The organism is Microcoleus sp. N9_A2 (genome assembly GCF_036701775.1).
Taxonomy (GTDB): domain Bacteria; phylum Cyanobacteriota; class Cyanobacteriia; order Cyanobacteriales; family Microcoleaceae; genus Microcoleus.
Genome location: NZ_JAUBRH010000033.1, coordinates 1 through 57,671, shown reverse-complemented (window position 1 = coordinate 57,671; position 57,671 = coordinate 1). Strand labels below are relative to the sequence as shown.

Below are 57,671 nucleotides of genomic sequence, written 5' to 3'. Positions count from 1 at the left end.
TGAATTTGCCAACATCGTCGCAGCACATTGTGGCACTGATCACCACGTTTTGGAAGTTTCGCCGCAGCAAATTTGGGAGTTGCTGCCGGAAACGCTGGCGGCGATGGATGATCCGGTGGGGGAAGGCTTGACGGTTCCCAATTTGCTGTTGGGGCGATCGGCAAAGCAATTCGCAGACGTGGTAATGAATGGCGAAGGCGGCGATCCGTGCTTTGGCGGGCCGAAAAATAAGCCGATGTTACTCAACAGTTTGTATGGTTCGATTCAGGGTAAACCAGATCCGATCGCAGCTTACTTGACTTCGTTTCAAAAATGCTATGTGGATTTGCCACGTTTGCTGAAGCCGGAGGTTTGGGAAAAGGTGAAGAATGCGCCTTCCGTCTTTGCTGAGGAATTGCAACAGACAGAAACGACTTTTTTGAATCGGCTGATGCGGCTCAACATTGAGTTTAAAGGAGCCGATTACATTTTGACCAAGGTGAATAATCTCACGGCTGCGGCGGGACTAAAAGCTCGATCGCCCCTATTCGATCAGCGGATGGTGGCGCTGAGTTTGCAAATTCCGCCAGAGTACAAGCTTTCGGGCGCGCAGGAAAAAGCGGTTCTCAAGGCTGCTGTGGCGGATTTGCTACCCGATGTCATTGTCAATCGTCCGAAAAGCGGGATGGTAATGTCAATGCAGCAGTGGTTTTTGAGGGATTGGCAGCGGCAAGCGCGATCGTTGCTGCTGAATCGTCATGCGGCGATCGCGCCTTACCTCGATCAAACACTAATCCGCGAGTGGCTAAACTATCGTGGGGAAGTTTTTCCCCGCTATGGGCTGAAGCTTTGGCTGCTGGTGACGCTGGAAATTTGGTTACAAGTGAATCGCCGTTAGTTATCCAAAATTAGGACACGGCGCCGTGGCTTTCGTCGTGTCAACTTCAGCAGTAGACGCCCAAATTTCTCGATCGACAGTGGCATTTTTCCTATGCGGTTTTCGCTCTTGTTTATAGAACCGATTTGACATCTTTTAGGCTGCCAGCTTTTTAATCATCAGCCTAATAATATGAATTATGGTTGTATGGGAATGATTAAACCGCAGAGGGCGCAGAGGATACAGAGAAACGGAAGAGACAGATGAATCATTCCGATGCCAACGGATTTGATATACAGTGTATTTCATAAACCTGGAATACGCTGTATATAGCAATCCTAAATCATTTGTCAATTTCTTACTCCCTCCCCTTGGTAAGGGGAGGGTTGGGGTGGGGTAAAAATTTTACGACTCCTGCAAGGATTGCTATAACTCTCCTGCGATGATTATGGGATGTTTGGTTTCACCCTTTTTAAATTCGCCCATAGTCTCTTGAAATTGCCAGCAATTATCCAATCGCCAGCGATTCTTCAACCCGCAATTTTAACCATCCGCATTTTTAACCCCCAATTTCAATCACTATTTTACCGGTTACTGATCCTGTTTCTAACAGTTCGTGAGCGGCTTGCGCTTCTTCGAGAGGGAAAGTTTTGCTGACGTGAATTTTTAGTAAGTTGCGATCGCACAAACGAGCACACTTCTGCAAAATATGAGCCTGCTGTTCCTGTTCATCCACCAAACCTTCCAGCATCGGTGTTAACATTAATTCCAGACTAATTCTCAGATTCCGCATTCTCGCTGTTTTCAAATTGCCCAAAGCTGGATCGGGTTCCAAAATTGTTACCAAATCTCCATAAATCTTCACAGCCGGAATAGTTTGGTAAAAAGTTTCTCCCCCGACTGTATCGAAAGCCAAATCAACTCCTTGTCCTTGAGTCCAAGTCAAAACCTCATCGACAACATTGGTATTTTTGTATAAAATAACTGAATCTGCACCTAGGTGCTTGACAAAATTGGCTTTTTCCTCACAACTAACAGTCGTGCAAACCTCTGCCCCCTGTAATTTCGCCAACTGTACCGCGACGTGGCCGACACCGCCGGCACCAGCTTGAATCAGCACCTTCTTTGATAACACCTGGCCGGCTTGCAAGCGCCCTCGATCGTACAGCGATTCCCAAGCTGTAATTAAAACTAACGGTGCCGCCGCCGCCTCAGTAAAACTTAAAGCAGCAGGCTTGATGGCGAGAAAGCGTTGGTCTACAACCGCAAACTCAGCATAAGTACCGATCGACCCACCCAAACCGCCATTGCAGAAAAAAACCTCGTCTCCCACTTTGAAACTTTGCACACCATCACCGACAGCCTCTACGACTCCAGCACCGTCGCACCCCAAAACATGAGGAGTTTTTTCGGGGTAAAAAGTGCCGCGCGATCGCAACTTAGTATCTATCGGATTGATACCCGCCGCTCGCAACCGCACCAAAACTTCAGTTTCTGTTTGTATAGTAGGGGCTGGGATATCTTGCAGTTTCAATACGGACGGGCTTCCGGGCGTTTCAAAAACGATCGCTTTCATCAGGGTTATTAACTCTCTTGTCGCCTTCACTGTGATCCTACCTTGTATTCGTTACCCATCCGTGACGATACTTAGTTATTTTTAAATAGATTGGCTTCAGATAACTACAATAATTGTCGAGCGGTGCTAATCGATGTTCGAGCTAGATTTATTTTTTTACTTTGAGATTCTTGTATATCTTCTGGGATTATCGGCGACTTTAGCCTTGGTGTCCGCGATTTATCTCAAGTGGCACCGAAGGCCTTCCAGTCTACCGCTAGCCCAAGAGCAACGGCCGTTGGCAGAATTAAAGCCCGACGATTTATCTGCGGGATTGAAAAAACGGAAAAACTTTTTGATTTTTCCCAACTCAAATCAGTGGCTGGCAACTGACAGCTTCTTGGGTAAAGTTTTAGGTATGGGCCGGGCTGTATTCTTGGCCAAGCAAGAGCGCCTAAGTGTGAATTCTTCCCCTCTTTTGGGGCCTGGAACTAGCAAAACCCTAAATCTGAGCATTTCGGGTTCGATGGGAGACAATCCCGATCGCCCGAATGCCGATAATTCTCCCAAAGTTAATGGTTTCGCGCAATTAGAGGAAGATTTGCTGGGCGAAATCCTAGCAGGTACTGATTCGCCGGGGGGGGCAGAATTCTTTGATGCCTTAGTTTGCCACTTAGCCTCAGCACTCGGAGTTCGCACCGCCGTCGCGGCCAAATCGATTAAGTCGAAGGCACGCACTGATGCTGCTGCCGATAGATTGCAAGTTATCAGTTTTTGGAGCGACGGACAGCAGCAGCCAAACTTTGAGTGCGACATCGCCAATACTCCCGAAGCGCGGGTGCTGGAGGAGGGAATGTATTCCTGTCCCGACAACCTCTGGGAAACCTTTCCAGAAGACCGCAGATCCGTAGTTACAGGTGCGCGCAGTTTCCTGGGAGTCTTGCTGAAAAACTCTTACGGCGAACCTTTAGGCATTATTTGTATTTTTCACGATCGACCCCTGGTCGAAGCACATCTTGCCAAATTCCGATTAATTCTCAGCATCTTTGCGGGACGGGCCGCCGCCGAATTAGAGCGGCAGCGCCTAGAAGCAGCACTGTCCACTGTAGAAGCGAAATACTGCGCGCTGGTAGAACAAATGCCCGCTGTCACCTACATTTCTCCCCTCAACCGCAAGGCGGCCAAACTTTACATCAGCCCGCAAATTGAGACTTTTCTAGGTTATTCTGTAGCTGAATGGAGAGCAGATCCCGACCTGTGGCTGAAACTCGTTCACCCAGAAGACCGTGACCGCGTGTTAGTTGAAAACGCTACACAGAAATTCAGCGATGGAGAAGATATCTTCTGCGAGGGCTCGCTGGTTTCAGAATACCGCGCGATCGCCCGCAACGGTCGAGTCGTCTGGTTCCGCGATCAAGCGACTGCAGTTCGCGATGAAGCAAGCAAGTCTGTCATCCTTCAAGGAGCAATGTTTGACATCACAGAGACGAAAGTAGCTGCCAGCGCGCTGCTAGAAAGCGAATACCGCTATTACACCTTGGCAAAAATACTGCCGGTCGGGATTTTCCGCGCCGACGCTACTGGAGATTGCTTGTACGTCAACCAGCGATTTTTGGAGATGGCGGGACTGACGGCGCCAAAGGCACTAGGCGAAGGTTGGGCGCAAAGTTTGCATCCGGAAGACCGCGATCGTGTTTTGAGCCAGTGGTATCGCGCTGTCACAGACAAGTTGCCCTGTAAGTTAGAGTATCGCTTTTGCAACGGTGACTTTACAACCTGGGTATTTTGGCAAGCAGTGCCAGAAATGACCAAAAGCGGGGAAGTTCTAGGCTATCTCGGCACGTTGACCGATATCACCGATCGCAAGCAGGCAGAATTCGCGCTGCAACAGGCGGAAGAGAAATACCGCAGTATCTTTGAAAATGCGATCGAAGGCATTTTCCAGGCAACGCCCGACGGACGCTACCTCAGCGCTAACCCTGCTTTGGCGAGAATTTACGGCTACGACTCTGCCGCCGAATTGATCGCAAATATCCAAGACATAGACCGCCAACTTTACCTCGATCCCAAGCGCCGCGTCGAGTTTTTGCGCGCGATCGAAAAACACGGTTTTGTGTCTGAGTTCGAGTCCCAAGTTTACCGCGCTGACGGCACTACTATCTGGGTTTCCGAGAACGGCCGGGCAGTTCGCAACCCTGACGGAAATTTACTTTACTACGAAGGCACTGTCGAAGATATTACCCTCCGCAAAATAGCAGAAGATAAGTTAGTACACGATGCTTTGCACGATATGCTAACCGGTTTGCCCAACCGATCTTTATTTATGGATCGCTTGGGGCACGCGATCGATCTTTCAAAACGCCGCCCCGAGATTTTGTTTGCGGTGCTGTTTATCGATCTGGATCGCTTTAAGGTTGTTAACGACAGTTTGGGGCATTTAGTTGGCGATCGGTTGCTGATCGCGATCGCGCAGCGTCTGGGAATCTGTTTGCGCGCTGGAGATACCGTTGCCCGTCTCGGCGGCGACGAATTCGCTATTTTGCTGGAAAATATCAAAAGCACCGAGGATGCGATCCAGATTGCCGAACGAGTGCAAGCGGAACTGGCAGAGCCTTTTTACCTTAACGAATATCAAGTTTTTACCAGTGCTAGCATTGGGATTGTTTGTTCTGGTTTACCTCAGTATCCAAGGGAAACCAGCAAACTGTCGAGCGCGGGAAATCTGGGAAATATCGATCGGGAAACTTCTTTGTCTTGTTTATGTTCCGACTCTCCTGTTCCCAATGTCCCGTTCCCCATGTTGTACGATCGACCGGAAGAACTGCTCCGAGATGCAGATGCTGCCATGTATCATGCTAAGGGATTGGGCAAAGCTCGCCACGAAGTTTTTGACTTAAGTATGCACACTCGCGCCGTCGCCCTTTTGCAACTGGAAAACGACCTGCGACGCGCTTTAGACTGCCAGGAATTTCAGCTTTACTATCAGCCCATTGTCTCTCTAATTACCGGTAAAATCAGCGGTTTTGAAGCGCTGCTGCGGTGGTATCACCCGCAGCGGGGTGTCGTATCTCCTGGCGAGTTTATTTTAGTAGCTGAAGAAACTAGATTGATTATACCTATGGGCTGGTGGATGATGCGATCGGCTTGTCATCAGATCCACGAGTGGCACCAAAAATTCCCAGCAAATCCGCCGTTGACTGTCAGCGTCAACCTTTCTAACCAGCAATTTAAACAACCCGATTTAATCGATCGCATTCGCGAAATTTTACAAGAAACTCAGCTTGACCCCCGCACTTTAAAGGTAGAAATTACTGAAGGCGTCATCATGGAAAATGCCGAATCAGCAGTCGCTATCCTCGCGGAATTGAAAAATTTAGAAATTCAATTATATATTGACGATTTCGGCACTGGCTATTCTTCTTTAAGCCGCCTGCACACTTTTCCAACTGATGCTTTAAAAATCGATCGAGCTTTTGTTAGCCGCATGACTGAAGATGAAGGCAACGAAGCGATTGTACAGACTATTTTAATTTTAGCCAGTCATTTAGGCATGGATGTAATTGCTGAAGGAATCGAAACCATCGAACAGCTTAATTTACTCAGGGCGCTGCAATGCGAATACGGACAAGGATACTTTTTCTCAAAGCCGATAGACAGCATCGCAGCCACACTTTTAATAGAAAGTCAACCTGAATGGTAATTTGACGGTTGACGGTTGACGGTTGACGGTTGACGGTTGACTGTTGACGGTTGACTGTTGACTGTTGACTGTTGACTATTGACTGTTAACCTTTGGCTTTTTGTTTGAGTGGATTAAGATAGGCATTCAGTTTTGGTGAAAGTTCATTTAATAAGGGATGCAGGCGATCGATCTGTTCTTGAGTTAAAAGATTTCGAGCGTAGGCAAGTCTTAACCAGTGTCTTGTTTCGTTTAATGAACCTCGGGCAATTTTAACAAAACGCTGATTATCTTGGCAGCTCTAGCGTCCATGTCCTTCGGCAATATTAGCACCAACACTATCAGCAGATCGCACTATTTGTTTGCCCATCGTATCCTTCGTAAACTCGTCCCATTTTTTAACAATAAACCATATTTCGTTTGATATTTTTTCAGCTAATTGATAAACTTGTAGCTGTTGAAAGCTTTCCATATTAGCTTGTTTAAATAATTAATAGCCAACAATTAATTCATGACCAATACCAGTCAACAGTCAACAGTCAACAGTCAACAGTCAACCGTCAACCGTCAACCGTCAACTAACTCAAACTTTCGCTTCCAAAGACTTGAGAAACTCAGTATTTACCCCCGACTCCCGCGTCAGGGCAATTTTCCCAGTACGAGCAATTTCCTTAATCCCAAATCTATTCAGAACCTGGACGATCGCCACCATTTTACCCGGATCACCCACAACTTCCAATGTCAGCGTATCATCACCAATATCCACAACTCGGGCTCTAAAAATTTGAGCTAACTCAATGATCTCCGATCGCGTCCCGGTAGCAGCATTAACTTTCAGCAACATCAACTCCCGTTCCACACAGGGAATTTCCGTTATATCCTGAACTTTAAGCACGTTAATCAACTTGTACAGTTGCTTGGTCAACTGCTCGATAATCTGGTCATCTCCGGGTACAACCATCGTAATCCGAGACACTCCCACTTGCTCCGCCGGGCCAACGGCGAGACTTTCAATATTAAAACCCCGACGGGCAAACAAACCAGCAATTCGAGTGAGGACACCCGCTTCATCTTCAACTAAAACCGAAAGAGTGTGTTTCATTTCTCCAAAAAGACGCATTTCGTGCAATTCTACTTTCGCCAATTCGCCTTTTAGCAGAAGTGCACGCCCATTGAACCTGCATTAGACATTTTATCGCGAGTTATTGGCCGTTCATCTCCCGCGAAAAAAACCTCTGGATAAATTTCGCTTTTACCGCAGTCTCGATCCCCTTAAATCCCCCTTCTTAAGGGGGACTTTGATAGCACCCCTGTCTCCACCTTGTTAAGGGGGGTTAGGGGGGATCGGCTTGATCTCAACCCTAAACCCGCCCCAACCAGGTTCTGGGCGCACCCGATCCAAGTTTTTTTGTGTACGAGCGTACACAATTACGCGGCCGAATAAAAACTCTCCAGGTCTTGTCGCTGAGGGGGACTGAAATTTTGAGACCCATTGGGTCTCAAACTTCCTTCACAGAAAAACCCGGTGTTGCAGCGACGGCATCTGGCGGCGGACTTGTTCTAGTCGATCGGGATTAATTTCTGCGATCGCCACACCCGGTTCCTCTCCAGCATCCGCCAAAACCGCGCCCCAAGGATCTATAATCATCGCGTGACCGTGTGTTTGACGGCGGCCGTAGTGGCGGCCAGTTTGTGCAGGGGCAATCATATAACAAGTATTCTCGATCGCCCTAGCTTGCAACAAAACCTTCCAGTGATCCTTGCCAGTGTAAGCAGTAAACGCCGCCGGCACGAACAAAATATCAGCCCCCTTGTACGACAAATGCCTGTACACTTCCGGGAACCGCACGTCATAGCACACCGAAAGTCCCAGCGTCCCCAACTCCGGTGACACATAAACCGACGGCAAATCTTCACCAGCTTTCACAGTGTTCGATTCCCTGTAAGTAATGCCGTCGGGAACATCCACATCGAACAAATGTACTTTTCTGTACCTTGCCACTTCAGTGCCGTTTGGGTCTACCAGCAAACAAGTATTGTATACCTTCCCCCCTGGAGTCGGCACTGGAAATCCGCCGCCCAGAATCGTTACCTGGAACCGTTGGGCCATCGTTTTGAGGAATTTTTCGCTTTGGAGTCCGATCGCCTCTGCAAGAGCCATCTTTTCCTCCTCTTCTCCCATAAACGAGAAATTTTCTGGTAAGGAAACTAACTCCGCACCCCGACGCACTGCCAGGTCGATTAATTCCTCTGCCTGAACCAAATTTTTTTGCAGGTCAGGCAAGCTAGTCATTTGAATTGCTGCGGCGAGATAAGACTTCATCGATTCACAATATTAGTCATTAGTCATTAGTCATTAGTCATTAGTCATTAGTCATTGGTAACTAATTTGATAACTAAATAGTTGATATCCTTGGATTTTACCCATTTATGCGCTGTCTGGCACGAACTGGTAGGGTTTGAGAGTTTTGATATTTGAGCTTTAAATTAACCTGTAACTCATAATTCAAAAATCAAAACTCTCAACTTTTACCTCCACCGTCAACAGTCAACCGTCAACCGTCAACCGTCAACCGTCATAGATTTTGCAACCTAATTTCCCTCAAATCTTAAGGCATCGGATGGAAAAGCAGGTCGGGGAAAAAGCGGTTAAATTCAATTAAAGCCGCAGCTTGAATAGATATCCAAAGGATAGCCAATACTGGTGCTGTCGAAAGAAACTTGACAAAGTATTGCATGAATTCTGCTCCTGAAAATTCGAGACAGTTGGTAATTGCCGATCGGTCTAGCGCGCTAATTGCTAATTGTCAGTTAATTACTTAACTGTTAGCTATTAGCTCTTCTCCATTTCCCAATTTTAGCGGGGGGAAACAGTAATTTCGTCGTCCTTCGCAAACATTTCACCACTGGTGATTTCTTTGAGAGCTGCCAGAGGCCACAAAAAGCCGGTCAGCATACACGAGATTGCCACAGGAACGTTGATAATAATCTCTTGTTCCTCTGGACTTGCTGATTTTTTGGCAATTTGCAGATAAGCGCGGCCGACCCAGCCAATCCAACCTGCGATATACAAGAACAGTATGCTAGGAATCAAAAAGTCCCCTGCTTTGCTCAAGTTGCCATCTACGATTAAGTGCGGGTATCCTTCCGGGCCACACATAGCTTGAGAATAGCGCTCGAATCTTGCTTTCGCAGATGCGGGATCGCCATTCGTAGAACGTGCATTTTTAGCCAGTTCCTTAAATTCGGGAGAGTCTTTGCACGGCACTAAATTGTAAGCCGAAGCAACTGGAGTAAAACTGATCCAGACACTCAACACTAAAATTGCAGCAAACAATCGTCGCATGGAATTGTTTCCTTTTGTTACAAAACAATAAGTTTTTGTACAAGCATTTCAACTTGCCGATCGGTCATCCAGATGATCGTGTTTGTTGACAGTGTAAAGTATCCATCATTGATGCGGCAAAGCCCAATAGAATGAGGGATTCCCGTTTTCATAGGTCAATGCTGAGCTAGCAATACCGCGAGGATATTCCTTCCTTGCATCAGATGATGACCTTACCTGTCGATCGGGCAATAAATCCCTTAACAATAACCTGAGTACAGGTAGAGCGCGGGACTTGCGCCGAATTAGTTAAGCTAGCAATAACTAACCTATCAAATAAAATTACCAGTTAATGGCAACCATTTTCGCAATCGAAACAAGTTGTGACGAAACAGCAGCAGCAATTGTTAAGAATCGTCAAGTTTGCAGCAATGTTGTAGCATCACAAATTAAAATCCACGAGCAGTATGGCGGGGTAGTACCGGAAGTGGCTTCGCGGAGTCACCTAGAAATGCTCAATCAGGTAATTGCCCAGTGTCTCGGTGAAGCAAACCTGAGTTGGTCAGAAATTGACGGCATTGCAGCGACTTGTGCCCCCGGTTTAGTAGGTGCATTGTTAGTCGGGCTGACAGCGGCGAAAAGCTTGGCAATAGTCCATCAAAAACCTTTTTTAGGCGTCCACCACCTCGAAGGGCACATCTACGCTTCTTACCTTACCGAACCCGACTTGCAGCCACCGTTTTTGTGTTTGTTAGTTTCCGGGGGACACACTAGCTTTATTTATGTCAAAGATTGCGGCGTTTACGAAACTGTAGGACACACACGCGACGATGCCGCCGGCGAAGCTTTTGATAAAGTCGCGAGACTGTTGCAGCTAGGATATCCCGGCGGGCCGATGATTGACAAATTGGCCGCCCTTGGCAATCCCCAAGCATACCCCCTACCAGAAGGCAGAATTTCCTTGCCTGGTGGCGGCTACCATCCTTACGACAGTAGTTTTAGCGGCTTGAAAACCGCAGTTTTGCAATTAGTACAGAAACTCAAGAAACAAAATAACAATGTGGATGCCGAAGGCATCTTACCTGCCTCTACAATTAATGATATTGCGGCTAGCTTTCAGGAAACAGTAGCCAAGGGTTTAACAAAAAGAGCGATCGACTGCGCCGTAAATTTCGGGCTTACCACTATTGTAGTCGGTGGCGGAGTGGCAGCAAACAGTGGACTCCGAAAACATTTACAAGCAGCAGCAGCAAAACACAACTTGCGAGTATTGTTTCCGCCATTAAAATATTGTACAGACAACGCAGCAATGATCGGCTGTGCGGCGGCAGAACACTTGCAGCGAGGACACACATCGCCACTGACTTTGGGAGCAAATTCAAGAATGGCTGTCAGCGATATTATGGAACTGTACAAGAGTCATTAGTTATTAGTCATTAGTTAACAGTCAACCGTCAACCGTCAACTGTCAACTGTCAACCGTCAACTGTCAACTGTCAACTGTCAACTGTCAACTGTCAACCGTCAACCAAACGATGAAAATTCGCGACGCAGAAGAAAGCGATTTGCCAGCAATTGTCCAAATATATAACGCAGCAATACCGGGCAGAATGGCCACAGCAGATTTAAAACCAGTCTCAGTCGAAAGTCGCCTCCCGTGGTACAGAGAACACTCGCCCAATTCCTGGCCGATTTTGGTAATTGAATCAGAACAAAATATTGTTGGCTGGCTGAGTTTTCAGCTTTTCTACGGACGCGCTGCCTATCAGCATACAGCAGAAGTTAGCATCTATATCGCACCCGATCGCCAACGCTGCGGAATCGGACAAAATTTATTGCAATCGGCAATTGTGCGGAGTCCAGAATTGAAGCTTAAAACTCTCATAGGAATAATTTTTGCTCACAATCAGCCGAGTGTAAGATTGTTTGAGAAATTTGGCTTTCAGCGGTGGGGATATCTGCCGCAAGTTGCCGAACTTGACGGCGTTGAAAGAGATGTCGTAATTCTCGGTTTGCGTTGTTAGCTGTAGGGAAACGGCAATGCTTTTTATCGTGTTAACTTAAGATTAAAAACCTTTGTATCTCTCGCTTATAGCCGAGGCCAGATCCCCCTAAATCCCCCTTAAGAAGGGGGACTTTGAATGCTCTTTCTTGTCCCCCCTTCTTAACGGGGGGACGAAACAGAAGACTCTTCCCCGTTAAAAAGGGAGACTTTGAACACTCTTGTCCCCCCCTTCTTAAGGGGGGTTAGGGGGGATCTGGACTCAGGTACAAGCGAGATTTTCCCAAGCAAAACCTGCCCCGGCGATGTGATGTTTGCTCAATCTGGTAAAATTGTAATTTCATCCAAAGATGCGATCGCCACATCAGCATTTTCCAAATGACTAACCTGGGCCTTCCCCCAACAAATCCCGATACAGCCAGCCGCGCCCGCATTTTTACCCATCTGAATATCGCCCGCTGAATCTCCCACCATCAAAGTTGCTGCGGGATTTACTCCGAGTTTCTCACAAGCTTGCAAAAACAATTTCGGATCGGGTTTATGAACCGTTGAATCAACTCCCATTTCTAACTGAATCCACTCGGCTAATGCGTGGTGTTTCACAAATTTTTGCACCGATTCTGTCGTAGCAGCCGAAAGAATACCCAGTTTTAAACCCGCTTCCGAAAGATATTTCAGCACTTCCAAACTGCCGACAAATAAAGGAGACACAGCACTATTTTTAAACATTTCGTCAGCTTCATCAAAAGCGCGGCGCGCAATAGTTAAAGATTCCAACCATCCCCTGCCGGTTTCGGCGATGTATCCCGCCGCCACAATCTCATTTTCCCTGCGACTACCGACTGCCAGCAAGCCCGTGGGGTCAATGCTGCCGCCTTCGATACCGAAAGCCATTTGTAAAGGCTCTCCCACCCCCGGAATTTGAGCGTCTGCGAGGCGCGCTCGCTTAATCCCCAACAGTCTCAAAAATTCTTGAGAATCCTCTAGAGTGCCGTCTTTGTCAAAGATTACGGCTTCGATATTTGAGAAGGTAATGCCCCGACATTTAATAGTTACCAAGAATCATAACTCCGTAATTTTTATATGGTTTTGTATGATCTCATATTGTGCTATTTTTAGCAATTGTTTTTAGCGCAACATAACTCTCTTGTCCCCGCCTTATTAAGGGGCTAGGGGGATCTGGCCTTAACTATTACGAGATGCCCGATCCTACTCTTGTCCCACCCCCTACTCCCCTTCTTAAGGGGGGCTAGGGGGGATCTGGCCTTAACTACTACGAGATGCCCGATCGTACTCTTGTCCCTTATTAAGGGGAGTGCCAGGGATATCTGGCCCTAAGAATGACGATCGCACGCACCCAACAACTCCTCACAAACTCCCTCAAAACACTGCAACACATCAACATTCGTAAACCTGACAACTTGCAGTCCATACCCCTCGAAAATCCCTGTTCTTTCCGCATCAAATTGTTTCCCCTGTTCGGTAAAATGACTCTCGCCATCAACCTCAATTACCAATCTTAAAGCAGCACAATAAAAATCTACAATAAAATTGTCTATCGGGATCTGTCTCACAACTCGAAAAGGGAAATTTCTCAGAAAATCTTCCCAAAGTTTCTTTTCGGCTGGAGTTGGATTTTTCCGAAGTTTCTTGGCGATAGGGATGAGTTTTGGGTTGTAAGGTAGGTGGAAATTGGAGTCGTTTAATTTGGTCATCATCCTCCTAATCTCCATCCGGAGATCCCCCCTAACCCCCCTTAAGAAGGGGGGGACATGAAGCACTCAAAGTCAACCCCTACTCCCCTTCTTAAGGGGGATTTAGGGGGATCTCCGGGGGACAAGAATTTAACTGCCTAATCTAATCTCAAACATCATAAATCAAAACTCCAAATTAATTAAAATCTTCCTGCTAAATTGGCAACCGTTAATGCTAGTTGAACTGGCTGGACAGGCTTGGCAATATGCGCTTGAAAACCAGCTTCGATCGCCCTTTTCCGTTCTTTATCGCTCGCATAAGCAGTCAGCGCGACGGCTGGGATTTCTCCTCCGGCTTCTGCAGCAAGGGTTCGCACTTCTCGAATCAAGAAATACCCATCTTTTTCTGGCATTCCGATATCCGAGATTAGCACGTCGTATTTGCCGGGGTTTTCCTTCATAGCATCGATCGCACTTTTGGCAGATGCAACCGTCAAAACCTCAGCCCCATAGCTTGTGAGTACAAATTCTACGAGCTCCCGGGTATCGAGCTGATCGTCCACAACTAAGATGTGTAAGCCTTCGAGAGAGGGCACGATATCCTTTGAGGCGTTTAAAGGCCCTACCAAAACATTTGACTTTAAATTGAGCGGCGATGTCAACTCGACAGGCAACGATCGCAACGGCAATCTCACAGTCATTGTAGTTCCTTGTTCCTCACCCGGACTCTCCGCTTGCACGGTTCCCCCGTGCAATTCTACCAGATGACGCACGATCGACAAACCCAATCCTAGCCCTTGATTAGCCTTGCCGCTGCTGGAATCCCCTTGATGGAAACGATCGAAAATATACGGCAACAAGTCGGCCCGAATGCCTTTTCCCGTGTCGCTAACTCGAAGTAGAGCGTAATTCTCGATCGCCGACAGCGTTACTTCCACTCCTCCCCCCGCCGGAGTAAACTTAATTGCATTAGATAGAAGATTCCACACAACTTGTTGCAATCTATCAGCATCACCTAAAACAGTTGCAGAACTCAACTGAGCAACCATTTGAATGTTTTTGGCATTCGCTGATAATTGAACCCCGTCGAGCGCAGCTTGTACTACCAAAACCAGATCGATCAAACTCGTATCAAGAACCAGTTTGCCACTCGTAATCCGGGAAATATCCAGGAGATCTTCGATTAACTGAGATTGCACCCTCGCGCTGCGCTCGATCACCTCTAGAGCGTGAATAGCGGCTGCTTCCTTAAGCTGGCCGGAGCGCAGGATTTGTGCCCATCCCAGGATCGGAGTCAGGGGATTGCGGAGCTCGTGGGAGAGATTCGCGAGAAATTCATCTTTAGCACGGTTGGCGGTTTCTGCTTGTTGGCGGGCCAATTGTTCCTGCTCCAATAACTGCGATCGTACTGTCTCAAACTGCTTGCGCTGCGTGATATCCTCGATCGACAACAAAATCATTAAAGCTTGATCTTCTCGTTCAAGTTTACAAGCATTCAGCAGCATGGTTTTCTGCCCGATCTGCTCAAACAGGTGATCCAACTCAAAGTTTTCAAGCTGAACATCACTCACCAGAATATCTTCCAATATCCATCGCAATTGCGGGATATTCCACTGCCCATTTCCCAATTCAAACAGCGAAGATTGCGCTGTTTCTGGGGATGAAACTTTAAACGTTTCATAGAACGATCGATTTGCTTTATTCACTCGGAAATTAGCATCTAGCGCGACTAAAGGCGTTTGCACAGTTTCCACAATGGTTTCAGCATAATTTCGGGCCTCCTCCAAGGTTCTGGCACTGCGTTTAAGAGCATCAATATCGAGCAAAACCATCACCACACCGTCAATCTGGTTTTCCGTTGTCCGGTAAGGACGAATGCGGAGGTTGTACCAATATCCCGATAAAGTTTGAACTTCTTGTTCTTTCGTCTGGAGAGTATCAATCACCTCCAAAATCATCTGTTCCAAGTCAGGAACGTTCAGAGTTGAGCGGATGTCGCTAAAGGGTCGTCCAACATCTGTGGGAATCACACTAAAAATTTGCTGTGCCGTTGGCGTAAAGCGTCGAATCTGTAAATTGTTTGTCAGCATTAAGATAGGAATATTGATACTGGAAAGCAAATTTATCAGATCGTTATTCACGAGGCTTTGTTCAATATTTCGGCTGCGAAGTTCCTCGTTAGTGGTAGTGAGTTCCTCGTTAGTGGCTTGAATCTCTTCTTTGGCCGTTTCTAACTCCTCGTTGGTGCTTTGCAACTCCTCGTTGCTCGATAAGACTTCTTCGTTGGCAACTTTGAGGTCTTGGTTGAGATTTTCGTGTTCCTGGATCACCGCTTGCAGTTGCGCTTGAACCGCAGTTTTGTCTTGGTAAGCGGTTGCAAGTGCCTGCCTCACCAGCTCAATTTCGCGCACTAAATCAGCTTGCTCGAAGCTTTCACAAGGGAGAGTGCTGAAGTTAAGCACCGGGGGTGAAGCCTCTTCAAATAACACCAAAAAGTAGCGTCCTTCGACCGCCTGTGGATGGAACGGAATCACCTCAAAATTGACGATACTCGATCCTCGGCCCGATTCAACAAGCGATACCCCTTCTTTCCTAACGGTCACGTTCTCCGTTTGTGCCTGATAAATGGCGGTGCGAAGCTCAACTAGCAAGCCTTCCCTTGCCATTGTCAGCAAGTTTAAGTCGGGCGTTCCGAAGGCCAGTCTCAAGTAAGGATTGATGTCTCCCCGCACTTGCAGGATGTTCATGATCTCGTTGACAACCACACCTGCTAGGGCATAGCGATTCAAAATCAGTTGGTCTGTTTCTCGCTGTAAATCAAAGCTATTTGTCAAATTTTCCTTCACCCCCTGCCCTTCACGTGCTTTAGCGACGGGATAGGAACTCGGCGTAAACGAAAAAGTGGGACGACTCGCCGTCAACTTTTTGGCATAAATTTTAGACTTTTTATCAACTGAAGTAAACAAGTATGAGAATTTTCCGGTACTCTCAGAACTGCCTAACAAGAGAAAGCCATTTGGGTTAAGACTGTAATGAAAAACGGGCATCACTTTTTTTTGCAATGACTCTCCCAAGTAGATCAGCACATTGCGACAGCTAAGTAAATCGACATTGGAAAAAGGCGGGTCGCTGCCTAAGTCTTGTCGGGCAAATACACATAGTTCGCGGACTGCCTTGCTGATTCTATAACTACCTCCTTCTTCGTTGCGAATAAAGAAGCGAGTACGTCGTTCTGGTGAAACATCTACCATCTGGTTTTCTGAGTAGACGCCAGACCTCGCTTTGCCGATCGCCCCTTCGCTAATGTCTGTGGCAAAAATCTGGATCGGTGGCTGGATGACTCGATCGCCCAAAAACTCTAACAAGCAAATGGCGATCGAATAAACTTCTTCACCTGTGGAACATCCCGCCACCCAAATCCGAATGGGAGCATTTGCCGATTTATTTTGGGTAATCGTGGGGAAAACCAGCTTTTTTAACTTTTCAAAGGCTTCGGGATCGCGGAAGAAACTGGTAACGTGGATCAGGATTTCTTCATACAAAGCTTTGACTTCATCCGAATTCTGTCGAAGGTTTTCGGCGTAATCATCCAAGCTTTCCAGCTTGTACAACACCATCCGTCGCTGGATGCGTCGAGCGATCGTGGTGGGTTTGTAGTTGCTAAAATCAACGCCTGTGGTCGATTTCAGTAGTGCAAAAATAGTTGTCAGGGCATCTCCCGGTTCGGGCGATTTTTCAACTTTTGTCACGGGAAGCGGGCCAGTGAGAAGGGGACTGTGACTATAGTTTGCCAGTTCCTCGGCAATTTTTGCCGGTGGCAGAACAAAATCGACATTTCCTGTAGCAACAGCGGTATTCGGCATACTATCGAATTTTGCTGTGTCTTGACATTGAGCAAAAGTCATGCCTCCGGCTGCTTTGATTGCCTTGAGCCCCAGTGAACCGTCTCCGTCTCCCCCGGATAATACTACGGCGATTGCTTTGTGCCCGCGATCGATCGCCAATGAGGTAAAAAAGGCATCTCCCGGCATATATTTGCCATAAATCTTCTCGCGCGGGGATAGTTGCAGCACGCCTTTACACAGCACCATCTTGGTGTTGGGCGGAATGATGTAGACTTGATTCGGCTCTACAGCCATGCCGTCTTTTACCTCACTAACAGGCATTTTCGTCTGTCTGGCGAGAATCTCGGTTAGCAGACTTTTGTGATCCGGGGCTAAATGCTGAATCAGCACAAACGCCATACCCGTATCGGTGGGTAAATGGCTCAGCAACCCGGTGAATGCTTCCAAACCTCCTGCTGAGGCGGCAATCCCAACAATGGGAAAGGGGGCATCGGTTTCGGCTAATTGTTGGCTGTCGAGGGCGGCTGGTGCGATCGATTCGGGTGTATTTTCTGGAGATAATTGAGGAGAATTCATGATGGGAAGTCCTCGACTTCAGTTATTTAGTAGCAAACATATTTGGTAAGCGTGCTGCTAAGTAATTCGGACTATGTTTATTAGAGCTTATTTTGCCTTCGGGTCGCAAGTAGCTTAATGATGAGTTGTAGCTTTTAAGTAGGGAAACTCCAAGAGCCCATTAGTGTCAACAATCGCCTGAAAGCCTTGATAAATCCCGTTTTTACCTGAGTCCTGATCCCCCTAAATCCCCCTTAAGAAGGGGGACTTTGAGAAATACTTCTTGTCCCCCCCTTATTAAGGGGGGCTAGGGGGGATCGAGACTCGGCTATAAACGAGAGAGACGGTCGGTTTTACGTTAAGTTGACACGCCTTGGACAATGCCATGTCCCTCCCCGTTATCTGTTGCGGATATCGCAGCGAAAGGCTAGCAATAACCAGGTATATTTATTTACCTTACCTAATTAAGTTTTTTTAGCGACCCCGCCCGCAGAAAGTGCGATTACTGATTCCGTATTAATTCTAGCAGTATAAGCGACTTGTGCGCCTTGTATTCCCTTTAAATCTTCAACTCGTTTGTGAATTTCGGACACTCCAGCAGCTTTTAATGCTGTCAAAAATGTTTGGTCGCTGTAAACATCTTGGGAAAACGAAACTTCGTCACTTTTAGAAAGATTTTGAATCCTGGCGGCTTTGTTGACTGTCGAGCCAAAATAGTCGATCGAATTATTGAGATTTACGAGCAAAGCCGTACCTCGGTGAATGCCAATTCTGACTTGAATCCACTCTGCTTGTGGGCGAGTTAAATTGTACTCTCTGAAACAGGCCACAGCATCGGCGGCCGCCATAATTGCTTGTTCGTTGCTGATAAAGGAAGCCATGACGGCATCGCCGATGGTTTTAATGACTTTACCGCCAAATTTCTCGATCGACTCAAAGAAAATTTCAAAATGATCGCGCACAATATTGTAAGCTTTAGTATCTCCCAGCGTTTCGTACATTCTGGTAGAACCGGTAATATCGGTAAACATAATAGTAATCGCCCGAATCTTGACTCGCTCTCTTTCCGATATTACTTGATCGCCGAACAAACGCTTATAATCCGGGTGATGAAGCAGTTGAATTCCTGACAGCCGCAAAGGTAGTTGTTCTAATGTCAATTCCTGGGGCAATTCATCGGAATGCAAAATCAGCCCCGACAAATTGTGATCGGTATTAGTTAGTTCGATCTTAACTTTTCCCGGACGCACGGCGAGATCTGTTTTGTCAAAATCTTTGCCGGCTAACTGCTTGAGTTTAATTTCTTGTATCTCTTCTGTTTCTGAGCCTTCAACCTTTAAAATCCCTTTAGCTAAAGTGAGGGGACAGCAGTACCGATATCGACCTGTTTCTAAGGTAACAATCTCGGATTCGGTGCAGTATAAAGGTGTTACCAGTTGCAGTTTGTTCTGGAGTACGGGAGGGGGAGCGCAGACGGGCCGCAGTTGCGGGTTTTCGATTTCTTTGTTCAGGGAAAAAGTAACTTCGACGCGATCGAGCAAATCAATTTTAAACTCGCGCTCGCACATCGGGCACAAAGACATTTCTGATGTGTCTGCCAAATCCTTAAATTCTTCTGTAATCATGTCGCAGTGGGGACAGTGAATATCCCAGTGCAAGTCGAAGGCGCCAGCTTTTACTCCGTGCAGAAATTCCGAAGTAATTCTTTTAACATTCTTGACAGTACCGCCTGCTAGGTAGTAAGGGTTAATCCGCAATCTCTGCAAAATGTGGGAACCGATTAACCAGTTTTCGATTTGGTCGATCGTTCCTTTGCTACAATTGGGACGTTTTTTTAGCTGTTCTAATTTTTCTTTTAATAGTTCGATGTTCATGATCTACTTGCCTTTGAGCGTCAGGGCAAGAAATTTATAAGCATTATGTTGTGTAATTTGCTCGTCTGGCTTGTTCTTGCCTGAGAATTCTGATGACTTTGCACTTGTGCGGATGTCCCTGATATTTATAAATCTTAACAAATTAGCACCATGAAGGTCATGCCTATTTAGGCAGATTGATCGCGCTGTCACTTGTTTTAATCCAAAGTGCGATCGCTGCATCGGTCTACAGAAATATCTTAAATCTCGGTAATCGGGAATTGGGAATTGGGAATTGGGAATGGGGAATTGGGAATTATCAACCAATAAGGTTCACTTAAGACAGATCCCCCTAACCCCCCTTAAAAGGCTACGGTGTACACACAAGTCATGAGATCCCTTAAAAAGGGGGGAACCGGAGTCAAAGTCCCCCTTTTTAAGGGGGATTTAGGGGGATCTCCGAGGATTTTGGTTCTACACAGAGATGTGTGTACACGGTAGCTTAATAAGGGGGGGACAAGATTCCGATCAAAGTCCCCCTTCTTAAGGGGGATTTAGGGGGATCGAGATATGTGCAACTTCACATTAAATTGGTATAAAGTCCTCACTACGAACCTAAAGATTGTCCAATCCAACTCAGATAAGCATCGCTACCAGCGATAATAGGAATAGCAATAATTTCGGGAACTTCATAGGAATGGAGTTCCTGAACTTTTGTTTTTAAAGCCTCAAATTTAGCCATATCAGTTTTAATCACCAACTGCCACTCTGACTCGGAATGAATCTCGCCTTGCCAACTATAAATCGAGCGAATTGGCGACAAACTCACACAAGCAGCCAGCTTATGTTCAACTAGAGATTTAGCGAGATTCTCCGCCTCCGCCTCCGATGCCGCAGTTACCAGCACCACCCCAAAATTAACAGTCATAACGATTTTAGATTTGAGATTAAAGAATTGATTTCAACAGAAAACCTTGAGCGTAATTCTTTGTAGCTACAGGGCAATGCCTTGTCAGGCGCGGATATCTGCTTTGAGCAAAGCCCCAAATGTACAATAGACTTCAATTACATTCATTCGATCGCCATAACAGGAAATTATCTGCGTTTATCTGCGTATATCTCCTGGCATCTGCGGTTGAGATCTCAATCAAAGATTTATGCAATTCAAGTCTAATTTAAATGCACAACAGCTTATTAATTTTTACTTGTCATTGATTGACAAGCAACAATTACCAATTCCCAATTACCCATTTTTAATTTCCGAAACTTCCCAAGAATTGACTTGGCACGCCCCAGCTAAAGAAAAATAGCGCCTAGTAGATTCCGGCAAAATAGCTCCCGCCAACAAAGCATTATCTAAATTTGCTCCTATTAAAGTCGCCCCGCTCAAATCTGCTGCCATCAAATCAGCTTGACACAGCTTTGCCCAATTCAGATTTGCCCCTCTCAAACAACTTCCCCTCAACTTAGCCCCAGTTAAGTTGGCACCAGCCAATTTAACGCCCCGTAACTGAGCCGCACTGAAATTTGCTCCCGCCAAATTCGAGCCTTCCAAATTAGCTCCAATTAGTTTAGCTTCGCTCACATTAACGCCGCTCAAATCTACACCGCAGAGATTCACCCCTGTCAACTGCGCTCGCCGCAGACTGACTCCGGTTAATTGAGCTCCAAAAAGTTTTGCACTGTTGAGGCTTGCACCGTAAAGGTTGGCCCACTTAAAATTAGCTGCCGTCAGATTCGCGCCCAGCAAGTTAACTAATTGCAAGTCGGCGCTGCACAAATTGGCATTCCACAACACAGCACCCCGCAGGTTTGCGCCGGTTAAAGTTGCGCCGCTTAACTTTACCCTCGGCAATTTTGCTTTTACCAAAAAAGCTCCGCTGAGATTGGCTTTTGTCAAATCTGCACCCGAAAGTTGGGTTTCGCCCATTTTGGCAAAAGTCAGATTTGTTCTTTGCATCTGTGCATCTTTGAGCGTTGCTTTGGTGAGAAATGCCCTGCTGAGGTTAGCCCCGGAAAGATTAGCTCGGGAAAGGTTGACTCCGATTAAGATGGCTCCGCTGAGGTTTGCACCGCGCAAATCGGCTCCAGCAAAGTCTCTTTGTCCTTTTTCGTAATTGTTGAGCAGTTCACTAACTTCCATAGGGCATGATACCTTCTGTGATTGTGGGGTTTCGATCCAGAAATCTTTACTGTTAAGGTTGTTTCAGAAAGGAAACTGTTTCAGAAAGGAAACTGTTTTAGCGTTTGCCTCAAACGGTATAAATTTCATTAACATCACTTTTTGTTTAAAGGCGATCTCTTAATAAAGATTTTATATCTTGTTCACGGTAGAGATCGCCCTTTCGGTACTTTTGACTTAAAAGTTAATGTTTCTTGACATAGATAGTCATTGCTTAACGATCGACCGTAATTCGCAAATTCAGGCGCACCGTACCCTGGAACCCTGCCGGCGGTTGCCAGGACATCAAGGCTTTCTTGAGAGTCTCTAGGGCATCTGTTGCTTGCAGCGTCGAGCTTTGAGAGTCGTTAGCGAAGCCCGCCCCTACGGGGGCTGCGCCAACGAAGAGGATCGCCACTTTCTGTACGATGCCGTTTTGTACCGACAACTCCCACACCGTCTCGCCGCTAACCCCCGCCGAGAGATTAACAGATTGCAAGTATTGAGTCAGAGCAGCGCGACTCGCGGCATCCAAGCCTTCGGCACTAATTACTTGCAAACGAGAAGCCTTTGGCTTCTGCGCTCGTGGTTCGCTGTAAGGGGCTTCCCGCGTGAGAGTAGGAGCTGGACTCACCGGTACCGGGCCGCGAATCGGGGTCATATTGCGAACTCTGCCCCTAGTTTGCTCGCCCTTCTCCGCATCAAAAATACCTTCATAGCTGACACCCTGCGGCAATTCTACAGGCACTTGCACGCGACGGCGCGATCCATCTGGATCGACTCGCACTTCTTCGCTCACCGCCACCAAAGCCGTGTATTCCGATAGCAAGTGATAAGTCAGAGCAGTATTAGTCACAGATTCCACCAGAGATTTAGTCTCGCCGCCAAACATTTGATTCATTAAACTCTTAATGCGCGATCGCCCCCAAAGTTGAGCTACCGCCGCATTGCCAAAATCCGTAGTGCCTGCTGCGACTGAAGTTGACTCCCGCTGCCGCCCGCCGGATTGAGCAAAATTAACAGGTAAAACTTGGTCGTAAGCTTTGCCACCCGCCAGAGTGCCGCGGATGCGAAGTTGGCCGTTAGCCCGATCGCCCTTTTTGCCAAACAAAACCAGCGGCGCGCTTGCAAACAAGTCTGGGGGTGCGATCGGATAAATCTCCGGTTTTTCCCCCATTCCTTCCCAACTAACTTGAATATTAGTCAATACCGGATTGTTAATTTGGCGGAAAAACTTTTCAGCAGCCGGTGCTGACGGTTCATCTTGACGAACTACTTGAGACGTGCCTCTTCCCACTTCTGCCAAACGGTTGAGCAAAAACCGATTCACCGAACTGCCGACACCAAAACTATAAAGTCGATTTCCCGGTTTCAGACTCTGCTGCACCTGGGCCAGCACTTCATTTTCATTACCAATATAACCATCGGTAATCAGTACAATACTCCGCAGCGTTCCTGTTCTTGTCGCCGGAAACTTCATCACAGTTTGAATGCCGTTGAGCAGTTCTGTGCCGCCGTTAGCCTGCAAAGCGTCGATATACTTAATGGCTCTTTGTCGATTAGCTTCTGTATTCGCTAAAGGAGTTGTTGAAAGCGCTTTTGCAGTGTTGGCAAAATCAATAATAGTAAAAGTATCCTTGGGATTGAGTCCTTGAATGAAGCGACGCATCAACTCCTTAGATTTTGCCAGCGGTTCGCCCTGCTGAGAACCGGAAGTATCCATCAAAAATACGACATCTTTCGGTACAATTTCATTAGTTTTGTAGTTGAAGGCGGGAATTAAATAAGTAGCAAAATGACCGCCCCGCTGGTCGGATTGAGTCAGGACTGTTGCTTGAGTATTTTCGCCTGCTACTCGATAGCGCAGAATTAAATCTTTATTGGGAATTGTGTCAGATTCAGCTAGTTTGACGCGAACAATATTGCCGCTGCGGTCAGTAGTAATTTGATGGGAAGTAGAGCGGACATTGCCGATCGCCACTCCGGCATCTATTTCTACTGAAATAGCGATATCGTGACCCGATCGCGTTCCGGGAGTCAAAACAGGCGGGTTAATGCGATCGGCATCGGTCGTATTTTGCGAAACGTAGCGCGGCCCAACCACTGTGGGAAACACAAATTCGTAATCGCCACCGGCAAACTTGAGACTTTCGGTGTAGCGAATCGTAACTTCAATTTTTTCTCCCGGTTTGATATTAGCCAGAGACTGAGTAAAAATATTAGATCGTTCTTGTTCCAACAAACCCGCAGTCCGGCCTTGTTGGCGAGCTTTTTGGTAAATTTCCAAAGCTTCATCGCGCCGTTTGATATCACCTTTAATAATGCGATCGCCGATTTTAATTTCCATGTCGTCCACCGCCGCTTCGTCGGGCAGGGGAAAGACATAAACAGCTTCTAAAGATTCGGGAAAAGGATTTTCAAACTTCTGAACAACTTCGACGCGGGAGATGTTGCCGGCAATTTTGGCTTTAACTTCAGTTTTTTTGAGAAGAAAAACTTGTTCTGTGGCTGTATCTTGAGTTTTGACGAACAAACCGCCGACAGGACAGCGAGTTTCGGGCGATCGCGCCCCGTTGCAATTAACATCGTTACTAGCGAGGATTTTCGGCGACAGAGACAAATAATGTTCCCCAGGAGCATTGGCCCGGGCCGCATTGGGAGCGAGCCACGCGCCACACTCGTTAGCGAAGCCCTCGAAGAGGATCGCCGCGAGCAATGCGATACCAGCAGAAAGCAATTGTTGAGGGGATATAACGCAGACAAACTTCATAGCTGTTTTTTTTAGCAGACTTGAGGTGCTTTCTTTACCATGACTTTACGCTTCGCGAAACGTTCCTGAGTTAGCTGTTCGGGAAACATGACAACCAGACCTGGGTGGATTTTAGATTAAAGATTAAAGAAATGACTCCCTAGGCGCGGGCTGGGGACTGGCATTTGTATTGAGGTCGGTTTGGGCGATCGACCGCGAAGCCAATGCTGAATATTGTATGATAGTGAGATAGCTTAAATAATTCTCACATCAACCTCTAAACCTCTAATAAATTAAAAATGTCATGAGTTTTATTAACCCCAAAACCGACTTTGCTTTTAAAAAAATATTCGGCTCGGATGACAGTAAAAACATTTTAATTAGTTTCTTAAATGCTCTGCTCTACGAAGCACAGCCAGTCATCGAAGATTTAGAAATTATCGATCCCTATTTAGCTTCAAACATTAAAGGTATCAAAGACACTTACCTGGATGTAAAAGCCAAAATTAATGGTGACAAAACTGTGATCATTGAAATGCAGGTTTTGAATGTAGAATACTTTCAGCAGCGGGTTTTGTATAATGCAACTAAAACATATTCAATGCAGCTAAGCACAGGAAGTGGCTACAGCAAGTTAAACCCTGTGATTGCTCTGACGATTACAGATTTTAAAATGTTTGAGAACATGGACACAGTGATTTCGCACTTTATCTTCAAAGAAAAGACATTTTTAGTAGATTATCTAGCAGATCAATTTGAGATGGTGTTTGTGGAGTTACCAAAATTCAACAAGGAACTAGATGAATTAGAAACCTTGACAGATAAGTGGATATACTTCATGAAAACAGCTCAAGCTTTACAGGCTGTTCCAGAAGAATTGGGAAATGTAGAGGAATTGAAACAGGCTTTTAAAATTGCCAGTACAGCAAATCTAAATGCTCAGGAACTAGATGAGTTAGATAAGCGAGAAATGTTCATTCAAGACCAGCGTGGCTCCATTAGTCTAGCTACCAAAATAGCCCTTGCAGAAGGTATCGAACAAGGCATCGAGCAAGGCATCGAGCAAGGCATCGAGCAAGGCATCGAGCAAGGCATCGAGCAAGGCATCGAGCAAGGCATCAAACGAGGACAGTTACAATTAGTTGTTCGTTTATTGGAGCGCCGTGTCGGGCCGCTGTCGTCGGAGATTCAAGCTCGCATCAGTCAGTTATCCGCTGAGCAATTAGAGAATTTAGGAGAGGCTGTTTTAGATTTGGCGAGTATGTCAGATTTGACCGATCGCTTGCAGGCATATTTTTCCTGAAGGTAAAAAAGGGTTGGTCTCTTGCGGGCCCTTCGTCTGCTCCAAAAGCGAAGTATGGAACAAGCAAGAGTTTTGATACTCCCCAGGGCTGAAGCCACGGGGATTCTTGAATTAATCCAAAAACTCTCAAAGGTGTTATCAAGTCACCTCTAGACGCTCAAAACAACTACCAGTACAAAAGGTATTGCAATTGCGCTTACTTTTAAATTGTGTTTGCTTTCATAGTCCATCACAACGCCAGATAGGTACGCTTCACACTCTGCCATTATTTGTCAGTTATACAGGCTTACTACTCCTTAAGGAGTGTGGTGGCTCACGCTCGCCGGGATTTCTCCGATACAAGGCGTATTTCAACACGTAGATGGTTGTTTTACTTGCTAATCTAATTATAATACCATTTTTTTAAAGTTATGCAAGACTTATGTAAAAACTCAAAGACAGAATTATCAATGTCTGGCGGTATTTTATCTCTATCACATCTTTAAAAAAATGGTATAACAAATCTTTCGATCAATTGCGTAAATAAATGTTGAAGGCGGTTGAAACCGCTACCGAGTTCCTCCCCATGTCTAAAGCCAGGGGCTTCCCGTTTTTTGGTGAAATGGGCGATCGCACTCCAAACCCATACCAACCGTCCGATTCAGCTAATGGGCGACTCGTCGTATCCGCACCCGTATTTGAGAAAGGCTCAAACACTGCTGGACAATTTTCGATTTTAGCTCTTAGATTTGAGTGTTACCTTCTTAACTAGAAACATCTAAAGTTGAAAATCTATGAGCAAATTTGTGTTTGTGACTGGCGGCGTGGTTTCCAGTATCGGCAAGGGAATTGTCGGTGCTTCCTTGGGCCGCCTATTGAAGTCGCGGAACTATTCTGTCTCGATTTTGAAGCTAGACCCTTATATTAACGTTGACCCCGGCACTCTCAGCCCGTTTCAGCACGGAGAAGTCTTCGTCACGCAAGACGGTGCGGAAACTGACCTGGATTTGGGGCACTACGAGCGTTTTACCGATACTTCCATGTCTCGCCTCAACAGCGTCACCACGGGTTCCATTTATCAAGCGGTGATCAACAAAGAACGCCGCGGTGAGTATCAGGGGAGCACGGTGCAGGTGATTCCGCACATCACTAATGAGATTAAAGAGCGAATTCACCGGGTAGCAAAAAATACTAATCCCGATGTCGTGATTACGGAAATCGGCGGAACGGTGGGAGATATTGAATCTTTGCCGTTTTTGGAGGCAATTCGGCAGTTTCGCAAGGATGTCGGGCGGCAAAATGTTGTGTATATGCACGTCACGCTGATACCTTGGATTCCTTCGGCTGGAGAGATGAAAACTAAACCGACTCAGCATTCGGTGAAGGAATTGCGGTCGATCGGCATTCAACCAGATATTCTAGTCTGTCGGTGCGATCGGCCCCTGTCTTTGGGCATGAAACAAAAATTGTCTGAATTCTGCAACGTGCCCGAAGAATGCGTCATCACCGCTCAAGATGCTAAAAGTATCTACGAAGTGCCGCTGATGATGGAACAGGAAGGTTTAGCGGAACAAACGCTCAATTTGCTGCAACTCGAACATCGCCAGCCAGATTTGCATCAGTGGCAAACTTTAGTCAACAGGCTTTACAGTCCCAATCACAAAATTGATATTGCTTTAGTTGGCAAATATGTGCGGTTAAACGATGCTTATCTTTCGGTGGTCGAAGCTTTGCGGCACGCGGCAATTGCGATCGGCTGCGACCTAAATTTGCACTGGATTAACTCAGAAGATTTAGAATCGGGAAACCTCGATAACTATCTCAAAGATATGAACGGCATTGTTGTGCCGGGAGGTTTTGGGGTTCGGGGGGTTGATGGCAAAATAGCGGCGATCGAATATGCTAAACACCACAAAATACCTTTTTTGGGATTGTGTTTGGGGATGCAGTGTGCTGTGATTGAATGGGCGCGCCACACCGCCCAACTCAAGGATGCCAACAGCGCTGAATTTGACCCGGATACAGCAAATCCGGTAATTAATTTATTGCCAGAACAGCAAGATGTAGTCGATTTGGGCGGTACAATGCGACTGGGTTTGTATCCGTGCCGTGTCAACCCAGACACGCTAGCTTTCAAACTTTATCAGAAAGAAGTGATTTACGAGCGGCACCGCCATCGGTACGAATTCAACAACGCCTACCGCAATCTTTTCTTAGAATCAGGTTATGCAGTCTCCGGTACATCTCCAGACGGCCGATTAGTAGAAATGATCGAATTGCCCAACCATCCCTTTTTCATAGCCAGTCAATTTCACCCCGAATTCCAATCTCGACCTAGCGCGCCCCACCCATTGTTTCAAGGGTTTATCCAGGCCGCTAGCATCCAGGGAAAGCAGGATGTTTTAGAAGATGAGGGTCGCGACTTGGTGGCCGGGAAAGTTGTCGCAAACTGATCTCATATCATGTGCGATCGATTAGTTCTGATATATTAGAGGTCTGTAGGGGCGGTTCAGAGTAGACAATATTCAAATCGCCCCGACAATGGACATTACAAAACCCACCCAACAGACCAATAGGATTTGATAAGGGTCGCACTTACCGGACTAGATATCGGGCAGCATTCTCAACGAGTGAAAAACCTCCCCCCCAACCCCTATGCTAGGGCTGGGGGCTAGTACCACAAGGGAGAAGGCAAAAGGCAGAAGGCAGAAGGCAGAAGGCAGAAGGCAGAAGGCAGAAGGCAGAAGGTAAAAATGCTGATTTTTTACTTAACTTTTTACGGATTTCAAGGGTGATACCAGTTTCCAAAAAAAATGCAACTTTAGGCAACTTCCCAACCCAGATAGTCATCAGTCATGCCCAATCTAAAATCTACAATCTAAAATCTAAAATGGTAGGAGTTGTCAAACTATCCTAAAATACCAGGAAACACAGGTTTGAGGAGGCTTTGTGGCTTATTGGAGCAAATTTACTTATGAGAAAAGTACATACATAATTGACCTTGACACTATTAGTGCTTTTTCTAGCGAACTGGATAACAAGCGTATCACATTTTGGCTGCCTAATAGCAGTCAGCCGATTATTCTTAATCCCCAAGGCAATTATGAGGCTTACAAGCAAGTTCTCGATTACCTCAAAAAAACCATTGACCGCAATTCTAAAGGTTCGTGGATTAAGATTAATTACGATCGCAAGGAATTTGCGATCGATATGAGTCGAATTAGCTCTTTTGCTTGCGAACAGAACGGTCGGCTAAGCTTTTGCCTGCCTGACAGTGCAACTAATATTATTATCCTCCGCCAAAGCAACCCGGAAACTTATCAAGAAATTCAGGAATACATAAAAAATACGACTGGACAATCTCTGCCATGAAGGAGTCATTAGTCATTAGTCATTAGTCATTAGTTAGAAGCATGAACAATGAATGGAGACTATGTTTAGTAACTCCTCAAATTCATTTTATTTTTTTGCTCTAAAGTGCTGAGGTTGAACCCTAATTTTAGATATGAAAAAAGCGCAGTAAAATGCGCTGCTTTTTTTTAATTTTAACTATCGAACAAGCTGCCAAGCTAATTTTGCCGCGCCTACCATGCCTGCTTGATTGCCCAATTCAGCAACCAATAACTGTAAATCTTCGCGAGAACTCGGCAGAACCCGCCGCTCAATTTCTTCTCGAACCTGCGGCAAGAAAAATTCAGCACCGGCACTAATTCCGCCGCCGATAATAATAGCTTCCGGCGTCAAAATATAAATGAGACTTGCCAAGCCGATACCCAGATAGCGCCCGTAATTTTGCCAAAATTCTAAAGCTTTGGCATCTCCAGACTTAGCTAAGTTTGCTAATTCTAGAGGTTCCAAACCAGTTTCGCGGCGAATTGCCTGCACGGAAACGTATTGTTCTAAAGAACCGCGATTGCCGCTGTTGCACTCCGGGCCGTCGGGATTGATGGCAATTAATCCTAACTCTCCGGCCGCGCCTAAATGACCTGTAAATAGTTTACCATCGAGGATAACTGCACCGCCAACTCCTGTTCCTAATGTTAGCAATATGAGGTTTTTAAAGTGCTTTCCTGCACCTAGCCAAGCTTCTCCTAATCCGGCACAGTTGGCATCATTTGCTAATATTGTCGGCAGTCCGGTTTTGGCTTCCAACCAGTCAGCTAGGGGGACGTTATGCCAGTTTTTGAGGTTGATTGCGACTCTGGCTATTCTGCCGGCGGCGTCTGCTGGGCCTGGTGTGCCGATGCCGATCGCACTTACAGCATTTTCGACCGGATTCAGTTGTAAAATAACATCCGTCATCGCGGCTAAAACGGCTTCTGGCGTTGCCGGTTGAGGGGTTGGGACAGTTAAGGATTGATGACAAATGCCCTCTTCGCTGAATCTGCCGAGTTTAATTGCGGTTCCGCCTAAGTCAATGCCGATTACTTGTGTCATTCGATGTGGGTTTTGGCTGTAATAATTTGGGACTAATTTTAATAGTATAAACCTCTTATATGTACGCCTATCACACCTTAAAAATTAAGTTTGTAGTGAGGAGTGAAGTCCTCAAACTTCGGTTTTAAATGTATGATAATTATCCACCAAAACGCTCATTAATTATTAATAGTATTATACCGATCGCAATACCTAGCCTAAATTCTGGATACAAGCGAGTTCGCCTATTTAATTTCGCCTAACATACGTTGCGCTACCTCTCGGTTGTGCAAAGCATCGTGATAGTCTGGTTTGAGAGCAATTGCCTGGTTATAAAATGCGATCGCCTCTTCAAATCTTCCTAAATTATACTGCTCATTCCCTCGATCGCACCACGCATCAGCCTCTACATTAACTTCCGATTCTGCCTCCTCACCCTCAGCGACTCTGCGGTTCCCTTCCCCAGAAAAACCCAAACCATCCCCAACAAACACCGCCTCAATCACCCTCCCCTTTGTATCCTCCTCCTCAACCTCCGGCAGCGGAAACCGTGTCAATATCTCCCGCCCAATTTGCCTCGCAACCTCTGACAATTCCCCACTACCAATTCTACCTAACAAAACCAGCCGCTGCGCCAATTCCTGAAGCGATGCCACCGCATCCGTAGGGGCGGTGCCCCCGTGCCCGCCCTGCAGGTTTTCGCCCTCTAACAATCTTTCCCCGAACCGTCGCAACCAAGCAGCCAATTCACCATCTTTAATGCGTTTTGCGATTAAGAATCCCGCTACATCCCCGCGACTCCAGCCGGCATTCACCCCTTCCAGGATTTCCATGAATTTCGACTCGTATTCCGCGTCAGTTAGGGTGGGGCGGATGGCGGTATTTCCCGGCGGGGAGGGTGGGGTTGGGGTTCCCAATATTCGCTGAATTAGTCGTTTGAAGAATTGCAGAATTTTGTTGAGCATTTGTGAGATTGGGAGGGTGGGGTATTTTCTATTTGATAGCAATTATCAAAAATAGATTACATATAGATTGTCGGCGATATCTGTAGGGACACGGCGCATTGCCGTGTCCGAGATGGCGACGCACAACAAACAATCAGATGAAGTAGAATTAATCTACTTTAAAAGCGGATAATACAGTTCTCCTGTTGAGTTGATATAACCAGCCCTATCGCCCGCTAAATCCCCCGTTCCCATAAATACATCAACTCTCCCCGCACCTTTGATTGCACCGCCAGTATCTTGATCCAAAACGTACCGATTCACAGCATTTTGTTCGAGTTGTCCTGTGGCACTCGGATAAGGGAGTTTTGTACTAATTAATGCTAGTGCGCCGGGGGGCATTAAAGCTTTGTCGGTGGCGATCGACCTTTCGGCAGTTACAGGCACTCCAATGCTGCCAGTAGCAGGTGATCCGTTAGTATCCCGGAAGAACACAAAGCTTTGATTCTTGGGCAAATACTTGTCCATATCTGCGGGAAAGTTAGTGAAATATTCCCTTAGTTTCGGCAAATTTAACTCTTCTAAAGTAAACTTTCCGTCCTTAACTAATTCTCGCCCGACACCTGTATAACTCTGACTGGTTTTGCCCGCAAAACCCACTGTCATCACGCTACCATCTGTTAACTGCAACTTCGCAGAACCTTGGACATGCACGAGAAAGGCTTGGAATCGATCGCGCAACCAAACTAATTCTAATCCTCGCAGCAATCCTTTACTTGCCTGCAAAGCATCTGCGCCTTCCAAATCTAATCTTGTCGGGTGAGGTTTCGGCCAAGATGCCATGTTTGGTGGCATCCGGTACAGGGGATAACGGTATTCGGAATTCGGCGTGCGAGATGCTGCGTAAGTCGGCTCGAAATAACCTGTAAATGCGACTGTTCCTTTGCCGTCTTTGCCCGTGGATTTGTAAAATACAAATTCCCGCTTGACAGATTCCTGGAGTTGTGCTGGAGTTGTAGAACTGACAACTAATTGCCGGAATCGATCGAGCGATCGCCGAACTCGATCGCGCGTAATACCTGCCACAGAATAGCGACTGTAAGCACTAGCAGCCGCTTGGGAGTTAAGATAGCGGAGGCTGTTGTCGATCGACCTTAACAGCAATTGGCGATCGCCAGATTTGCCATTTTCGCCCCAGATTTGAGCGTCAAAGGCTAGATCCTCCGACTCGCCAGCTTGTAACTGATTTACACTAATTGGTTGCAGCGACGGAACTGCAACGGCGGGCACCGAAAAAGCGATCGCCAAAACGCAACAGACGATGGCTAATAACTGATAGCGAAAAATCTTGCTCAATTTCCAATCTTTCCTACTTAATTGATTATTTTCCTTATTCATCATATCGTTCGACGCTAGAACTAAATATCGGTTCTACGCGAATTGCGAGCACGCTGGTAGGCCGAACTACCATGTATTCGCCTTGAATATTTTTGATCGGGACATTGAGAAATTCTGTGGAATCTTGTTTGGGAACCAACACGCTGCTGTACCACTTTTGAAAATCTTGCAGCGTTGCGAAACGCACTTCTTCGCGGTGGCCGCCATCAAGCAGCAGGTGTACGGAATATTCGCTGGGAGTTCTAGGCATATCTGTATTTTAGATTTTTGATTTTAAGCTTTTAGAACGATTTCATATTTTACCCCTTACTCGGCGCATTCCCTCATCTAGTAGGTTGCATAGGGTGAGAGTTGTTGGAAGCATTGGTGTCAACAAACACGTCAAATGTAGTACCGGTCTACTGTTTGACGATGAGGCCCGCCGAGCTCCCCTAGGGCGTGTTTTCTTTCCCCGGAGATCCCCCCAGCCCCCCTTAAAAAGGGGGGAGAAAGAGCGTCGGCGTTGCTTAATCAGGGTATGAAAGGCTAAATAGACCCGTCATAGAAACCAGTATCGACAAAGCTTAGGGATTTTCAACTTATTTTTTCATACCCTGATTAAGCAACGCCCCAGCGCGAACGTGCTGCTGAGAACGGCAACGGTGAGGAAGGTCGCAAACTGTCGTTGGGGATGTGCCATCATCGCTTTGGTCGGGTAGAAGCTCGGTTTTTGAGCTGTGGCGGTGTCTTGTCGCTATAGGTAAATGGTAGCCCTTTGTACTTTAATCTCTCCTCCAACCATTTGGGTTTCTCGCTAAACGAGATCGACATCGTACCATCGGGAGCAACGCGATACAGCCATTTTGCTCCCGGACAAATAGACGACTTCATATCGGGAACCGATGGCGGCCATTTTCCCGTTTTGGCTGCTAGTGCTTTGACTTGCAGAATTTTCTGAGTCAGTTCCAAATCCAACATATACTTGGCTGCTTTACTGGTTTGGCTGGGAAAACTTGTAGATGTCCTACCTATATAATTCCACCACGCTAAGTCCTCTGCCGGGGCTGAATCAGAAGCGCAAACATTCTGCTGGCGAGATGCTGCAAGCGCTCGTTTATAGGCGTGATAACTATCGATCGCACAAAAGCGAACATAAGGTTTGATCACCGGTTTGAACCACACCAGGACATGAGAAAAAGTCCAGTCTAAGATTTTTTCTTCTAAAGTTAAATTTGAGGTTAAATTTGAGAAATACTTCCCTTGAATTAGTGAAAGCATTCCCCTATCACTAGAAGCGCCTATATCTTTTAGTATCGAAGAGTACGTGTCTAGTAGCGAAGACCACGAGTGTTTCCAAAGGAAGTCTTGCAAAAATTTGAACTGATACAAATATTCTCCCTGCAAGGATGTCAATATCGATTCGCGGTAATCGCGTTCCAGCAAGCGCTGCTGCCACTGGGCAGGAAGCCGATCGACTTTCCGCATCACCCCTGCTGGATATTTAGTCACAATCAAACCCACAAGTTGAGGCATGAAGAGGGGGCTTTCTGTTGAAGACTGGTTGATTTTCCAGGATACTTCCAGCATTTCTGCTGCTGCTTCCGTCTGACCTTTACGGTATTTTTCTAGAATGTCTAGGGCTAACACTTGTTGGAAATTAACCTGCCATAAATAAGCGGATCCGGGAGCCGTCATATCTCCTTCCAGAATCCAGCTAATATCTGTTCCCCAGTGCGGCACTTCATTATTTAAAACCTGCTGGCGAAGTTCTGCTAAAGCCGTTTGCTTGGAGGCGAGATAGCGCTGTAATTTCTCTGAAGGTGGATTTACGGTATCGTTTGGTTTGGCAATCTCAGCGTCTAGGTACTGCTTTAATTCTTGTTTGATTTCTTCAAATGCCTTTCGATCGTCCTCTGAAGACCTAAAATCAGCCCTAGACCCGATGAAGCGATCGACAGAAGAGAAACTTGCCCCTCCATCGAACCCCACTTTAGCGAGGGACGCCGCCAGCTTCAACGCCGCATCATTCGGCTCTGTTTTAGGAAACCGTTGGGCATAAGCTGCTAAATCCTGCTCGATTTCTTTTTCCTGCACAGAGGCGATATAGTTGCCACCCACAATCCAGACTGCCAGCAGTCCCGCCAACCCAACAACCGAACCACCCAGAAATTTGAGGTTCCGTCTGAACGATAGGTTTTGAATGTCCATAAACTCCTCCTTCGTGCGATCGCACCTGAAGATGAGCGCCAGAATCAATTTAAACCATTGTCTTCTACATTTGCCGATTCTCGATACTTTTAAAAGTTAAATCTTGTTAAGACGAATAGGATCAATTGGCGAGATTCATTTGGCGATCGCTCGTAGGTAATTTTGAAGTATTGGGTATTGAGTATTGCGATCGCGACCTAACTCTTACCATGACTTGTTCTGCCACTGTCAACTACAAGCTCTGACAATCTTATTTATGGGCGGATTTTTTAAACAGTTTGGACGCAGTACCTCTCAAAATGTGCGGTAGTAACGGCGTTGCTGATTTACGGTATGAAAGGCTAAATAGACCCGTCATAGAAACCAGTATCGACAAAGCTTAGGGATTTTCAACTTATTTTTTTCATACCCTGATTAAGCAACGCCAGAGCGTCTTTCGTCCCCGCAACGATTCGGGGGATGCCAGGGGGATCGAGACTCGACTAAAAGCGAGATTTATCAAGGGTTTTAAGCGATTGTTGACACGCTTGAGTTGGAGGACAATCTAAAATCTCAAATCTAAAATCTCAAATCGATTGACGGCGGCCCCCCATTGCCGCTACGCTGTGAAGTTATAGGTTGCTTTGCTTGCAGAGCAAGCAGCCGGCGTCGCCCGAAAATCTAGTTGCACTGCCCATTGCTGCGCCAACAGCAATAGACAGCTACCGCCAAACTGAGCTAACCAGTCTGGAGGCTAATTGAGAATCTTAACACTCTCTGTAGCCGCCCTGCTCTGTGTTACCGTGCGGGGCGGCTGGGTTTTTGGGTTTCCCTAGAAAACCAAAAACCAGGAGACCATATTATGTCACAGGAATTCGTACCTGACGATAACTTGTCCGAGCGTCCAAATGACACCTCAGCAGTATCGGAACAGGAAGTAGTGCGGATCACGGTTGTCGGTTCCCGCAAGGCCGTGTTAGAAACCATCCACACCTTGTACCGACTGGGATTTGCCGCCGTCGGGGATTGGAGCCCGCCCCAGCGAGGCCCAAAGCCGGGACAAGTTATAAGCGTACTCATTCGCCGATCGGGCAAAGCCTAAAAATTGGATGAAATACCGTAGGGACACGGCAGTGCCCATTAGTGTCAACTTAAGACTGAAAGCCTTGAAAAATCTCGTTTTTACCCTGGTCTAGATCCCCTAAATCCCCCTTAAGAAGGGGAGTAGGGGTTGACTTTGAGAAGACTCTTGTCCCCCCTTTCTTAAGGGGGGCTAGGGGGGATCTAGATTTAATGGTCAAACAGCAGTCTCTGGCTGGGTTTGACCTTAAGTTGACACCAATGGACACGGCAGTGCCGTGTCCTCCTTTTGGGGTAGGGACACCGCACCGTGCCGTGTCCTCAATTCCCGCACATTGCTGGATCTAAGATTGTCACATCCGATCGGCCGATGGCTGGGAGCTTGCAGCCCGTGCTACGGGAAATTTCATCATCCAACCCGGTTAATTCTACCCGTTCCCCACAGTCAGGACACGCCTTGGCCGAAGTCTCTACAATGATTAATCCGGCGGAATACAGGGATTGTGTATTTTAGAACACGATTTGACCGCAACACTTAAAATAGTCTTGATTTACCGATCGACTGCACCCTTTTCTCATCAATATTTCTGGTTAGCTGGGGGTGTCTGTCAGCCCCAGTTGCGAGGTTCTACTTCCAAAATGCTGATAATGGTGCACAATTTCAAATTAACAACAAAACTTGCACTATTTTGAGTAAGCTTTTGGTGGAACAGCTCAGAAAGCCTGTTTCTAAGACTGATGCTGCCAAATATCAAATTAATCCTCAACCTTGTCCAATTACTAATTACGAACCTATGCCCCGTCGTCAAGACTTAAAAAAGATTCTTCTCATTGGTTCCGGCCCAATTGTTATCGGTCAAGCGTGCGAATTTGACTATTCGGGAACACAAGCTTGTAAAGCTTTGCGAGAAGAAGGTTTTGAAGTAGTGTTGGTGAATTCCAACCCTGCAACGATTATGACCGATCCGGAAACTGCCGATCGCATTTACATCGAACCTCTAACGCCAGCCATCCTCGAACAAATCATCGCTAAAGAAAGACCTCAAGCAATTTTACCGACAATGGGCGGTCAAACGGCGCTAAATTTAGCTGTGGCAGTCGCTAAAAATGGCGTTTTAGAAAAGTACAACGTCGAGTTGATTGGTGCTAAGTTGCCAGCAATTGAAATGGCAGAAGATCGCCTATTATTTAAGGAAGCGATGGCGCGAATTGGTGTCGCAGTTTGCCCTTCGGGAATTGCCAACACTCTCGACGAAGCCAAAGCAATTGGCCACCAAATCGGCAGTTATCCGTTAATTATTCGTCCTGCTTTTACAATGGGCGGCACGGGAGGCGGCATTTCTTACAATCAAGAAGAGTTTGAAGAAATGGCGCAAGGCGGGATTGATGCCAGTCCAGTATCGCAAATTTTGATCGAACAATCTTTGATTGGTTGGAAAGAGTACGAACTCGAAGTAATGCGGGATTTGGCAGATAATGTAGTGATTATTTGTTCGATCGAGAATCTCGACCCGATGGGCGTCCACACCGGCGATTCTATCACCGTCGCCCCGGCGCAAACTCTCACAGACAAAGAATATCAGCGTCTGCGAGATGCTTCGGTGAAAATTATCCGCGAAATCGGAGTTGAAACTGGCGGTTCCAACATTCAATTTGCTGTCAATCCAGTCAACGGAGATTTCATCGTTATTGAAATGAACCCTCGGGTTTCCCGTTCCTCCGCGTTGGCCTCAAAAGCAACTGGTTTCCCGATTGCAAAAATGGCGGCAAAATTAGCGGTAGGTTACAGCCTAGACGAAATTTCCAACGATATTACCAAGAAAACTCCGGCGTCTTTTGAGCCGACAATTGACTACGTGGTGACGAAGATTCCCCGATTTGCCTTTGAAAAGTTCCCCGGTTCCGAACCGACTCTGACAACGCAAATGAAGTCAGTAGGAGAGGTAATGGCGATCGGGCGTAGCTTCAACGAATCCTTCCAAAAAGCGCTGCGGGGATTAGAAACCGGCCGCGCAGGTTTCGGGTGCGACAAACCGGAAAAGTTGCCGAGTTTGGAACAAATTCGCGCCGGATTGCGGACGCCAAATCCCGATCGCATTTTTACAGTTCGCCACGCGATGATGATGGGAATGTCGGTGGAAGATATCTTCGAGTTCACAGCAATCGACCCTTGGTTTTTGGATAAAATGCAGGAATTGCTGGAAACTGAGAAGTTCTTGAAACGAACGCGGTTGCAAGAGTTGACAAAAGAGACAATGTTTGAAGTAAAGCAGTTGGGATTTAGCGATCGCCAAATTGCTTACGCCACAAAAACATCGGAAGATCAAGTCCGCGCTTACCGCAAACAGTTAGGCGTAATTCCAATTTACAAAACAGTCGATACCTGCGCGGCTGAATTTGAAGCATTCACACCGTATTATTATTCCACCTACGAAGCGGGAGCGGCAATTTGGGACTTGGGCGATGAAGAAAAGAAGATTTCGCCTGTAGGCCACAGTCTAGCGCCGGAGTCGGAAGTTTTGCCTTCTAGCAAACGAAAAGTGATGATTTTAGGTGGCGGGCCGAACCGAATCGGACAGGGAATTGAGTTTGATTACTGCTGCTGTCACGCTTCCTATTCCCTAGGAGAAGACGGCTTTGAGACAATTATGGTCAACTCGAACCCAGAGACGGTTTCGACGGATTATGATACGAGCGATCGCCTGTATTTTGAACCCCTAACAAAAGAAGATGTTCTCAACATCATCGAAGCCGAAAATCCCGAAGGAGTAATCATTCAATTTGGCGGACAAACGCCGCTGAAATTGGCGATTCCTTTACAAAAAGCCCTGGAAAATAATCCTGACGTACAAACAAAAATCTGGGGAACTTCGCCGGATTCCATTGATACTGCTGAAGACAGGGAGCGATTTGAAAAGATTCTGCGGGAGTTGGATATTCAGCAAGCTGCTAACGGTTTGGCTCGCAGTTTTGAGGATGCTTTAATAGTAGCTCAACGGATCGGTTATCCGGTAGTGGTGCGACCAAGTTACGTATTAGGCGGGCGAGCCATGGAAATTGTTTATTCCGATACGGAATTGGAACGTTACATGACCTATGCCGTGCTGGTAGAACCCGATCATCCGATTTTAATTGATAAGTTCTTGGAAAATGCGATCGAGGTGGATGTAGATGCGATCGCCGATATTACTGGCAATGTGACGATCGGCGGTATTATGGAGCACATCGAGGAAGCGGGCATCCACTCCGGCGACTCGGCTTGTTCTATCCCTTACCAAACCCTTCCTGAGAAAGCGGTGGAAACAATCCGCCGCCAGACAATAGAACTAGCAAAAGCCCTGAAAGTAATCGGGTTGATGAACATTCAATTTGCCGTTCAAGGGGAGGAAGTTTTCATTTTGGAAGCTAACCCACGGGCTTCTCGAACGGTACCTTTCGTATCCAAGGCGATCGGAGTTCCCCTCGCAAAAATCGCGTCGCGAGTCATGTCGGGTCAAACTCTAGAAGCTTTAGGTTTTACTAAAGAGATTATACCAATTCACGTTTCCGTGAAAGAAGCCGTGCTACCGTTTGCTAAGTTTCCGGGAACTGATACTTTGTTAGGGCCAGAAATGCGATCGACCGGCGAAGTCATGGGAATTGACACCGATTTTGGCAAAGCCTTTGCCAAAGCTCAATTAGGTGCCGGACAAATGATGCCGTTGTTTGGAACCGTGCTGGTTTCGATGCGCGATCGGGACAAACTAGCAGTTGTACCCGTTGTCAAGGAATTCTTAGAATTGGGTTTCAAAGTAGTCGCAACCCACGGGACACGCAAAGTTTTGCGAGAGCAAGGTTTAGAGGTAGATTTGGAATTGAAACTGCACGAAGGGCGGCCGAATTTGTTGGATTCGATCAAGAATGAGAAAATTCAACTAATTATCACCACACCTTCCGGCGAAGAATCCCGAGCCGACGGAATCTTTATCCGCCGCACAGCTTTGACTTACAAAATCCCGATTATTACCACAATAGCCGGCGCCAAAGCGACAGCAGCGGGAATTCGATCGCTCAAATCCAACCCGATGAAAGTGAAAGCAATTCAAGACTATTACCCGCAAGCGTAGAGTTATTGTAGGGCGCGAAACACTGTTCGATCGTTAGGCTATCGATCTCCCTGGCGCGCCCTTCTTAAGGGGAGACAAGAAATGCTCAAATTCTCTCTCATTAAAGGGGAGATAGGAAAGGCTCAAATTCCCCCTTTTTGAGGGGGATTTAGGGGGATCGAGACTTTGCTATAAATTTAGTGTAATTATAGGCGCACCCACAAACAGCGCACCACCAAAACCTAATCTGAATGAGAATCTAAAGCACCGCTAGACACCATCAACTTCGGCCAAACCAACAAGAAAAACCCCATCCAAGCCAATAAAGGAATCGCGACTAAAACAGTTATCCAAACAGTTTTTAACACAAACCAACTACCGCCAATCAGACTCGTGCCAGTCAAAAGAATTGACCAAGGCTGACACCACCAAGGTTTGTAGTCCCAAGCACTAATAGCTTTTTTTTCAGAAACAGATTTCATATTTTCAGTAATTTTGTATAGATTGGCGATCGGGCTATATAGAGGAAAGCAATTTAAACGTTCATCACCTCTTCTGCTGTCAGCGTTAATTCAGGAAAAGTCCGCGATACAATTCGTTCGTTGCCTTTGAACGCGCTTCTTTGATAGTTGCCCTCTGCATCCAAAAGATGGACAAATATAGTTGGAACTTTGGGATTTCCCAGAAATTCCCTGCTACCAATTGCTAAGTAATCGACAATCCAATACTCAGGAATTTCGAGGCGCTGGTACTCGTCCAGTTTGTCGATATAATCGTCATCCCAATTTGTTGATGTTACCTCCACCGCCAATTGAATTGGTTCTCGCAAAGCAGCATAAGCCGAACGGTTCGATCGCCATAAATCGCGAGCGATTACGCTGACATTCGGTCTCCGTCCTTGTTCAACGCCGGCTTTACTTACAGTTCTGATAACGGCTGTATTGTTGACGACATAATTCAAATTCAATCGCCGAATTTCATCGTTGAAGTCAAATAACAAGACATTAGCAACATCATCATGATTTCTGGTGGAATTCATTTCTACAATTTCTCCATTGACCAGTTCATAGAGTCCATCTTCTGGACATTCTACAAGGAATTGGTCAAAGGTTAATTTTTTTGTGACTGTTGCAACCATAAGATTTATCCTTATTTTGCAGTAATACTATTAGTCTACATTACCACAGGCAGGAATGAATTTGTTTTTTTGACCGCAGATATCTAATTATACAATCAAAAATATACAATCAAAAATCTCAAATCGATTCAGGTAAATGGTAAAATACGATCGCCAGCCGGCAGATTGAGTTAAATATGTCACCTACTGGCTAGGGTAGAAAGTAACAAACCTAGAAATCAAGCCACTCCAAGGTCAACCCCGAACCATGAGACTAGACGAAGCCGTAGAATTTGCCGAAAACCCAGAGCCACGCTGTCCCTGCGTCCTCCTGCTGGACACCTCCGGCTCCATGCAAGGCGCACCCATAGATGCCTTGAATGAGGGGCTGGAAATTTTTAGGAATGACCTAATTAAAGACGAACTAGCTAAAAAGCGAGTCGAAGTCGCGATTATTTCATTTGACAATCATATCAAAGTCGTGCAAGACTTCGTGACCGCCGACCAGTTCGAGACACCACTGCTGACAGCTCAAGGACAAACCCACATGGGCGCAGGCATTCAGGTAGCGCTAGACACCATTGCGGCCCGCAAATCCGAATACCGCAACAACGGCATTACCTATTACCGCCCGTGGGTATTTATGATTACCGACGGCGAACCTCAAGGTGAATCAGACGATGTTGTGGAAATAGCAGCACAGCGGATTAAAGAGGAAGAAACTAACAAGCGCGTGGCATTTTTTGCAGTCGGAGTGGAAGGTGCTAATATCACCCGTCTAGCGCAAATAGTCGAGCGCACGCCTGTAAAATTGAGAGGATTAGACTTTAGAGAGATGTTCATCTGGCTATCGGCTAGTATGCAGAGAGTTTCTCACTCAAAAATTGATGAACAAGTAGCACTGCCACCACCGGGATGGGGAACTGTTTAGTCATTAGTTGGAAGTCATTGGTCATTAGTTATTAGTCATTGGTCATTAGCATTTGGTAGGGGCGGGTTTAGCTAAGGATCTATGATACAAATGACTAAAAAAAGGGCAAAACCCGCCCTCATCTCATCCCCATATAAACAGTAAGGTGCGCCCATAGGCACCCTACAGGATAAATAGTTGTGAATTTACGAAGTTTTGAGTTAAAGAGTTATTAATGCAGAATTCATCCTTTAATTGGCAAGTTGTAGCGGCATCGGTGATAGGTACGAGCCACGAAAAAAGATCGCAGCCTTGTCAAGATGCCCACTGCTGGCGTCTCTTGCCAAACGGTGTTTTAGTGGCAGCGGTTGCCGACGGCGCGGGCTCGGCTGCACTGGCAGAAGTTGGGGCAAAAATTGCTGTAGAAGCGGTTGTCGAAACGATTTGCCAGCAACAGGAAAGGCTGCCTCAAAATGACGATGAATGGCAGGTATTCTTGACAGCATCACTGCAAGTTGCGCGGGCGCAGGTGGAAGCAGAAGCGGCTGTGCGGGAAGTGGCTGCGAGAGATTTAGCCTGCACTTTAATTGCGGTTGTTGCTACGCCGGAATTAATCGCAGTTGCTCAAATCGGCGACGGTGCGGCGGTAGCAGGTGATAGTGCAGGAAATGCGATCGCCCTGACAGTACCTCCCTGCGGCGAATATATCAATGAAACCATATTTTTGATTTCACCAAATGCGATCGAAACAGCGCAATTTAAGGTGATGCGCGAACAACTTCCGCACTTGGCAGTTTTTTCCGACGGCTTGCAAATGCTCGCTCTCAAAATCCCCGAAGGTACGCCGCACGGGCCGTTTTTTGCGCCTTTGTTTCGGTTTTCTGGCGAGTGGAAAGAAGAAGAAGATGCGAAACAGCAGTTAGAGTCATTTTTGCGATCGCCCAGAGTCTCCGAACGCACCGATGATGACTTAACATTATTGTTAGCAAGTCTTTCTGGTGATGTCTAACATATTCAAATCTACTTAAAAAAGCCAGATAAAAAATATGACTGCTCAACTAATTAGTGCCAGAAGTTTGTTACGAGAAGCATTTGCTAGTATGGGAACTATATACGTTCCCCACTTGATTATCGGCTCTCCCCTGTTCATATTTAGCGTGCTGAAACTTTCAGAAAAACTAGGTTCGGCAAGTGTTGCTTTGAATATTATCTACTGTGTTTTAATGCCTTGAGTGAGGGGAGCTTTGATTTTCTACCTTTACAGAAGTTTCACAGGGAATCAAGTAACTGTGAACGAGGCTTTCCAACAAGCAAACAGGAGGTTGTTGCCCCTCATATTGGTTTTTGGTAAGTCGGCGGTGATGGTTTTTGCAGCCTCCCTTGCACTAATAATTCCAGGAGTTTATTTAGGCTGTCGCTTATTATTTGCACCTTGCGCTACCGTCATTGACAACTGCGCGGATGTGGACAGTCTTAACCGCAGTTGGCAATTAACTAAAGGGCGCGAGTGGTTGGTATTTCGATCGAGCTGCTTGGTGTCATTTGTGTATTTTATTCCAGGATTATTGATACCCATATCAATTGATCCGACAGGAATATCCCTAGCATCTAATCTCGCGGGTAAAGCAGCTCTCTTTTTAGTTGCGCCGTTGATAAATGTTTTGGGAATTTTATTGTACCTGCGCCTGCGGGAATCAGCAGCAACTATGCAATAGACATCTCCTCAAATAAAGTTAAAGGATGCAGGATACCTGCCCCACAACAATTGTTGGAGATGTTTAACTATCGGCGAAAATTTGGTGCGGTTCTATAATAAAATCGAGGTGTCACACAATTCTGGTTTAATCTGTACAGTAGGTCGTCACTTGCAAGCACAAGATATTAAGGATAAGCTCAACTCCCTAATTAGCGCAGCAGATCCAATAGATCCGAGTTTGGCGAGAAGATTGGATGAAATCAATCGCTGGGTGAAAGATGTTAAACCCGGTTCGCTAACTGCTAAGAAATTTGTGATGGCTTTTTTGCTACAGCTTATCCGAGATTCTCAGGTTTGGCTGGCAGTTCAATCTCTACCTTCGGAAATAGAAAAACAAGCGGCGTTTGAGTTAATGACGCCGGGGGAAAGGTATTGGTACAGCTATCTATTTCCTAAATGGCTGAGCGAAAACGATCGCAAATTTTACATCTGGAAACAAAAACTCAAGGCCGGCAAATTCGATCCGGCTGACGATGGCGTCATTCGTGCGATCGCCGCCCGAATTGTCGATCGCCAAGGCACTGTTTTGTATCGATATGTTGCAGATCTTTCTATGGCAACCGATTCGATCGTTAGCAACCGCCAACAGCAGCCCCTCTGCATTCAAGTCACAACTCTTTCGGATGAATTCTCTGAACAAAAATATCAGAATTGGCAACAAACTCTTCAAGATTGGGGGATTGACAGAGGATTATTTTTAAGTTATGATAAAAACGATGCAAATTTCCTGAACCAGTTAGTTAACATTGCATTATATAATAGCGATAATTTGCCCGCAGGTCGTTACCTCAAGTTCCCGTAAATCAAGCAGATCTGCTGCTGAGAATAGTTCGACTGCTCCAAACTCCGTGAAAAAAAAATTTGACTAACTCACATATTGCACAATTCTCGACAATGCCAAAAAACTAACCCCCAGCCTGCTTCTGGAAAAGGGAAAACAGACCAAGATTTTCCTCCCCTTTTCTGTCTCCGGGAGAGGTATGCCAGACGGTGGCAACAGGTGCTTGATACGAAGGCTAAGTAACGGGAAGATTTACCGCAGCAATCAATAAGAGTGAAATAACTAGCAATTTGGCCTAAATTGAATTGAGATTTGATTTAATCGCCGTAGAGTTGTTGGAAATAAAATCAAATTACATCAAAATCAAATACTATGACAGTACAAGGTACACACACCGTTGAAAATAACTTGCAAAAAGTCTGGGAAGAACTGGAAGCAGCCAGAAAAATGCAGGATGAATGGATGAATTACGGGGTAGATTTTGTAGATTTGTATGTGGAAGATGCGGGCGGTGATTGGTTGGAAAAGTGGGGTAAATGTGAAGAAGAATTAGAGCGAATTAAACATAAAAATGTAGATATTGAATCAGTCAAAGCAGCGATCGACATTCCCAGCTTTCAGCAGACAAAACTGCTGGAAATCGCCTTAAATTGCCGTTACTCAACCAGCTACTACTCCGATCGCCCCGAGGAGTCTCCCGCTTGGCAAGAGGTTAAGTACAAACGGCTGTCACTATTAGGCGGAGCGATTTTTGGTGCTGTTGTTACCGATTACCTCTACCGTGAATATCCAGAACTCGATCCAGATGCTATTTCAACCTTAAAAGCTCGTTTAGAATATCCGAAAAAACTTGAGAATTTTGCACAAAATTTGAAATTAAACGAACTTAATTGGCGCGTATGGAATGGGAGAGAAACAGAAAAAAGCGAGTACGATAGAGTTTTTTCTGAGACTTTTGAAGCTTTGTTTGGCGCGATTTACTTGGAGTTTGATCGGGATTTTTTCCGTGGGGGAAACTGGCTGATTCAGCGCTTGATTGAACCAAATGTTAGCCAGCATCGTGATCTAACTGGGCGGCGAGAAATTGCGCTAGAAAACGAGGTGAAACGGCGGGAAATCCTGGGTGCGGATATTCTAGATGCGATCGCGATCGACTATTTGTACAACCGCTTTCCCGAACGCAACGCCATCCAGCTAACTCGCTGGAAAAATATGTTAGTGGCTAAAAAGATTTTTCCCAAAGACTTTAAGGCAAAATTAGGCAGTCATTACCTGGAATTGGAGAGCAATTTCTCGCGTACCCGCGACTGGTTGGTGGATAACTTTATCAAAAGCGCAGTTGACGAACTGCTAGAGGAAACCCACACTCAACCAGAATATCTGATTGACAGTGCGAACCCGGAATCGCTGCCAGAATTGGTCAGCCGGATTACAGACAAAAAGTGGAAAAATGAATTTGTGAGAGTTGTCAGCATTTTGCAACCTGCTGACGAACTTTTGCTGCTGATGCAACAAAAAATTGATAGTATGGTGGCTAAAGATGAAACCTTGCAGCAGTTGCTAATCTGGGCAAATCACAAGTCTCAGTTAGTACAAAGGAATTTTAAACCAGTCGAAATTCGCGCTTTTTATGTTGCTTTAGTTTGCGTGCTCGATTTGACTTTGACTCGCGTCCTCGATCCGAGTCTGAAGTTTGATAGATCGAAAGTTCGCAAGTTGCGGACTTGTTTGGCAAAGGCTGGAAAAAATGTAGAATTTGCGGATGTTAACGAGTCTCGGAAATTGGCTTTTGATAATGATGTGGCGGGTATTTTGGTTGGCATTTGGGCGCTGGATATTGAACCAGAACTTAAACAACTGCTGGCACAATTTCAGACTGAAATGCCTGATTTGCAAAACTGGAAAAAGTGGCGCAAAGAATTCGGTGGCTGTTGGCTGGCAAAATTCAAAACTGCGATCGGCTACAATCGAGACTTTCACCCCCAACAGAAAACTTTGCTGAAACAGTATTACTATGCCCAAAGCTTGCTGGTGGAATGCCTCAACAGCGATAATTGTCAGGTGACACCGGCCGTCAGACAAAAAATTGAGGATAAAATGTTGTTATTGTCGGTGGATTTGAAGCTGGTTCACATTTAATTTTGATAGCGCGGAGGGGCGGGATGCCCATCCCACTAATGGATGGAGGGGCGGGATGCCCATCCCACTAACAGCAACAGGGCTTACCCACTCCCACCCAAGAAATCGGGTTTTTTACCGAATCTGCGGGCTGCAACCCGTCTTTTGGTGAAAAACCCGGTTTCGACGCATCGGTGCCTAAGTCCTAACAAAGGTAAGATTTAATGGGCAAGTCAAGTTTATTGAGTGATGGCTTCCAAATCCTGTATCCCATAACCGAATTCTATGCAGTTGCAGCGCCAATTTAGCGGACAACTGATTGCGATCGACACCAAAACCGCGATCGCCAGTGGGGGTGAAGGTCGCATCTACCCGATCGCCCAAGACTCGTCCCTTGTAGCAAAAATCTACCACAAACCGACAGACGAAGACGGCGACAAACTCACAGTCATGTTCAGTATGCCGCCGGATGCGCCGATCGCCGAACCGGGACACGCCTCAATAGCTTGGCCGATAGATTTGCTGCATACTGTGGGCGGGCGAGAAAAAATCGTCGGTTTTGTGATGCCGCGCGTCAACAAAGTGATGCCGGTACACACTTTCTACACTCCCAAAACCAGGCGCGAACAAAAACCGCTATTTAGCTATCTTTACCTCCACCGCACCGCCCGAAATCTCGCCTCGGCTGTCAACGCCCTCCACGTCAGGGGTTACGTCATCGGCGACGTGAACGAGTCGAACATTTTGGTGACGGATACAGCTTTGGTAACGCTGGTAGACACCGATTCGTTTCAAGTGCGCGATCCTTATACGGGTTACGTTTATCGGTGTCCCGTGGGGAAGCCGGAGTTTACGCCGCCGGAGTTGCAGGGACAGACTTTTCGCGATATTGATCGAGCTCCAGAGCACGATTTGTTCGGTTTAGCGGTATTAATTTTTCAATTGCTGATGGAAGGTACGCACCCGTTTTCGGGAGTTTATCTCGGTAGCGATGAACCGCCGCCTTTGGAAGCGAGAATTCGATCGGGCCATTTTCCTACAGGTACGAAGCGGATTCCCTACCGCCCGATGCCGGCGGCGCCTCCTTTTGAGATGCTGCATCCGCGACTGCGGCAGATGTTTATCCGCTGTTTTGAGGAAGGGCATGGCAATCCTGCGGCGCGCCCGGATGCGAAAACTTGGGTGAATGCGATTCGGGAAGCGGAAGATGCTTTAGTTACTTGCAGCAAAAACACTCAGCATAAATACGGAAATCATCTCAGTCGGTGCCCTTGGTGCGATCGGGCAAAACTCCTGAAAGGGCGCGATCCGTTTCCTTCGCGGCAAGCAGTTAGCCACGGATTGCACTTGCAGCCCGCGAAAACCAAGCGTAAAAAGCCCCAACCACCGCCCGTCGTGCCCAAGCCGGCAATGCGTCGGCAACAGCCCTCCACGGGGCTGCCACGCCCCCTCGGCCAGTACGCAGTGCCCTTGCTACCGATGCCGATGTCTTCTCGGAGTCGGACTCCTGCGCCTCAGCTTCCCGTGGGCAAGTTTGAGCGCATTTTTCAGGATGCTGCTTGGGGAGGTGTTTGGGGTAGTTTGTGTTTGGCGGCGATCGGGGGGATTTATTCAGCAATAGCTGAGGGCGGCGGCGCTATTTTGGGGGCGATTTTTGTTGGTTCGATTTGGGGCTGTTTTTTTGGGGTGATGTGGGGGGTTTTTACTTTGCCGCCGAATCAGATTTGGCGGAAGTGGGGCGGAGTTTTGGTGGGGGCGTCTTGGGGGGCTTTTTTGTTGGCGGCGATCGGCGGTGCGGTGTTTGGGGCGATTAATAGCACTCCGGGGATCGGGGAGAGGATTTTGGCTGGGGCGGTGGTTGGCGCTGTCTGGGGCTGTGTTTGGGCAACTTTTCAGCCTCCTCTGGCGCTGCCAGTGGGGAGGGTGTGGGGCCGGCGGGGAGGGTATTTGGGGGCCGTCTGGGGCTCGTTTGTGGGGACTCTGGCTGGTGTTTTGTTGGGGGCTGGGCTGGTGGTTTGGCAGCAATACGGTGGCCAGATGCGACCGGTGAATGAGTTTGCGGGTTTGTTGCTGGGTGTGGCGATCGTGGCGGCTGGTGTGGGTTCTGTTGGGGGTGTGGTTTCTGGGGGTTTGTTGGGTTTTTGCGGGTTTGCGCCGAAGTTGCCGATTTCGTTTCAGCCTTCGGGTGTAAGTGGTGGGACTTTGGGGGCGATTTGGGGCAGTTTTTTGGGGACTTTTGCGGGTGCTGTGTTGGGGGCGGGGGTGTCTGCGATGTTTCCGGCTGTTAGCGCTGGGGTGCCGGTGGAGTTGGGGCCTGTGGCGGGGGCGATCGTGGGGGCTGGTTTGGGGGCGATTTGGGGGGTGGTTTCGGGTACTGTTTGGGGGGCTTTGGGGAAGTGGTGATCGGGTTGATGTGTGTTTTTGGGTGGAAAATGCGTCTGTGAGTGGGTGTTAAAATCGAGGAGTTAATTTTGAGGGCTATAATGTATGTGCTGTCAGGCTTAGACGTACTTCGACGAGTAAGATGGCAGACGCAATCGCTGAAATCTATGCAGGATAAAGGTTTGAGGGATGTATGAAAAGTTGGGTATTGACAAGTCGAAGGCTGAAATGGTACTTTTGTTTTATGCAGACGCAAATGAACGTTGAAAACCAAATACAGCAAGGCTTCTGGAACGGGCGGCCGCAATTAACCAAACTCCCTATCAGGGATTGAAACTGATGATGGTGAGTTAATGGCTCATCCACATTTTGCCGCAATTAACCAAACTCCCTATCAGGGATTGAAACATTGAGATTCGCTAAACTCGCGGGAGGCTTGAGGCCGCAATTAACCAAACTCCCTATCAGGGATTGAAACGGCTGATGTGTCGGTTAGTCCCTCACTTTGATGCTTAGCCGCAATTAACCAAACTCCCTATCAGGGATTGAAACAAGTTTGCCGTTGATATCACAGCCTTCTATGTAAAGCCGCAATTAACCAAACTCCCTATCAGGGATTGAAACAGGCAACCTATTTCTTAAAAGGCGTAAATTATGGCTCCTGCCGCAATTAACCAAACTCCCTATCAGGGATTGAAACTAAAATCCCCGTTGTAATGGCTGCAAAAGGCTATTGCCGCAATTAACCAAACTCCCTATCAGGGATTGAAACCGCGTTCGATTTGCCAGCGGATGAAGCGGGGGAATCAGCCGGCCGCAATTAACCAAACTCCCTATCAGGGATTGAAACTGGCATTATTTTACCCCCTTGCGTTAATCGCTGCGACTACGGCCGCAATTAACCAAACTCCCTATCAGGGATTGAAACAGATTTGAACTGAAGAAAACACAGACTTTTTATGCCGCAATTAACCAAACTCCCTATCAGGGATTGAAACCTCTCGTAGAGAGAGTTTCAATGGTTGAGGGTGCGCCGCAATTAACCAAACTCCCTATCAGGGATTGAAACATCGCCAGCATCCGAGCCAAAAAAAATGCTTGCGTCTGGCCGCAATTAACCAAACTCCCTATCAGGGATTGAAACCTGAATCATCACATACCACAGTTACCACAGTAAGCCGCAATTAACCAAACTCCCTATCAGGGATTGAAACCCGTTAGCTATATCGATCGGCTAAATCTCTCGCTGCGCCGCAATTAACCAAACTCCCTATCAGGGATTGAAACAAGAAGCGGGGCAATAAAGATGGGACTTATTCGGAGCAGCCGCAATTAACCAAACTCCCTATCAGGGATTGAAACGAAATTTCCTCCCCCAAAGCAGAAAAGCACTTGAAGCCGCAATTAACCAAACTCCCTATCAGGGATTGAAACTTGGGCTACTAAGTCACCGATCGCAAATTGTGGCTTAGGCCGCAATTAACCAAACTCCCTATCAGGGATTGAAACATTACAGAAAGTAGTAAAGAATATACATTTACTAATAGCCGCAATTAACCAAACTCCCTATCAGGGATTGAAACAGCTACCGTCGCATCGACCAACTCAAGGCGATCGCTTGCCGCAATTAACCAAACTCCCTATCAGGGATTGAAACGGTGCTTTCATGGTTAATGTTTTTTTGTACTCTTGCCGCAATTAACCAAACTCCCTATCAGGGATTGAAACTAGCATCATTAATATCACACATATAACAAACCCTGCCGCAATTAACCAAACTCCCTATCAGGGATTGAAACCCTGCCACCAGTCAAGCGCTGTTTCGGATTCTTCTGCCGCAATTAACCAAACTCCCTATCAGGGATTGAAACAAGAGCTGGTGCGAGAACGGTACGCGCTGGGTGCCGAAAAACGCCGCAATTAACCAAACTCCCTATCAGGGATTGAAACATAAAAACACGATCACCAAAACACTCCCACATTATAATTTGCCGCAATTAACCAAACTCCCTATCAGGGATTGAAACTTGCGAGCCGAAGTTTCCCGTTACCGGGAATTGGCTGTGCCGCAATTAACCAAACTCCCTATCAGGGATTGAAACGACGATATTGACTCCCATCATGGCGTAGCCTGCCTGAAGCCGCAATTAACCAAACTCCCTATCAGGGATTGAAACTGTAGATGTAGAGGTAGCCCAAGAACAGATGGAGCCGCAATTAACCAAACTCCCTATCAGGGATTGAAACTGTGATTTATTGTGCTTTTATAAAAACTAGGGCATAATCAAGCCGCAATTAACCAAACTCCCTATCAGGGATTGAAACTAACTTGGGTAGGTGAAAGGGCAATCGCTTGGGCTATAGCGCCGCAATTAACCAAACTCCCTATCAGGGATTGAAACTTGACATTTTCTGATAATGTCCGCGTCTCCGATGCCGCAATTAACCAAACTCCCTATCAGGGATTGAAACATCCGATCGGATACCTTGCAAGTATCGATTGAAGCCGCAATTAACCAAACTCCCTATCAGGGATTGAAACTGGTATTACGGACTACTCGAAGTACCCTATTGGCTGCCGGAGCCGCAATTAACCAAACTCCCTATCAGGGATTGAAACAGATCGACTGCTTCCACAGGTTCCCGCGTTGTGGGATTGTGCCAAGCCGCAATTAACCAAACTCCCTATCAGGGATTGAAACAGACAGATCGAGGATCGATTCTAGCCAGAAAGCTAGAAAGCCGCAATTAACCAAACTCCCTATCAGGGATTGAAACGTTAACAAGCTTGCGGGATCTCCCTCAAAATGCCCTAGGCCGCAATTAACCAAACTCCCTATCAGGGATTGAAACAAGAATCTATTTTTTGCCCTTGACGGCGATCGGAATATTTTGCCGCAATTAACCAAACTCCCTATCAGGGATTGAAACTTCCGCCCAGTGCAAAACGTAAACCTTAGAAGCTTCCGGCCGCAATTAACCAAACTCCCTATCAGGGATTGAAACTTAGAAGTTCTTGGGTTTCAGAGGCTTAGTGAGGCCGCAATTAACCAAACTCCCTATCAGGGATTGAAACTCGATCGCACGAGGTCGAAACTTTTTTTGTGTGCCGGCCATGCCGCAATTAACCAAACTCCCTATCAGGGATTGAAACTTTTTCCTGGTGCGTCGGTGTTTTCGGCTGCGTCGTTCGCCGCAATTAACCAAACTCCCTATCAGGGATTGAAACAAGAACTGCAACGGGAGAAGGCAAGCGCAGCCAAAAAGCCGCAATTAACCAAACTCCCTATCAGGGATTGAAACCTTTTTTATTCATCAGTTGCCCGATCGCCAGAATTTCCTAAGCCGCAATTAACCAAACTCCCTATCAGGGATTGAAACATCTCGAACATCATAAACATTCTTAGAATCATTGCCGCAATTAACCAAACTCCCTATCAGGGATTGAAACAAGGATGACGGTTATACTTTAGTTGCCTTTATCTATGCCGCAATTAACCAAACTCCCTATCAGGGATTGAAACATACCGGGTATTACTCACCCCGGTTGGCCTGCGGCGCCCTAAAGCCGCAATTAACCAAACTCCCTATCAGGGATTGAAACGAAAAGTTTGACCTCGAATTGTGAATTGTGGGCAAGTAGAGCCGCAATTAACCAAACTCCCTATCAGGGATTGAAACTTATTCCAATGAGCGCTCGAACTTCCGCACTTGATGGCGGCCGCAATTAACCAAACTCCCTATCAGGGATTGAAACGTAGCCTGGGGATTTTAAAAGTGATTCCCTCCGCCGCAATTAACCAAACTCCCTATCAGGGATTGAAACCTGGTTGGCTGCGCCAAGGGCGTTGATGCTGCGGCCGCAATTAACCAAACTCCCTATCAGGGATTGAAACGGAGAAGTAGCTAGAAAGCGCAGCCAGCTAGGCAAATGGGTAGCCGCAATTAACCAAACTCCCTATCAGGGATTGAAACAAATCCATGCGCTACAAGGGTTTCACCTAATTTAGCCGCAATTAACCAAACTCCCTATCAGGGATTGAAACTAACTCTATTGACTACGAGAATGGAGCGCAAGCCGCAATTAACCAAACTCCCTATCAGGGATTGAAACTACACTTGCTAGATTTGAAGAATTATTAGAAGCTAGCGCCGCAATTAACCAAACTCCCTATCAGGGATTGAAACGCTATTCCGGGCGTTAATTGGCAAGAAGTAGCGCCGCAATTAACCAAACTCCCTATCAGGGATTGAAACGCAATATTGTTGAATTATCTTGTGTTCATTCTTTGGCCGCAATTAACCAAACTCCCTATCAGGGATTGAAACCTTTCCAGGAATCCAGGTATCGCATCGATCGCGCCCATAGCCGCAATTAACCAAACTCCCTATCAGGGATTGAAACATCAGTGATTGCAAAAAGTGATAGCAGAACTGATAGCGCCGCAATTAACCAAACTCCCTATCAGGGATTGAAACAGGCTAAACTGCTGGGGGCGACGACTCGATTTACCGCCGCAATTAACCAAACTCCCTATCAGGGATTGAAACGATGCTTTATTTATAGATGAAGCGCACGCCTTCAAAGCCGCAATTAACCAAACTCCCTATCAGGGATTGAAACATTTGTGATTGAATAAGCCCGTTCTTGTTCCATAATGCCGCAATTAACCAAACTCCCTATCAGGGATTGAAACCAAATTCTTTGCGCTCGATGCTGCAGATTAGCTGGGCCGCAATTAACCAAACTCCCTATCAGGGATTGAAACTTGCTCCATCCTTGATGCGGTGAGAGTCCGTCAGGCCGCAATTAACCAAACTCCCTATCAGGGATTGAAACCCTTCTGCGTAAATGCTGACGGGGGGCGGAGAAGCCGCAATTAACCAAACTCCCTATCAGGGATTGAAACAAGAGTATAATAGTTTTATCTATCTAAGAAAAAGCCGCAATTAACCAAACTCCCTATCAGGGATTGAAACTTTACAGAGCACGCGAGCAAACACTCTGTCAAGGGGAGCAGCGCCGCAATTAACCAAACTCCCTATCAGGGATTGAAACAGAGGGATAGCGGACGCTCCTATCTCCAATTGCTTAGCCGCAATTAACCAAACTCCCTATCAGGGATTGAAACTCGATCCATTCTTCTTGAGAACTAGCGAAAGACCAAGGGCCGCAATTAACCAAACTCCCTATCAGGGATTGAAACTTCTTTACACCCTTTTAGTCGTTGAAAAAGGTTTTAGCCGCAATTAACCAAACTCCCTATCAGGGATTGAAACAATTTTTACACATGGGAAAGCAAGAAAATCCAACAAAGCCGCAATTAACCAAACTCCCTATCAGGGATTGAAACGCGCTTTTGTGAGAGAAAAATATCCCAGCACTCCAAGCCGCAATTAACCAAACTCCCTATCAGGGATTGAAACTTTTTCCCATAAGTTCCAACCGATCGGCCGCTCTTTCGCCGCAATTAACCAAACTCCCTATCAGGGATTGAAACCTAGAAGGGCTAATAAGGCACAATAGGGAGCAAGCCGCAATTAACCAAACTCCCTATCAGGGATTGAAACTTTAATAGCATCCACGTAGCATTGTACCGCCTTTGCCGCAATTAACCAAACTCCCTATCAGGGATTGAAACGAACTAAATCGTAAATTGTCGTAGTGCGGGGAAATTTCGCCGCAATTAACCAAACTCCCTATCAGGGATTGAAACGGCATCAAACGTCGCAAAGGCAGAGGCGGCACTGGCCGCAATTAACCAAACTCCCTATCAGGGATTGAAACACGCCACATCGATTACATCCGCAGCCGCAAGCATTGCCGCAATTAACCAAACTCCCTATCAGGGATTGAAACGAAGTAGATGGGGGCAATTTCCCAGATCGTATCGGCCGCAATTAACCAAACTCCCTATCAGGGATTAAAACTTTCGGAAGTATTCACCAGAGGAGGAGACAGGAGGAAAGAGAGTATTCTTCTCCAGATTCCTGACTCCTGACTCCTTCTTCGCCACAACCAACCTAAATCCCATCTTCACTTAAGATGACAGTGACAATTCGGCTTTTCAATCAAAGACTCAACCAAAGCATTCAAAGCAACCGCCGCCAACAACCCGCCGCCAAAAGTTCCCACAGTCGTAATATAAGCAACGCCCGATCGCACTAACCGCCGTTTCGCCACCGGAGAATGACTAAAACCGATCGGCATTCCAATCACCAAAGCCGGTTGCAGTTGCCCACTCTCGATCGCCTCGCAAACCGCCATCAGCACAGACGGCGCATATCCTATCACTAATATACATCCTTTTTCGAGTTTCAACAACTTATCAAACCACTCACCCTGCTGCCAGAATTCCTGTTCCGCTTCCGCCGCAGCATTGATGTGCGGATCATCAATTAAAGTTGCAATACTTGTTCCCAAATGCGCCAATCTAGTCCCATCCAAAGCCGCAAAAACAGGCGGCACATCAGCCACAATTTGACACTGATTTTTCAAAGCTTCCCGCGCCGATTTAATCGCCGTTTCGCTCAACTTCACAAACGGCAGCAGCGAACAATCACCGCAGGCTAACACCAGTTTAGAAAGCAAGTCTACCTCAATTTCCGAGCGATCGCTCAAATCCGGCAACAAATGCTGCAACGACTCCCCAAAATCCTCCGGGTGAGTGTGCGCCCCCGCATCCCAACCCTCCCAAAGTTGTTCCAACTGTCCCAACTCCCCGTCAGTTTGGGCCTGCAACACCCTCAATTGCGCCAGTGCGCCCGCTTGCACCGCTTGACACGAAAGATCCCGCCCCAGCAATCCTTCGAGGGCACAAGCCGTTTCTCGGAGGCGAACAATCTGCTGAATTACCGACAGATATTGCTGTTGCAAAGCCGCCACCAGCGTGTCAGGGGAAGCATCCGCATCAGTTTCTAACAATTTGCGGATGTGAGACAGTTGAAAGCCTTGTTGCTTGAGTGCGACTATTCTTTGAAGTCTTTGCACGTCGCTGCGGGTGTAAAGTCTGTAGTTAGAAGTCGATCGCACGGCCGGAGATAGCAGCCCCAAAGCGTGATAATGCCGCACCATCCGAGGCGTAATTGTGCCTTTTACCGCTTCAGTAAGTTGTTTAATTGTTAGGTATTGTTGCTGCATCATACCAATTCTGAAAACTAGGACTAAATCTTCTAAATTATACCCGATATCTGTAGGAAAACGGCAATGCCGTGTCCGGCGCGGGACTATGCAATTTTTATAATGAATATTCTTATTTGAGAGAGTTTAATTGTTGATACAAGTCAATTTTCATAATTGTCATTGCGAGGAACGAAGCAATCTAAGTCTTGGCGATTGCTTCCTTCGTCGCAATGACAGAAAACCTAAAGTATTGCTTGAAAGCGTGATAAAATCAACTGATGCAGTGAATCTAAAATCTAAAATCTAAAATCGAATGACTCGATTAATTCACGATCGCTTTGCCAAAGAATACCTAGAAGAGATGCTGTCTCCATTAGGAACAGTCAATATCGGTCGCGATGTCACTTCCGAAGTGCGAGAAATTGATGTTTACTTTACTCATGAAGCCACAGTCCCAGAACATATCAAAAACTTAGGATTGTTGGGGCAACTAGCAACTGCGACGGCAATTTTTGAACCGTTCCGCAACCCGGCAACTATCAGGGAAGTTGTCGGTTGCATCAGCAAATTGTTTGATATTCAGAGCGAATTAGAGCGAGAAGCCAGAAGAGACAATATTCGACTTAACGAAAATGATTTTCCGAAATTGTGGATTCTCACTCCCACAGCGTCAGAATCGCTGTTAAACGGGTTTCGCGCACAACCAGACGAACCCAATTGGATGCCGGGAATCTATTTTTTGGGGGAATATTTGCGATCGGCAATTGTGGTAATCCATCAGTTGCCAAAAACTCCAGAAACCTTGTGGCTGAGGATTTTGGGCAGAGGAAAGGTGCAGGAAAAAGCAGTTGCCGAGTTGATCGCCTTGGCTACAGACAACCCCCTGCGAACTAATGCGTTAGAATTGCTGTATCGACTGCAATCAAACTTAGTAGCAAATTTAGAACAGCCCATAGAAACAGAAGACCGGGAGTTAATTATGACTATCGCACCTCTCTTTCAAGAACAGTTACAAGCAGCACAGGAACAAGGATTAGAGCAAGGATTAGAGCAAGGATTAGAACAAGGAAGACAAGAACAACAGCGCTTAATTTTAGAGAACTTTCTGCGAGTGAGATTTGGAGAACTAGACTCGTTGATGATAGCATTTCTCTCTCCTGTGTCCAGGATACCTGCTGCCGATTTTACGGTGATTTTACTGGCGATATCTATGCTCGCGGTGGATGCTGCAGGCAGGCAAGAAGCGGTGAGATTGTTAGCAGAAAATGTCTTGGGACTGCGGTTAAATGAATTTGGCGATAGTTTACCTGCAATGGTTGCTAATTTGTTGGCTTTACCTGTCGCAGAGTTGACATTGTTGTTGGAACAATTGCCTCAGTTATCGGCTGATGAATTGATTTCCCGATTGGGATAGATATAGTCTTTCTCAAAAAGATGAGGTACTATCCGGCATAGGGCATAGGGCATACCTCACTTTTTAGAGAACCGCTATATAGTCTTGGACGCACGGGTGGTCAGAAACCGGGTTTTTAGGAAAATACTTGATTGTAGCCGACAGATTGGGTAAAAAACCGGGTTTCTTTGGCTTGATGTGTCCAGGACTATGTTTGTTTGTCCAGGAGATGGCAATGCTGTTTTCTTACCAGAAAGTTGGGTCTAAAGCCCCGTCTTTATAGGACGGCTTTAATTATAAAAAGTGTGAAGACTTGTTAACTCTACAGATTTATAAGTAAAAGTTTTAGCAAAAGTGATAAACTATTCTAATGATAGTTTTAGAGTTTAAGTTGAAAGGCAAAGCGGAGCAATATCGAATCATCGACGACATGATTCGGACGGCTC

General features: G+C 46.5%; 37 protein-coding genes, 1 pseudogene and 1 CRISPR repeat array (1 of these 39 running past the window's edge). Of the genes and pseudogenes, 17 read left to right on the top strand and 21 right to left on the bottom strand.

Annotated features, from left to right (window positions below):
• Positions 1–877, top strand: the 3' portion of a protein-coding gene (locus QUA44_RS18850) for an asparagine synthase-related protein (protein WP_333253164.1). It extends 797 nt beyond the left edge of the window; 877 of the gene's 1,674 nt are visible here — the last part of the coding sequence; the start codon falls outside the window, past its left edge; it ends in the stop codon at positions 875–877.
• A gap of 538 nt (positions 878–1,415) precedes the next feature.
• Here QUA44_RS18850 and QUA44_RS18845 read toward each other — a convergent pair.
• Positions 1,416–2,432, bottom strand: a complete 1,017-nt coding sequence (locus QUA44_RS18845) for a zinc-dependent alcohol dehydrogenase family protein (protein WP_333253230.1) — start codon at positions 2,430–2,432, stop codon at positions 1,416–1,418.
• Positions 2,433–2,709: 277 nt separating this feature from the next.
• Between QUA44_RS18845 and QUA44_RS18840 the strand changes: the two genes are divergently transcribed.
• On the top strand, positions 2,710–6,111 hold the full coding sequence (locus tag QUA44_RS18840) for an EAL domain-containing protein (RefSeq protein ID WP_333253166.1): 3,402 nt from the start codon (positions 2,710–2,712) through the stop codon (positions 6,109–6,111).
• Positions 6,112–6,196: 85 nt separating this feature from the next.
• Here the strand turns inward: QUA44_RS18840 and QUA44_RS18835 are convergent.
• The 5 genes and pseudogenes from QUA44_RS18835 to QUA44_RS18815 all read right to left on the bottom strand — a co-directional run bounded on the left by QUA44_RS18835 (position 6,197) and on the right by QUA44_RS18815 (position 9,436).
• Positions 6,197–6,562: pseudogene (locus tag QUA44_RS18835) on the bottom strand (four helix bundle protein).
• Positions 6,563–6,673: 111 nt separating this feature from the next.
• Positions 6,674–7,192 (bottom strand): acetolactate synthase small subunit, encoded by a 519-nt coding sequence (gene ilvN, locus QUA44_RS18830; protein WP_333253232.1) that lies wholly within the window; start codon positions 7,190–7,192, stop codon positions 6,674–6,676.
• Positions 7,193–7,600: 408 nt separating this feature from the next.
• On the bottom strand, positions 7,601–8,413 hold the full coding sequence (locus QUA44_RS18825; protein WP_333253168.1) for a carbon-nitrogen hydrolase family protein: 813 nt from the start codon (positions 8,411–8,413) through the stop codon (positions 7,601–7,603).
• A gap of 286 nt (positions 8,414–8,699) precedes the next feature.
• Positions 8,700–8,828, bottom strand: coding sequence for a photosystem I reaction center subunit IX (gene psaJ, locus QUA44_RS18820; RefSeq protein WP_333037175.1), 129 nt, complete (start codon positions 8,826–8,828; stop codon positions 8,700–8,702).
• A 119-nt stretch (positions 8,829–8,947) separates the two neighbouring features.
• Positions 8,948–9,436 carry a Photosystem I reaction center subunit III gene (locus QUA44_RS18815; protein ID WP_333253170.1) on the bottom strand — a complete coding sequence of 163 codons (489 nt, stop codon included), beginning with the start codon at positions 9,434–9,436 and terminating at the stop codon, positions 8,948–8,950.
• 331 nt (positions 9,437–9,767) lie between these two features.
• Between QUA44_RS18815 and tsaD the strand changes: the two genes are divergently transcribed.
• Both tsaD and QUA44_RS18805 read left to right on the top strand, forming a co-directional pair.
• Positions 9,768–10,841, top strand: a complete 1,074-nt coding sequence (gene tsaD / locus QUA44_RS18810; protein WP_333253173.1) for a tRNA (adenosine(37)-N6)-threonylcarbamoyltransferase complex transferase subunit TsaD — start codon at positions 9,768–9,770, stop codon at positions 10,839–10,841.
• Positions 10,842–10,950: 109 nt separating this feature from the next.
• Positions 10,951–11,439 carry an N-acetyltransferase family protein gene (locus QUA44_RS18805; protein WP_333253175.1) on the top strand — a complete coding sequence of 163 codons (489 nt, stop codon included), beginning with the start codon at positions 10,951–10,953 and terminating at the stop codon, positions 11,437–11,439.
• 296 nt (positions 11,440–11,735) lie between these two features.
• On the opposite strand, the gene QUA44_RS18800 is transcribed toward QUA44_RS18805, so the two are convergent.
• The 7 genes from QUA44_RS18800 to QUA44_RS18770 form a co-directional block, all read right to left on the bottom strand.
• Entirely contained in the window at positions 11,736–12,476 is a 741-nt protein-coding gene (locus tag QUA44_RS18800) for an HAD family hydrolase (RefSeq protein ID WP_333253177.1), read from the bottom strand.
• Positions 12,477–12,751: 275 nt separating this feature from the next.
• A complete protein-coding gene (locus QUA44_RS18795; RefSeq protein ID WP_333253179.1) occupies positions 12,752–13,135 on the bottom strand; it encodes an endonuclease domain-containing protein in 384 nt (127 codons plus the stop codon).
• A 176-nt stretch (positions 13,136–13,311) separates the two neighbouring features.
• Positions 13,312–17,532 (bottom strand): chemotaxis protein CheB, encoded by a 4,221-nt coding sequence (locus QUA44_RS18790; protein WP_333253181.1) that lies wholly within the window; start codon positions 17,530–17,532, stop codon positions 13,312–13,314.
• Between the two features lie 443 nt (positions 17,533–17,975).
• The gene (locus QUA44_RS18785) at positions 17,976–19,385 is read right to left on the bottom strand and encodes an adenylate/guanylate cyclase domain-containing protein (RefSeq protein WP_333253183.1); all 1,410 of its coding nucleotides are present in this window, start codon (positions 19,383–19,385) and stop codon (positions 17,976–17,978) included.
• A 586-nt stretch (positions 19,386–19,971) separates the two neighbouring features.
• Positions 19,972–20,292, bottom strand: a complete 321-nt coding sequence (gene cutA / locus QUA44_RS18780; protein ID WP_333253185.1) for a divalent-cation tolerance protein CutA — start codon at positions 20,290–20,292, stop codon at positions 19,972–19,974.
• Positions 20,293–20,607: 315 nt separating this feature from the next.
• Positions 20,608–21,507 (bottom strand): pentapeptide repeat-containing protein, encoded by a 900-nt coding sequence (locus QUA44_RS18775; RefSeq protein WP_333253187.1) that lies wholly within the window; start codon positions 21,505–21,507, stop codon positions 20,608–20,610.
• A gap of 253 nt (positions 21,508–21,760) precedes the next feature.
• A complete protein-coding gene (locus QUA44_RS18770; RefSeq protein WP_333253189.1) occupies positions 21,761–24,295 on the bottom strand; it encodes a VIT domain-containing protein in 2,535 nt (844 codons plus the stop codon).
• Positions 24,296–24,578: 283 nt separating this feature from the next.
• On the opposite strand from QUA44_RS18770, the gene QUA44_RS18765 reads away from it, so the two are divergent.
• The 3 genes from QUA44_RS18765 (at position 24,579) to QUA44_RS18755 (ending at position 28,928) form a co-directional block, all read left to right on the top strand.
• Entirely contained in the window at positions 24,579–25,577 is a 999-nt protein-coding gene (locus tag QUA44_RS18765) for an Rpn family recombination-promoting nuclease/putative transposase (RefSeq protein ID WP_333253191.1), read from the top strand.
• Between the two features lie 773 nt (positions 25,578–26,350).
• Positions 26,351–28,009, top strand: coding sequence for a CTP synthase (locus QUA44_RS18760; RefSeq protein WP_333253193.1), 1,659 nt, complete (start codon positions 26,351–26,353; stop codon positions 28,007–28,009).
• 496 nt (positions 28,010–28,505) lie between these two features.
• Positions 28,506–28,928, top strand: coding sequence for a hypothetical protein (locus QUA44_RS18755; RefSeq protein WP_333253195.1), 423 nt, complete (start codon positions 28,506–28,508; stop codon positions 28,926–28,928).
• Positions 28,929–29,105: 177 nt separating this feature from the next.
• Here QUA44_RS18755 and QUA44_RS18750 read toward each other — a convergent pair whose 3' ends face one another.
• From QUA44_RS18750 to QUA44_RS18730, 5 genes are all read right to left on the bottom strand, one after another.
• Positions 29,106–29,993: an ROK family protein gene (locus tag QUA44_RS18750; protein WP_333253197.1), complete on the bottom strand. Its 888-nt coding sequence runs from the start codon at positions 29,991–29,993 to the stop codon at positions 29,106–29,108.
• A gap of 224 nt (positions 29,994–30,217) precedes the next feature.
• Complete coding sequence (locus QUA44_RS18745; protein WP_333253199.1) at positions 30,218–30,937, bottom strand: tetratricopeptide repeat protein; 720 nt, start codon at positions 30,935–30,937, stop codon at positions 30,218–30,220.
• Positions 30,938–31,090: 153 nt separating this feature from the next.
• Positions 31,091–32,272: a murein transglycosylase A gene (locus QUA44_RS18740; protein WP_333309847.1), complete on the bottom strand. Its 1,182-nt coding sequence runs from the start codon at positions 32,270–32,272 to the stop codon at positions 31,091–31,093.
• Positions 32,273–32,306: 34 nt separating this feature from the next.
• Positions 32,307–32,564 carry a hypothetical protein gene (locus QUA44_RS18735; RefSeq protein ID WP_333253203.1) on the bottom strand — a complete coding sequence of 86 codons (258 nt, stop codon included), beginning with the start codon at positions 32,562–32,564 and terminating at the stop codon, positions 32,307–32,309.
• Positions 32,565–32,992: 428 nt separating this feature from the next.
• The gene (locus QUA44_RS18730) at positions 32,993–34,501 is read right to left on the bottom strand and encodes a hypothetical protein (protein WP_333253204.1); all 1,509 of its coding nucleotides are present in this window, start codon (positions 34,499–34,501) and stop codon (positions 32,993–32,995) included.
• A gap of 841 nt (positions 34,502–35,342) precedes the next feature.
• Here QUA44_RS18730 and QUA44_RS18725 point away from each other — a divergent pair.
• Positions 35,343–35,582, top strand: a complete 240-nt coding sequence (locus QUA44_RS18725) for a hypothetical protein (protein WP_333253206.1) — start codon at positions 35,343–35,345, stop codon at positions 35,580–35,582.
• Positions 35,583–36,354: 772 nt separating this feature from the next.
• On the top strand, positions 36,355–39,666 hold the full coding sequence (carB, locus tag QUA44_RS18720; protein ID WP_333253234.1) for a carbamoyl-phosphate synthase large subunit: 3,312 nt from the start codon (positions 36,355–36,357) through the stop codon (positions 39,664–39,666).
• Positions 39,667–39,887: 221 nt separating this feature from the next.
• On the opposite strand, the gene QUA44_RS18715 is transcribed toward carB, so the two are convergent.
• Both QUA44_RS18715 and QUA44_RS18710 read right to left on the bottom strand, forming a co-directional pair.
• A complete protein-coding gene (locus tag QUA44_RS18715; RefSeq protein ID WP_194009231.1) occupies positions 39,888–40,127 on the bottom strand; it encodes a DUF6737 family protein in 240 nt (79 codons plus the stop codon).
• Between the two features lie 53 nt (positions 40,128–40,180).
• Positions 40,181–40,783 (bottom strand): Uma2 family endonuclease, encoded by a 603-nt coding sequence (locus QUA44_RS18710; RefSeq protein ID WP_333253208.1) that lies wholly within the window; start codon positions 40,781–40,783, stop codon positions 40,181–40,183.
• A 247-nt stretch (positions 40,784–41,030) separates the two neighbouring features.
• Here QUA44_RS18710 and QUA44_RS18705 point away from each other — a divergent pair, with 247 nt between their 5' ends.
• The 7 genes from QUA44_RS18705 to QUA44_RS18675 all read left to right on the top strand — a co-directional run bounded on the left by QUA44_RS18705 (position 41,031) and on the right by QUA44_RS18675 (position 48,730).
• Positions 41,031–41,693, top strand: a complete 663-nt coding sequence (locus tag QUA44_RS18705) for a VWA domain-containing protein (protein ID WP_333253210.1) — start codon at positions 41,031–41,033, stop codon at positions 41,691–41,693.
• A gap of 214 nt (positions 41,694–41,907) precedes the next feature.
• Positions 41,908–42,681 (top strand): PP2C family serine/threonine-protein phosphatase, encoded by a 774-nt coding sequence (locus QUA44_RS18700; protein ID WP_333253212.1) that lies wholly within the window; start codon positions 41,908–41,910, stop codon positions 42,679–42,681.
• Between the two features lie 37 nt (positions 42,682–42,718).
• A complete protein-coding gene (locus QUA44_RS18695) occupies positions 42,719–42,904 on the top strand; it encodes a hypothetical protein (RefSeq protein WP_333253214.1) in 186 nt (61 codons plus the stop codon).
• 57 nt (positions 42,905–42,961) lie between these two features.
• Complete coding sequence (locus QUA44_RS18690) at positions 42,962–43,387, top strand: hypothetical protein (protein ID WP_333253216.1); 426 nt, start codon at positions 42,962–42,964, stop codon at positions 43,385–43,387.
• Between the two features lie 108 nt (positions 43,388–43,495).
• Positions 43,496–44,230, top strand: a complete 735-nt coding sequence (locus QUA44_RS18685) for a hypothetical protein (RefSeq protein ID WP_333253218.1) — start codon at positions 43,496–43,498, stop codon at positions 44,228–44,230.
• Between the two features lie 351 nt (positions 44,231–44,581).
• On the top strand, positions 44,582–46,348 hold the full coding sequence (locus QUA44_RS18680) for an NACHT C-terminal helical domain 2-containing protein (protein ID WP_333253220.1): 1,767 nt from the start codon (positions 44,582–44,584) through the stop codon (positions 46,346–46,348).
• Positions 46,349–46,612: 264 nt separating this feature from the next.
• A complete protein-coding gene (locus tag QUA44_RS18675; RefSeq protein WP_333253222.1) occupies positions 46,613–48,730 on the top strand; it encodes a DNA-binding protein in 2,118 nt (705 codons plus the stop codon).
• A 279-nt stretch (positions 48,731–49,009) separates the two neighbouring features.
• Positions 49,010–54,640: direct repeats of the CRISPR family, unit length 37 nt; unit sequence GCCGCAATTAACCAAACTCCCTATCAGGGATTGAAAC.
• Positions 54,641–54,746: 106 nt separating this feature from the next.
• Here QUA44_RS18675 and QUA44_RS18670 read toward each other — a convergent pair.
• Positions 54,747–55,853, bottom strand: coding sequence for a precorrin-8X methylmutase (locus QUA44_RS18670; RefSeq protein ID WP_333253224.1), 1,107 nt, complete (start codon positions 55,851–55,853; stop codon positions 54,747–54,749).
• A 292-nt stretch (positions 55,854–56,145) separates the two neighbouring features.
• Here QUA44_RS18670 and QUA44_RS18665 point away from each other — a divergent pair, with 292 nt between their 5' ends.
• Positions 56,146–57,246, top strand: coding sequence for a flagellar assembly protein H (locus QUA44_RS18665; RefSeq protein ID WP_333253226.1), 1,101 nt, complete (start codon positions 56,146–56,148; stop codon positions 57,244–57,246).
• Positions 57,247–57,671: the final 425 nt, after the last annotated feature.

What these genes read in the sequence shown, in the direction of transcription:
- QUA44_RS18710 (WP_333253208.1), bottom strand. Translation starts at nt 40,783, where the DNA reads ATGGTTGCAACAGTCACAAAAAAATTAACCTTTGACCAATTCCTTGTA.
- QUA44_RS18725 (WP_333253206.1), top strand. Translation starts at nt 35,343, where the DNA reads ATGTCACAGGAATTCGTACCTGACGATAACTTGTCCGAGCGTCCAAAT.
- QUA44_RS18750 (WP_333253197.1), bottom strand. Translation starts at nt 29,993, where the DNA reads ATGACACAAGTAATCGGCATTGACTTAGGCGGAACCGCAATTAAACTC.
- QUA44_RS18715 (WP_194009231.1), bottom strand. Translation starts at nt 40,127, where the DNA reads ATGAAATCTGTTTCTGAAAAAAAAGCTATTAGTGCTTGGGACTACAAA.
- QUA44_RS18705 (WP_333253210.1), top strand. Translation starts at nt 41,031, where the DNA reads ATGAGACTAGACGAAGCCGTAGAATTTGCCGAAAACCCAGAGCCACGC.
- QUA44_RS18775 (WP_333253187.1), bottom strand. Translation starts at nt 21,507, where the DNA reads ATGGAAGTTAGTGAACTGCTCAACAATTACGAAAAAGGACAAAGAGAC.
- QUA44_RS18670 (WP_333253224.1), bottom strand. Translation starts at nt 55,853, where the DNA reads ATGATGCAGCAACAATACCTAACAATTAAACAACTTACTGAAGCGGTA.
- carB (WP_333253234.1), top strand. Translation starts at nt 36,355, where the DNA reads ATGCCCCGTCGTCAAGACTTAAAAAAGATTCTTCTCATTGGTTCCGGC.
- cutA (WP_333253185.1), bottom strand. Translation starts at nt 20,292, where the DNA reads ATGACTGTTAATTTTGGGGTGGTGCTGGTAACTGCGGCATCGGAGGCG.
- QUA44_RS18675 (WP_333253222.1), top strand. Translation starts at nt 46,613, where the DNA reads ATGCAGTTGCAGCGCCAATTTAGCGGACAACTGATTGCGATCGACACC.
- QUA44_RS18805 (WP_333253175.1), top strand. Translation starts at nt 10,951, where the DNA reads ATGAAAATTCGCGACGCAGAAGAAAGCGATTTGCCAGCAATTGTCCAA.
- psaJ (WP_333037175.1), bottom strand. Translation starts at nt 8,828, where the DNA reads ATGCAATACTTTGTCAAGTTTCTTTCGACAGCACCAGTATTGGCTATC.
- QUA44_RS18815 (WP_333253170.1), bottom strand. Translation starts at nt 9,436, where the DNA reads ATGCGACGATTGTTTGCTGCAATTTTAGTGTTGAGTGTCTGGATCAGT.
- QUA44_RS18695 (WP_333253214.1), top strand. Translation starts at nt 42,719, where the DNA reads ATGACTGCTCAACTAATTAGTGCCAGAAGTTTGTTACGAGAAGCATTT.
- QUA44_RS18745 (WP_333253199.1), bottom strand. Translation starts at nt 30,937, where the DNA reads ATGCTCAACAAAATTCTGCAATTCTTCAAACGACTAATTCAGCGAATA.
- QUA44_RS18765 (WP_333253191.1), top strand. Translation starts at nt 24,579, where the DNA reads ATGAGTTTTATTAACCCCAAAACCGACTTTGCTTTTAAAAAAATATTC.
- QUA44_RS18770 (WP_333253189.1), bottom strand. Translation starts at nt 24,295, where the DNA reads ATGAAGTTTGTCTGCGTTATATCCCCTCAACAATTGCTTTCTGCTGGT.
- QUA44_RS18785 (WP_333253183.1), bottom strand. Translation starts at nt 19,385, where the DNA reads ATGAACATCGAACTATTAAAAGAAAAATTAGAACAGCTAAAAAAACGT.
- QUA44_RS18825 (WP_333253168.1), bottom strand. Translation starts at nt 8,413, where the DNA reads ATGAAGTCTTATCTCGCCGCAGCAATTCAAATGACTAGCTTGCCTGAC.
- tsaD (WP_333253173.1), top strand. Translation starts at nt 9,768, where the DNA reads ATGGCAACCATTTTCGCAATCGAAACAAGTTGTGACGAAACAGCAGCA.
- QUA44_RS18735 (WP_333253203.1), bottom strand. Translation starts at nt 32,564, where the DNA reads ATGCCTAGAACTCCCAGCGAATATTCCGTACACCTGCTGCTTGATGGC.
- QUA44_RS18790 (WP_333253181.1), bottom strand. Translation starts at nt 17,532, where the DNA reads ATGAATTCTCCTCAATTATCTCCAGAAAATACACCCGAATCGATCGCA.
- QUA44_RS18665 (WP_333253226.1), top strand. Translation starts at nt 56,146, where the DNA reads ATGACTCGATTAATTCACGATCGCTTTGCCAAAGAATACCTAGAAGAG.
- ilvN (WP_333253232.1), bottom strand. Translation starts at nt 7,192, where the DNA reads ATGAAACACACTCTTTCGGTTTTAGTTGAAGATGAAGCGGGTGTCCTC.
- QUA44_RS18680 (WP_333253220.1), top strand. Translation starts at nt 44,582, where the DNA reads ATGACAGTACAAGGTACACACACCGTTGAAAATAACTTGCAAAAAGTC.
- QUA44_RS18795 (WP_333253179.1), bottom strand. Translation starts at nt 13,135, where the DNA reads ATGATGACCAAATTAAACGACTCCAATTTCCACCTACCTTACAACCCA.
- QUA44_RS18730 (WP_333253204.1), bottom strand. Translation starts at nt 34,501, where the DNA reads ATGGACATTCAAAACCTATCGTTCAGACGGAACCTCAAATTTCTGGGT.
- QUA44_RS18700 (WP_333253212.1), top strand. Translation starts at nt 41,908, where the DNA reads ATGCAGAATTCATCCTTTAATTGGCAAGTTGTAGCGGCATCGGTGATA.
- QUA44_RS18845 (WP_333253230.1), bottom strand. Translation starts at nt 2,432, where the DNA reads ATGAAAGCGATCGTTTTTGAAACGCCCGGAAGCCCGTCCGTATTGAAA.
- QUA44_RS18760 (WP_333253193.1), top strand. Translation starts at nt 26,351, where the DNA reads ATGAGCAAATTTGTGTTTGTGACTGGCGGCGTGGTTTCCAGTATCGGC.